This window comes from Microlunatus speluncae, assembly GCF_009299835.1.
GTDB lineage: Bacteria > Actinomycetota > Actinomycetes > Propionibacteriales > Propionibacteriaceae > Microlunatus > Microlunatus speluncae.
Genome location: NZ_VKCZ01000015.1, coordinates 56,925 through 112,711, shown reverse-complemented (window position 1 = coordinate 112,711; position 55,787 = coordinate 56,925). Strand labels below are relative to the sequence as shown.

Annotated in this window: 54 protein-coding genes (2 of these 54 cut by a window edge); 23 read left to right on the top strand and 31 right to left on the bottom strand. The window is 70.7% G+C overall.

Annotated features, from left to right (window positions below; all coding sequences use genetic code 11):
* Together FNH24_RS21375 and FNH24_RS21370 are read right to left on the bottom strand one after the other, a co-directional pair.
* A protein-coding gene (locus tag FNH24_RS21375) for a GNAT family N-acetyltransferase (protein ID WP_152364265.1) crosses the window boundary here: on the bottom strand, window positions 1–837 show its 5' portion. It extends 81 nt beyond the left edge of the window; 837 of the gene's 918 nt are visible here — the first part of the coding sequence; the start codon lies at window positions 835–837; the stop codon falls past the left edge of the window.
* A gap of 52 nt (window positions 838–889) precedes the next feature.
* Window positions 890–1,171, bottom strand: coding sequence for a YciI family protein (locus FNH24_RS21370; protein ID WP_152364264.1), 282 nt, complete (start codon window positions 1,169–1,171; stop codon window positions 890–892).
* A gap of 95 nt (window positions 1,172–1,266) precedes the next feature.
* On the opposite strand from FNH24_RS21370, the gene FNH24_RS21365 reads away from it, so the two are divergent.
* Window positions 1,267–2,142 carry an LLM class flavin-dependent oxidoreductase gene (locus tag FNH24_RS21365; protein WP_152364263.1) on the top strand — a complete coding sequence of 292 codons (876 nt, stop codon included), beginning with the start codon at window positions 1,267–1,269 and terminating at the stop codon, window positions 2,140–2,142.
* Window positions 2,143–2,148: 6 nt separating this feature from the next.
* On the opposite strand, the gene FNH24_RS21360 is transcribed toward FNH24_RS21365, so the two are convergent.
* Complete coding sequence (locus tag FNH24_RS21360) at window positions 2,149–2,916, bottom strand: tyrosine-protein phosphatase (protein WP_161606249.1); 768 nt, start codon at window positions 2,914–2,916, stop codon at window positions 2,149–2,151.
* A gap of 582 nt (window positions 2,917–3,498) precedes the next feature.
* Here FNH24_RS21360 and FNH24_RS21355 point away from each other — a divergent pair.
* Window positions 3,499–6,318: an FAD-binding and (Fe-S)-binding domain-containing protein gene (locus FNH24_RS21355; RefSeq protein WP_152364261.1), complete on the top strand. Its 2,820-nt coding sequence runs from the start codon at window positions 3,499–3,501 to the stop codon at window positions 6,316–6,318.
* Between the two features lie 17 nt (window positions 6,319–6,335).
* Here the strand turns inward: FNH24_RS21355 and FNH24_RS21350 are convergent, their stop codons facing one another.
* Entirely contained in the window at window positions 6,336–7,520 is a 1,185-nt protein-coding gene (locus FNH24_RS21350) for a glyoxalase superfamily protein (RefSeq protein WP_152364260.1), read from the bottom strand.
* A gap of 251 nt (window positions 7,521–7,771) precedes the next feature.
* On the opposite strand from FNH24_RS21350, the gene FNH24_RS21345 reads away from it, so the two are divergent.
* Complete coding sequence (locus FNH24_RS21345; RefSeq protein WP_152364259.1) at window positions 7,772–10,771, top strand: glycoside hydrolase family 2 TIM barrel-domain containing protein; 3,000 nt, start codon at window positions 7,772–7,774, stop codon at window positions 10,769–10,771.
* Window positions 10,772–10,788: 17 nt separating this feature from the next.
* Here the strand turns inward: FNH24_RS21345 and FNH24_RS21340 are convergent, their stop codons facing one another.
* Window positions 10,789–11,472 carry a TetR/AcrR family transcriptional regulator gene (locus tag FNH24_RS21340; protein ID WP_152364258.1) on the bottom strand — a complete coding sequence of 228 codons (684 nt, stop codon included), beginning with the start codon at window positions 11,470–11,472 and terminating at the stop codon, window positions 10,789–10,791.
* A 178-nt stretch (window positions 11,473–11,650) separates the two neighbouring features.
* Here FNH24_RS21340 and FNH24_RS21335 point away from each other — a divergent pair, with 178 nt between their 5' ends.
* Window positions 11,651–12,166: a pyridoxamine 5'-phosphate oxidase family protein gene (locus FNH24_RS21335; RefSeq protein WP_152364257.1), complete on the top strand. Its 516-nt coding sequence runs from the start codon at window positions 11,651–11,653 to the stop codon at window positions 12,164–12,166.
* Between the two features lie 69 nt (window positions 12,167–12,235).
* On the opposite strand, the gene FNH24_RS21330 is transcribed toward FNH24_RS21335, so the two are convergent.
* The 5 genes from FNH24_RS21330 to FNH24_RS21310 all read right to left on the bottom strand — a co-directional run bounded on the left by FNH24_RS21330 (window position 12,236) and on the right by FNH24_RS21310 (window position 16,716).
* On the bottom strand, window positions 12,236–13,144 hold the full coding sequence (locus tag FNH24_RS21330; RefSeq protein WP_152364256.1) for a phenylalanine 4-monooxygenase: 909 nt from the start codon (window positions 13,142–13,144) through the stop codon (window positions 12,236–12,238).
* A gap of 124 nt (window positions 13,145–13,268) precedes the next feature.
* Window positions 13,269–13,499 (bottom strand): helix-turn-helix domain-containing protein, encoded by a 231-nt coding sequence (locus tag FNH24_RS21325; RefSeq protein ID WP_246187010.1) that lies wholly within the window; start codon window positions 13,497–13,499, stop codon window positions 13,269–13,271.
* Window positions 13,500–13,677: 178 nt separating this feature from the next.
* A complete protein-coding gene (locus tag FNH24_RS21320; protein WP_152364255.1) occupies window positions 13,678–14,820 on the bottom strand; it encodes an acetoin utilization protein AcuC in 1,143 nt (380 codons plus the stop codon).
* Window positions 14,817–15,671 (bottom strand): pyrroline-5-carboxylate reductase, encoded by an 855-nt coding sequence (proC, locus tag FNH24_RS21315; RefSeq protein ID WP_152364254.1) that lies wholly within the window; start codon window positions 15,669–15,671, stop codon window positions 14,817–14,819. The genes FNH24_RS21320 and proC overlap by 4 nt, the downstream gene beginning before the upstream one ends.
* The gene (locus tag FNH24_RS21310) at window positions 15,664–16,716 is read right to left on the bottom strand and encodes an aspartate-semialdehyde dehydrogenase (RefSeq protein ID WP_152364253.1); all 1,053 of its coding nucleotides are present in this window, start codon (window positions 16,714–16,716) and stop codon (window positions 15,664–15,666) included. Before FNH24_RS21310 ends, proC begins: the two co-directional genes overlap by 8 nt.
* Window positions 16,717–16,821: 105 nt before the next feature.
* Here FNH24_RS21310 and FNH24_RS21305 point away from each other — a divergent pair, with 105 nt between their 5' ends.
* Genes FNH24_RS21305 through FNH24_RS21295 form a run of 3 tightly spaced genes read left to right on the top strand, consistent with a single transcriptional unit; the run spans window position 16,822 to window position 18,259 of the window.
* The gene (locus FNH24_RS21305; RefSeq protein WP_425486903.1) at window positions 16,822–17,601 is read left to right on the top strand and encodes a CPBP family intramembrane glutamic endopeptidase; all 780 of its coding nucleotides are present in this window, start codon (window positions 16,822–16,824) and stop codon (window positions 17,599–17,601) included.
* A gap of 13 nt (window positions 17,602–17,614) precedes the next feature.
* Complete coding sequence (locus FNH24_RS21300) at window positions 17,615–18,004, top strand: tautomerase family protein (RefSeq protein ID WP_152364251.1); 390 nt, start codon at window positions 17,615–17,617, stop codon at window positions 18,002–18,004.
* A 6-nt stretch (window positions 18,005–18,010) separates the two neighbouring features.
* The gene (locus tag FNH24_RS21295; protein WP_152364250.1) at window positions 18,011–18,259 is read left to right on the top strand and encodes a hypothetical protein; all 249 of its coding nucleotides are present in this window, start codon (window positions 18,011–18,013) and stop codon (window positions 18,257–18,259) included.
* Window positions 18,260–18,714: 455 nt separating this feature from the next.
* Here the strand turns inward: FNH24_RS21295 and FNH24_RS21290 are convergent, their stop codons facing one another.
* A complete protein-coding gene (locus FNH24_RS21290; RefSeq protein WP_152364249.1) occupies window positions 18,715–19,641 on the bottom strand; it encodes a proline dehydrogenase family protein in 927 nt (308 codons plus the stop codon).
* Window positions 19,642–19,838: 197 nt separating this feature from the next.
* On the opposite strand from FNH24_RS21290, the gene FNH24_RS21285 reads away from it, so the two are divergent.
* A complete protein-coding gene (locus FNH24_RS21285; RefSeq protein ID WP_152364248.1) occupies window positions 19,839–20,423 on the top strand; it encodes a short chain dehydrogenase in 585 nt (194 codons plus the stop codon).
* A 22-nt stretch (window positions 20,424–20,445) separates the two neighbouring features.
* Here FNH24_RS21285 and FNH24_RS21280 read toward each other — a convergent pair whose 3' ends face one another.
* On the bottom strand, window positions 20,446–21,312 hold the full coding sequence (locus FNH24_RS21280; RefSeq protein WP_246187008.1) for a sugar phosphate isomerase/epimerase family protein: 867 nt from the start codon (window positions 21,310–21,312) through the stop codon (window positions 20,446–20,448).
* Between the two features lie 95 nt (window positions 21,313–21,407).
* Between FNH24_RS21280 and FNH24_RS21275 the strand changes: the two genes are divergently transcribed.
* From FNH24_RS21275 to FNH24_RS21255, 5 genes are all read left to right on the top strand, one after another.
* Window positions 21,408–22,247: a DUF3109 family protein gene (locus FNH24_RS21275; RefSeq protein WP_152364247.1), complete on the top strand. Its 840-nt coding sequence runs from the start codon at window positions 21,408–21,410 to the stop codon at window positions 22,245–22,247.
* Between the two features lie 44 nt (window positions 22,248–22,291).
* Window positions 22,292–22,927 (top strand): VOC family protein, encoded by a 636-nt coding sequence (locus tag FNH24_RS21270; RefSeq protein WP_152364246.1) that lies wholly within the window; start codon window positions 22,292–22,294, stop codon window positions 22,925–22,927.
* Window positions 22,927–23,988, top strand: coding sequence for a histidinol-phosphate transaminase (locus tag FNH24_RS21265; protein WP_152364245.1), 1,062 nt, complete (start codon window positions 22,927–22,929; stop codon window positions 23,986–23,988). Before FNH24_RS21270 ends, FNH24_RS21265 begins: the two co-directional genes overlap by 1 nt.
* Before the next feature lie 397 nt (window positions 23,989–24,385).
* Entirely contained in the window at window positions 24,386–25,054 is a 669-nt protein-coding gene (locus FNH24_RS21260) for a type IV toxin-antitoxin system AbiEi family antitoxin (RefSeq protein ID WP_161606248.1), read from the top strand.
* Window positions 25,026–25,868 (top strand): hypothetical protein, encoded by an 843-nt coding sequence (locus tag FNH24_RS21255; RefSeq protein WP_152364243.1) that lies wholly within the window; start codon window positions 25,026–25,028, stop codon window positions 25,866–25,868. Before FNH24_RS21260 ends, FNH24_RS21255 begins: the two co-directional genes overlap by 29 nt.
* Before the next feature lie 16 nt (window positions 25,869–25,884).
* Here the strand turns inward: FNH24_RS21255 and FNH24_RS21250 are convergent, their stop codons facing one another.
* The 6 genes from FNH24_RS21250 to FNH24_RS21225 all read right to left on the bottom strand — a co-directional run bounded on the left by FNH24_RS21250 (window position 25,885) and on the right by FNH24_RS21225 (window position 35,167).
* On the bottom strand, window positions 25,885–26,751 hold the full coding sequence (locus FNH24_RS21250) for a DUF2797 domain-containing protein (protein WP_152364242.1): 867 nt from the start codon (window positions 26,749–26,751) through the stop codon (window positions 25,885–25,887).
* Window positions 26,711–27,802 (bottom strand): class I SAM-dependent methyltransferase, encoded by a 1,092-nt coding sequence (locus FNH24_RS21245; RefSeq protein ID WP_152364241.1) that lies wholly within the window; start codon window positions 27,800–27,802, stop codon window positions 26,711–26,713. Before FNH24_RS21245 ends, FNH24_RS21250 begins: the two co-directional genes overlap by 41 nt.
* Entirely contained in the window at window positions 27,799–30,273 is a 2,475-nt protein-coding gene (locus FNH24_RS21240) for a PEP/pyruvate-binding domain-containing protein (protein ID WP_152364240.1), read from the bottom strand. The genes FNH24_RS21245 and FNH24_RS21240 overlap by 4 nt, the downstream gene beginning before the upstream one ends.
* Window positions 30,274–30,367: 94 nt before the next feature.
* Entirely contained in the window at window positions 30,368–33,310 is a 2,943-nt protein-coding gene (locus FNH24_RS21235) for a helix-turn-helix transcriptional regulator (protein ID WP_161606247.1), read from the bottom strand.
* 61 nt (window positions 33,311–33,371) lie between these two features.
* Window positions 33,372–34,172 (bottom strand): sugar phosphate isomerase/epimerase family protein, encoded by an 801-nt coding sequence (locus tag FNH24_RS21230; protein ID WP_161606246.1) that lies wholly within the window; start codon window positions 34,170–34,172, stop codon window positions 33,372–33,374.
* On the bottom strand, window positions 34,169–35,167 hold the full coding sequence (locus FNH24_RS21225) for a Gfo/Idh/MocA family protein (RefSeq protein WP_161606245.1): 999 nt from the start codon (window positions 35,165–35,167) through the stop codon (window positions 34,169–34,171). Before FNH24_RS21225 ends, FNH24_RS21230 begins: the two co-directional genes overlap by 4 nt.
* A 105-nt stretch (window positions 35,168–35,272) precedes the next feature.
* Here FNH24_RS21225 and FNH24_RS21220 point away from each other — a divergent pair, with 105 nt between their 5' ends.
* Together FNH24_RS21220 and FNH24_RS21215 are read left to right on the top strand one after the other, a co-directional pair.
* Window positions 35,273–36,748, top strand: a complete 1,476-nt coding sequence (locus FNH24_RS21220) for an aminotransferase-like domain-containing protein (protein WP_161606244.1) — start codon at window positions 35,273–35,275, stop codon at window positions 36,746–36,748.
* Window positions 36,749–36,759: 11 nt separating this feature from the next.
* Complete coding sequence (locus FNH24_RS21215; RefSeq protein ID WP_152364235.1) at window positions 36,760–36,984, top strand: ATP-binding protein; 225 nt, start codon at window positions 36,760–36,762, stop codon at window positions 36,982–36,984.
* A gap of 85 nt (window positions 36,985–37,069) precedes the next feature.
* Here FNH24_RS21215 and FNH24_RS21210 read toward each other — a convergent pair whose 3' ends face one another.
* A complete protein-coding gene (locus tag FNH24_RS21210) occupies window positions 37,070–37,948 on the bottom strand; it encodes an RNA polymerase sigma-70 factor (RefSeq protein WP_152364234.1) in 879 nt (292 codons plus the stop codon).
* 76 nt (window positions 37,949–38,024) lie between these two features.
* Between FNH24_RS21210 and FNH24_RS21205 the strand changes: the two genes are divergently transcribed.
* From FNH24_RS21205 to disA, 3 genes are all read left to right on the top strand, one after another.
* A complete protein-coding gene (locus tag FNH24_RS21205; protein WP_152364233.1) occupies window positions 38,025–38,951 on the top strand; it encodes an NAD-dependent epimerase/dehydratase family protein in 927 nt (308 codons plus the stop codon).
* A gap of 73 nt (window positions 38,952–39,024) precedes the next feature.
* On the top strand, window positions 39,025–40,476 hold the full coding sequence (gene radA / locus FNH24_RS21200; RefSeq protein ID WP_152364232.1) for a DNA repair protein RadA: 1,452 nt from the start codon (window positions 39,025–39,027) through the stop codon (window positions 40,474–40,476).
* A 146-nt stretch (window positions 40,477–40,622) separates the two neighbouring features.
* Complete coding sequence (gene disA / locus FNH24_RS21195; RefSeq protein WP_343031875.1) at window positions 40,623–41,660, top strand: DNA integrity scanning diadenylate cyclase DisA; 1,038 nt, start codon at window positions 40,623–40,625, stop codon at window positions 41,658–41,660.
* A gap of 6 nt (window positions 41,661–41,666) precedes the next feature.
* Here disA and FNH24_RS21190 read toward each other — a convergent pair whose 3' ends face one another.
* The gene (locus tag FNH24_RS21190; RefSeq protein ID WP_152364230.1) at window positions 41,667–42,410 is read right to left on the bottom strand and encodes a hypothetical protein; all 744 of its coding nucleotides are present in this window, start codon (window positions 42,408–42,410) and stop codon (window positions 41,667–41,669) included.
* 156 nt (window positions 42,411–42,566) lie between these two features.
* Between FNH24_RS21190 and FNH24_RS21185 the strand changes: the two genes are divergently transcribed.
* The 3 genes from FNH24_RS21185 to FNH24_RS21175 are packed head-to-tail and all read left to right on the top strand — an operon-like array spanning window position 42,567 to window position 45,355.
* Entirely contained in the window at window positions 42,567–43,604 is a 1,038-nt protein-coding gene (locus FNH24_RS21185; protein ID WP_152364229.1) for a Gfo/Idh/MocA family protein, read from the top strand.
* A gap of 19 nt (window positions 43,605–43,623) precedes the next feature.
* Window positions 43,624–44,469, top strand: a complete 846-nt coding sequence (locus FNH24_RS21180; protein ID WP_246187006.1) for an HhH-GPD family protein — start codon at window positions 43,624–43,626, stop codon at window positions 44,467–44,469.
* 49 nt (window positions 44,470–44,518) lie between these two features.
* Entirely contained in the window at window positions 44,519–45,355 is an 837-nt protein-coding gene (locus FNH24_RS21175; RefSeq protein WP_152364228.1) for an aldo/keto reductase, read from the top strand.
* Between the two features lie 5 nt (window positions 45,356–45,360).
* Here the strand turns inward: FNH24_RS21175 and FNH24_RS21170 are convergent, their stop codons facing one another.
* From FNH24_RS21170 to FNH24_RS21160, 3 genes are all read right to left on the bottom strand, one after another.
* On the bottom strand, window positions 45,361–46,290 hold the full coding sequence (locus tag FNH24_RS21170; RefSeq protein ID WP_246187005.1) for an EamA family transporter: 930 nt from the start codon (window positions 46,288–46,290) through the stop codon (window positions 45,361–45,363).
* 75 nt (window positions 46,291–46,365) lie between these two features.
* On the bottom strand, window positions 46,366–47,343 hold the full coding sequence (locus tag FNH24_RS21165; RefSeq protein ID WP_152364227.1) for a 4-hydroxythreonine-4-phosphate dehydrogenase PdxA: 978 nt from the start codon (window positions 47,341–47,343) through the stop codon (window positions 46,366–46,368).
* 16 nt (window positions 47,344–47,359) lie between these two features.
* Entirely contained in the window at window positions 47,360–48,319 is a 960-nt protein-coding gene (locus FNH24_RS21160) for a sugar phosphate isomerase/epimerase family protein (RefSeq protein WP_217428400.1), read from the bottom strand.
* 22 nt (window positions 48,320–48,341) lie between these two features.
* On the opposite strand from FNH24_RS21160, the gene FNH24_RS21155 reads away from it, so the two are divergent.
* Entirely contained in the window at window positions 48,342–49,076 is a 735-nt protein-coding gene (locus FNH24_RS21155) for a cyclase family protein (RefSeq protein WP_152364226.1), read from the top strand.
* Here the strand turns inward: FNH24_RS21155 and FNH24_RS21150 are convergent.
* Together FNH24_RS21150 and FNH24_RS21145 are read right to left on the bottom strand one after the other, a co-directional pair.
* Complete coding sequence (locus FNH24_RS21150; protein WP_152364225.1) at window positions 49,039–49,737, bottom strand: GntR family transcriptional regulator; 699 nt, start codon at window positions 49,735–49,737, stop codon at window positions 49,039–49,041. The two genes, FNH24_RS21155 and FNH24_RS21150, sit on opposite strands and share 38 nt — an antisense overlap.
* A gap of 67 nt (window positions 49,738–49,804) precedes the next feature.
* Entirely contained in the window at window positions 49,805–50,587 is a 783-nt protein-coding gene (locus tag FNH24_RS21145; RefSeq protein ID WP_152364224.1) for a maleylpyruvate isomerase N-terminal domain-containing protein, read from the bottom strand.
* Window positions 50,588–50,608: 21 nt separating this feature from the next.
* On the opposite strand from FNH24_RS21145, the gene FNH24_RS21140 reads away from it, so the two are divergent.
* The gene (locus FNH24_RS21140; RefSeq protein WP_152364223.1) at window positions 50,609–50,851 is read left to right on the top strand and encodes a hypothetical protein; all 243 of its coding nucleotides are present in this window, start codon (window positions 50,609–50,611) and stop codon (window positions 50,849–50,851) included.
* Here FNH24_RS21140 and FNH24_RS21135 read toward each other — a convergent pair.
* The 6 genes in view from FNH24_RS21135 to FNH24_RS21110 are tightly spaced (at most 33 nt apart) and all read right to left on the bottom strand, a layout consistent with a single transcriptional unit that may run on beyond the window.
* Complete coding sequence (locus tag FNH24_RS21135) at window positions 50,830–51,936, bottom strand: amidohydrolase family protein (protein WP_170304524.1); 1,107 nt, start codon at window positions 51,934–51,936, stop codon at window positions 50,830–50,832. The two genes, FNH24_RS21140 and FNH24_RS21135, sit on opposite strands and share 22 nt — an antisense overlap.
* A 33-nt stretch (window positions 51,937–51,969) precedes the next feature.
* Window positions 51,970–53,061, bottom strand: coding sequence for an amidohydrolase family protein (locus FNH24_RS21130; RefSeq protein ID WP_152364222.1), 1,092 nt, complete (start codon window positions 53,059–53,061; stop codon window positions 51,970–51,972).
* Between the two features lie 12 nt (window positions 53,062–53,073).
* On the bottom strand, window positions 53,074–53,523 hold the full coding sequence (locus FNH24_RS21125; RefSeq protein ID WP_152364221.1) for a Rieske (2Fe-2S) protein: 450 nt from the start codon (window positions 53,521–53,523) through the stop codon (window positions 53,074–53,076).
* Window positions 53,524–53,546: 23 nt separating this feature from the next.
* Window positions 53,547–54,428, bottom strand: coding sequence for a carbohydrate ABC transporter permease (locus FNH24_RS21120; RefSeq protein WP_152364220.1), 882 nt, complete (start codon window positions 54,426–54,428; stop codon window positions 53,547–53,549).
* Complete coding sequence (locus FNH24_RS21115) at window positions 54,425–55,369, bottom strand: carbohydrate ABC transporter permease (protein ID WP_161606243.1); 945 nt, start codon at window positions 55,367–55,369, stop codon at window positions 54,425–54,427. The genes FNH24_RS21120 and FNH24_RS21115 overlap by 4 nt, the downstream gene beginning before the upstream one ends.
* Window positions 55,370–55,374: 5 nt before the next feature.
* Window positions 55,375–55,787 carry the final stretch of an ABC transporter substrate-binding protein gene (locus FNH24_RS21110; protein ID WP_152364218.1) on the bottom strand. It continues 985 nt past the right edge of the window, so only the last 413 of its 1,398 coding nucleotides appear in the window; its start codon lies beyond the right edge, outside the window; the stop codon is at window positions 55,375–55,377.

Sequence of the window (55,787 nt, the reverse complement as noted above, 5' to 3'; positions counted from 1 at the left end):
ATAGCGATCGTCGCCGCGCGGCCCGACCACCGCCTCCCGGGCACCGAAGTCGCGCGCGGTCCGCAGCAAGGTGGCGCACAGCGCCCGGGCGAGCCCGCGCCGGACATGATCGGGGTCGGTGCCGACCGGCTCGATCAACAGTGAGCCGTTGGGCTGGTCCAGCCAGCCCAGGGCATAGCCGGCCCACCGGCCGTCCGGGTCGAGGGCGACCAGGTCGAGCTCCGGCCGATAGATCGGCGTCGCCATCACCGCCCGGTGCTTCGCCTCGGAATAGCTCGACTCCGCGGTCGTGCCGGAATCCGGCATCCCGAGCAGCCGGCGGATCCGGTCGGGTCGCCAGGACCGGCGGTGCAGCTCGACCCGCTCCCGGATCGCGGCCGGATCGGCCGGGTCGACCGCCACGATCCGGTAGCCGGCCGGCGGCTGCAGCTCCTCGAGGTCGGACAGGTCGCTCATCGTCCGCCACAGCTGGGCGAACCAGGGGCCCGCGGCGTCGACGAACCCGGCGGCCTCCAGCGCCGCCAGCTGGGCCTGATCCTGACGCGAGGCGAACAGGGTGATCGCCGAGTCGAACGAGCGCAGCTCACCGAGGATGACGGATCGTTCGATCGCTCCGGCCCCGGGATCGATATGCAGCGTCGCCGTGGCCGGCTCGAGCGTGGCCCGCCACAGATCCGCGTACGCCCGCAGCGGCTCACCCCAGGCCAGCGACAGGTCCGGGTCCGGGGTGCCGTCGCCGCGGCTCCAACTCCAGGCGACGTTGCCGACGTGCAGCAGCTGCTGCGGGGTCCAGGTCCGGCCGACGCAACCCAGCCGATCGATCAGGTCGGCCCTCATCGGAGGATCGGTACGACAACGCTCATGATCATCCCCGAATGGCCGGCCGTGGTCAGCTGCCGAGTGGCAGGAGCTTCCACTCCCGGATCTCGGCCACGGTGGCCACCGGCTCCGGCCGGTCGAAGTACGGGTCGGCCGCGAGCACCGCGTCCAGCGCCGGCCGGTCGGCCACGTCGTAGATCAACAACGCGCCCTCGTCGTCGGCGTACGGACCGGCCAGCCGCAGGCGACCGTCGGCGGCCAGCGTGGTCAGGTAGTCCCGGTGCTTCGGCCGCACTTCCAGCCGCGCAGAGTTGTCACGATCGAACACCAGGCGTACGGCGAAGGTCGTCATGGTCGCAGGCTACTGGTCCCCGATGAGACGGCGACGACCCGTCCAGCAAAGCGGCGGTGTGCGGGGTGTCGGAGGCATCGTGCACTATCGGGGTCATGACTTCACCGCACCCGTTGCTCGGTCTCGCCTTCGTCCCGACCCTGCCGCCGGAGCGGCTGCAATCCCTCGCCCGGACCGCCGAGGCGGCCGGGCTGGACGAGCTGTGGGTGTGGGAGGACTGTTTCAAGGAGGCCGGGGTGGCGAGCGCGGCGATCGCCCTCGGCGCGACCGAGCGACTGACCGTCGGGCTCGGCCTGATGCCGGCCCCGCTCCGCAACGTCGCCCTGACCGCGATGGAGATCGCGACGCTGGCCCGCGCGTTCCCGGGCCGCTTCCTGCCGGGCGCCGGCCACGGGGTGCAGCACTGGATGGGTCAGGTCGGCGGCCGGGTCGCCTCGCCGCTGACCCTGCTGCGGGAGTATGCGACGGCGCTGCGATCGCTGCTGGACGGCGAGGAGGTGACGACCTCGGGGCGGTACGTCAACCTCGACCAGGTCAAGCTCGACTGGCCGCCGCAGCAGCGGGTGCCGCTGTTGCTCGGCGGCAGCGGGCCCAAATCGCTGGCCCTGTGCGGTGAGCTCGGCGACGGCACCATGCTGGCCTCGCCGCTGAGCACCAACGAGGTCGGCGCCGCGGCGAAGATGATCAAGGAGGGCGCGGGCACCGATGATCACCCGATCGTCGCCTCGTTGATCACCGCGACCGGCCCCGGCGCCCAGGCCCGGATCGACGCCGAGATGCCCCGCTGGTTCCGCGAGGCCGGCCCCGAGCTCGGGGTCGCCGGCGACGCCACGACCATCGCCGAGGCGATCCGCGGCGTGGCCGCGGTCGGCGCCACGACGGTGGTGATCCAGCCGACCGAGGACGAGCCCGACCTCGACGGCCTGATCCACTTCATCGGCACCGAGGTGAAGCCGCTGCTCGCCGGCTGAGCAAGCTCACGAACCTTTGATCGACCGATCCCGCAGGGTCCGGGCCAGCCGGACCGGATCGACGCCGACGGCTGTCAGGTAGCCGGTCACGTCGAAGGTCCGGACCCAGTCCAGCAGTGCGGGACGACGGTCCGCGATCATCCGGTCCAGCTCGGCCGCGGTCCGCGCCGGACCGGATGGACCGGTGATCCATTCCCCCGAGGTCTGGTCGTACGCCATCCCGTGGCCGCGGTGCGCCGCGGCCCCGCGGAAACCCCGTTCGTAGTTGTCGGCGATCGCCTCGGGCGTGGCACCGACAAGGTTCAGCAACACCGAACACACCATCCCGGTGCGATCCCGGCCGCCCGCGCAGTGAACCAGTACGGGACCGTCGGCTTCGGCGATCGCCGTGAACACCCGAGCGAACTTCGCCGGATAGCGCGCCAGGTTCGGCGCCCAGGACTTCGGGTGATCGAGCCAGGGCCCGCATTCGGCGAGGAACTCCGGGTCGGTCGGGTCCTCGGTGGGTGCGTGCACCACCTCGATGCCGGCCTTCACCGTCGCGTCGACGATCGGGTGTTCCGGCCGTCGCCCCCGTTCCCGGTCGTTGCGGAGGTCCACGACGCGGGTCAGGCCGGCGACCCGGGCGGCGCGCCAGCCCTCCGTGGTCAGCCACTCCGGCGCGGCCGAGCACCAGACCGCGCCCGAGCGGGTGCAGCCGCCGTCCTGCAGCGGCAGCCCACCGAGGTCGGCCAGGTTGCGGGCGCCGTCCCAGTCGGCGCGGTGCTTCGCCATCTCCCCGAGCCTACGAGGATGGGGTGAGATGCGCACTGAGACTGTCGAAGGGCAAGCCAGGCCCGTGCGCGTCTCCTGGGGCGTTTCGGCCTCACGGCCGGAAAGGACGCGCCAAGGGCGGGCGGGTCGGTGCGGTCGGCGGGAATCGCGGCCGGCCATCGGTCCGGCGCTGGGATCGGATGCACTCATCGAGTGGTCACTTTGGGCGCGGATCTTCGACTGAACCTGCCCAAACCGTCCACTCGGCGTACGCCGGCGGCGATGTCGGTTGCGTATCGGCGGCCGAGCGCGCCGAGTGTGACTTTATCGACGCGGATTCGCAGATTTCAGGTCGATAAAGTCACCCTCGACGCAGGGCTCGGCCTCGCCCTACGATCCTGGGCCAGTGGAGTTGCGTGACTGTCCAGAGGCGGTGCGCACGTCGGTGGATCCAGGTTCGGAACCAACCAACTCCACCCGCCTGGCGATCGTTGAGTGCGGACGGTCCGGGCGCGATCGGCGCCGATCGCGGCGACACTACTCTGGGCTCTTGAGTCGCCCGGCGAGATCCGGGCCGGGGAGGGGACAGTGACGAGACGGCGCATGATCACCGACGGGCCGCCGAGCCTGCCGCCGGTCGATCCCGGGCTACTGGCCGAGCTCGACGCGGTGGTCCCGGGCGGGGTGCGGGCCCGGGCGTCGGACCGGCTCGCGTACGCCCACGACGCGTCGCACTATCTGCTCACCCCGCAGGCGGTGGTCACGCCGCGGGACGCCGGTCAGCTGGCCGCGCTGCTGCGGACCGGTCACCCGTTGAGTTTCCGGTCGGGCGGCACCAGCCTGTCCGGGCAGGCTTCGACGTCCGGCGTGGTGGTCGACACCCGCCGCAACTTCCGCCGGATCGACGTGCTCGACGACGGTGCCCGGGTCCGGGTGCAGCCGGGCGCGACGGTGCGTCAGGTGAACACTCGGCTGGCCCGGCACGGTCGCAAGCTCGGCCCGGATCCGGCCAGTGAGTCGGCCTGCACCATCGGCGGCGTGGTGGCCAACAACTCCTCCGGCATGTCCTGCGGGATCACCGCGAACACGTACCGGACGCTGGAGTCGGCGGTGCTGGTGCTGCCCAGCGGCACCATGATCAACACCGCCGACCGCGACGCCGACGACCGACTGCGGCTGACCGAGCCGGAGTTGTATCGCGGGCTGGACCGACTGCGGGACCGGGTCCGCGGCAACCGCGATTCGGTGCAGCTCATCGCCGAGCAGTATTCGATCAAGAACACGATGGGCTACGGGCTCAACTCGTTCATCGATCATGATCGACCGGTCGACATCCTGCTGCATCTGGTGATCGGCAGCGAGGGGACCCTCGCCTTCGTCGCCGAGGCGACCTTCCGCACCGTGCCGGCCCACCCCGAGGTCGCCACCGGCTTGTTGATCTTCGACCACCTGGCGCTGGCCACCGGCGCGCTGCCCGTCCTGGTCGACTCCGGCCCGGTCAGCATCGAGCTGCTGGACGCCACCTCGCTACGGGTGGCCCAGCGCGACCCGCAGGCGACCGCCGACCTGCTCGCGCTCGCCGTCACCGAGCAGGCTGCCCTGTTGGTGGAGTACGCCGAGCCGGACGCCGACGCCCTGCGCAGCCGGGTCGCCGACGGGCTCGCCGTGATGGCCGAGCTGCCGCTGGCGAAGCCGGCCGAGCTGAGCTCCGACGCCAAGCGCCGCGGCGATCTCTGGCACATCCGGAAGGGGCTGTTCGCCACGATCGCCGGCAACCGGGCCCCGGGCACGACCGCCCTGCTGGAGGACATCGCGGTGCCGGTGCCGTCGCTGCTGGAGACCTGCGAGCAGCTGACCAAGCTGTTCGCCGGCTACGGCTACGACGACAGCGTGATCTTCGGCCACGCCCGCGACGGCAACATCCATTTCATGCTCAGCGAGCGGCTGGGTGATCGTGATCATCTGCGGCGCTACGCCGAATTCACCGAAGAGCTGGTCGACCTGGTGCTGGCCCAGCACGGCACCCTCAAGGCCGAGCACGGCACCGGCCGGATCATGGCGCCGTACGTCCGCCGACAATTCGGCGACGAGCTCTATCAGGTGATGGTGGAGATCAAGCGGCTCTGCGATCCGCGGTCGATCCTGAATCCGGGGATCTTGATCAACGACGATCCGTTCGTCCACCTGACCCATCTGAAGACCGCGCCCGAGGTCGAGGAGGAGGTCGACCGGTGCGTCGAGTGCGGCTATTGCGAGCCGGTCTGCCCCAGTCGTGATCTCACCCTCACCCCGCGGCAGCGGATCGTGCTGCGCCGGGAACAAGCCCGGGCCGAGGCCCTCGGTGATCATGAACTGGCGGCCGAACTGCGCCGGGAGTACGACTACGACGGCCTGGACACCTGCGCCGCGGACGGGATGTGCGCCACCGCCTGCCCGGTGTTGATCGACACCGGGCAACTGGTCAAGCGGCTCCGGGCCGAGCAGGCGCCCGCCCCGGCCCGGACCGCCTGGAGCGCCGCCGCCCGCGGCTGGGACGCCGGCAGCAGGCTCGGCGGCTTTGCCCTGTCGGTGGCCCGCCGGGCCCCGGCCGGCGCGGTGACCCGGGTCAACCAGCTCGGGCGGGCGCTGCTCGGCACCGACACCGTGCCGCTGTGGCAGCCCGACCTGCCGGGTGGCGGCCGATCTCGGCGGCCGTACCCGACCCGGGAGCCCGAGGCCGTCTACCTGCCGGCCTGCATCCAGACCCTGTTCGGGCCGGAGCGCGGCTTCGCCGCCGGCGACGGCATCGGCGTCTCGGAGGCCCTGCTCACCCTCTGCACCCGGGCCGGCGTGGAGATCGTCGTCCCGGACGGGATCGCCGGACTCTGCTGCGGCACCCCGTGGAAGTCGAAGGGCCTGCTGGACGGCTGGAGCGCGATGCGCGACCGCGTCCGGCCGATCGTCGACGCCGCGTCCGGACCGGCGCGACTGCCGGTGATCAGCGACGCCTCCTCGTGCTCCGAAGGCTTCCGGACCCTGCTCGGCGAGGAAGGGGTCGAGGTGCTCGACGCCGTCGACTTCGTTGCCGACCGGGTGCTGCCGCTGCTGACGATCAAACGACGACTCGGCTCGCTCGCCCTGCACCCGACCTGCTCCTCGACCCAGCACGGCGGCAACCCGGCGCTGCTCGCGATCGGCCGGGCGATCGCCGACGAAGTCGTCGTCCCCGACGCCTGGGCCTGTTGCGGCTTCGCCGGCGACCGCGGCCTGCTGCACCCCGAGCTGACCGCCTCCGCCACCCGGGCCGAGGCGGCCGAGCTCGGCACCCGCCACTTCGACGCGTACGCCTCGGTCAACCGCACCTGCGAACTAGCCCTGACCCGCGCCACCCACCACCCCTACCGCCACCTCCTGGAACTCCTGGACGAAGCCACCCGCCCCTAACCCCCGCCGACGGATCCTTAGGACACGTACGCGCCGGCGGCGGTCAGGATCCGTTCCAGGTGGGCTCGGGTGAGGGGCTTCTGGAGAGTCGTGCTGGTCAGCTCGCGGGCGGCCTCCTCCCGGGCCTGGGCGGTGTCGGCCCCGAGCGCCAGGTTGATCCGGCTCTCGGTCCAGTTGAGGAAGCCGGTCACCATCCCGCTGAACATCCCCATCCCCAGGTACGGCGTGGCGCCGGTCTCCTGCCGATAGCCCTGGATCAGAGCGGCGACGACCGCCTCGTCCACGCGGCCGGTCGGGTCGACGCTCCAGCTTTCCAGGACGGACGCGAACTCCCAGCTCGGCGGAGTGGCGCAGGCGTGGTCCCAGTTGGTCAGCACCAACTCGGCGCCGGGCCCGCGGCAGATCGTGCCCGGGCCCGGGCTGCCGTGGCTGAGGATCGGATCCTCGGCCGGCTCCCGGTCGTCGACGATCGTGGCCAGGGCGAGCAGCCTCGGCAGGGCCCGCTCCAGGGCGTCCGACCAGGGTGCGCCGGCCGCCTGTGACCGCGCCAGTTGCCGCCGGAACAGCTCCTCGCCCGGCCGGCAGGTCAGCCAGCTGTGGACCGGGCCGGGCGCCGGCAGCCGGAGCCGGTGCAGGGTGCCGACGAGCCCGCCGATCATGATCGCGGTGTCGGTGCTGATCGGCGGCCGAACCTCCAGTCCGTACGCCAGATCCCGGTGCACCCGCCACCGCCGGTCGTCGACCTCGGCGATCGGATGATCTTCGCGGTTTCGGATCGGTTCCCGGGTCGAGATGCCGGCGGCCACCGCCGCCTCGACCAGCCGGAGCTCCGCCTCGATGTTGTCGGTCGGCGTGTATTCGTAGATCTCGGTCACCCGCCAGCTGCCGCGATCGGTGATCAACGACCAGATCTGGCCCGCCCAGGCCAGCTCCAACGGCCGCATCGGCCCGGTCGGCCGCCCGAGGCCGAAGGCGACCGCGACGGCGGCGGCCAGTTCCGGCGGGGCGACCCGGTCGTCGGTTCGGCGGCGGTCCACCTCGGCCTTGAGGTCGGGCCAGCTGCGGAAGCCGTACTCCTCGGCCAGCAGGGCCTGGGCCTCGGACAGTGTCAGATCCGGATGGCGGGGCTTGAGTCCGACGCGCAGCTCTTTGGCCTGCTGCCGGAGGTGATCGAGATTGGGACGGTCGGGCAGGTTGCGCATGGCGATCCTCGTTCCTCACCCGGACTCGCACGGGTGATCAACGAGTCGGCAATTGCGCTCGACCATGATCGACAACGGGTGGCTTCAAACCTTCCGGCGAGTCTCGGCGCTGTCCCGAAGCGCTGAACCCGTTGTATCACAACGATCCGTACGGCACCAGAGCCTCCGACGGACCGGTCGACTCCCGGCCGCCCGGGACCTGACATGATGGGCCTCGTCGAAATAGTGAGCGTTCACGAAAGTCAGGTCCCATGGTCATCGTCGCCCCCGCCCACGTCACCGATCTCACCCCCGGCTCCGGACCCCGCCGGGCACCGCGATCCTGGCTGCACTCCGACGCGCCGCGGCTCAGCCTGAACGGCGACTGGCGGTTCCGGCTGTCGCCCACCGCGCGGCTGGACGACTCCGCCGCCGCCCCCGATTTCGACGACCGGGACTGGGACACGCTGCCGGTGCCGTCGCACTGGGTGCTGCACGGCGACGGCCGGTACGGCCGGCCGATCTACACCAACGTCCAGTTCCCGTTCCCGGTCGACCCGCCGCACGTCCCGGACGAGAACCCGACCGGTGATCATCGCCGCACCTTCACCCTGCCGAGCTGGGACGCCGAGCGGATCCTGCTCCGCTTCGACGGTGTCGAGTCGGTCTTCCAGGTCTGGCTGAACGGCACCGAGGTCGGCGTCGGCAAGGGCAGCCGGCTGGCCACCGAGTTCGACGTCACCGGGCTGGTCCGGCCGGGTGAGAACGTGATCATGGTCCGGGTGTCGCAGTGGTCGTCGATGTCCTACCTGGAAGATCAGGATCAGTGGTGGCTGCCGGGGATCTTCCGGGACGTCACCGTGATCGGGCGGCCGCGCGGCGGCATCGAGGACCTCTGGCTGCGCACCGCGTACGACCACGAGGCCGGATCGGGCGTGATCACCCCGGAACTGATCGCCGGTGCGGATGCGTATCCGATCACGATCGAGATCGCCGAGCTGGGGATCAGCCAGACCTTCGACAGTCCGGCCGACGTGACGCCGATCCCGCTGCCGGAGGTGCAGCCGTGGAGCGCCGAGGTGCCCCGCCGGTATGCCACGGTGGTCCGCTCGGCCGGCGAGCGGATCGAGCTCCAGCTCGGCTTCCGCAGCGTCCGGATCGTCGGTGATCAACTCCTGGTGAACGGCCGGCAGGTGATCTTCCACGGGGTCAACCGGCACGAGACCCATCCCGAGCGCGGCCGGATCTTCGACGAAGATCACGCCCGGGCCGATCTGATCACGATGAAGCGGCACAACGTCAACGCGATCCGGACCAGTCACTACCCGCCGCATCCGCGGCTGCTCGACCTGGCCGACGAGCTCGGGTTCTGGGTGATCGACGAGTGCGACCTGGAGACGCACGGCTTCGGATTTCTCAAGTGGCAGGGCAATCCGAGCGAGGAACCGGCCTGGCGTGAGGCCTATCTCGACCGCATCGCGCGCACGGTCGAGCGGGACAAGAACCATCCGTCGGTGATCATCTGGTCGCTCGGCAACGAGTCCGGCACCGGCCGCAACCTGGCCGCGATGGCCCAGTGGGTGCGGCAGCGCGACCCGGAGCGACCCGTGCACTACGAGGGCGACTACACCGGCAGCTACACCGATGTGTATTCGCGGATGTATCCCAACCTGATCGAGGTCGCCAGGATCTGCGGCGACTCCGGCGAGATCAGCCACTGCGGGCCCGCCGAGGCGCAGCGGGTCCGCCGGATGCCGTTCCTGCTCTGCGAATACGTGCACGCGATGGGCAACGGGCCGGGCGGGATCGCCGACTACGAGGAGCTGGTCGAGGCCCATCCGCGGTTCCACGGCGGCTTCGTCTGGGAGTGGCGTGATCATGGTCTGCTGACCCGGGCCGACGACGGCACGCCCTACTACGGCTACGGCGGCGACTTCGGCGAGGTCGTGCACGACGGCAATTTCGTGATGGACGGCCTGGTGCTCCCGAACGACCGGCCGACCCCGGGCCTGGCCGAGTTCGCCGCGGTCAGCCAGCCGTTGATCTTCGAGCGCGACGGCACGACCTTGATCATCCGCAGCCGCTACCACTCGGCCGGCCTCGAGGCGCTGCGGATCCGCGGCCTGCTCGAGGTCGACGGCGAGCCGCACAGCGTGGCCGAGCTCAAGGTGTCGGCCTTGGCCGCCGGTGACAGCGTGACCGTCGAGCTGCCCGATTCCTTGATCACCGCCGCCGACTCCGGCGAGTCCTGGCTGACCGTTCAGGCCGAGCTGGCCGACGGCACCGCGTGGGCCGAGGCCGGGCATGTGGTCGCGCGCAACCAATGGCGGCTCTCTGCCCCGCCGGCACTGCCGGAGCCGGCGCCGATGCGTTCGGTTTCGACCGTGCCGGCCGAATCGTCGGTCCGGCTCGGCCCGGCGAGCTTCGACGGCGCCACCGGGTCGCTGACCGAGCTGCACGGGGTTCCGGTCGCCGGGCCGCGGCTCGAGTTGTTCCGCGGGCCGACCGACAACGACCGGCTGACCAGCAGCGGATCGTACGAGCTCGGGGCCCCCGAGGCGACCGACGGCCGCGGCACCCCCGGCCCGTCCTCGGCCGAACGCTGGCGCCGGCACGGCCTGGACCGCCTGGTGCACCGGGTCGAGTCGGTCACCGCCGACGCCACCGGGCTGACCAGCCGGGTCCGGGTCGGCACCGCCGCCACCGGCGTGTTCGTCGACGTGACCTACGCCTGGACCCTCGCCGAGGACGAGCTGACACTCCGGGTCGACCTGACCGCCTCACCCGGTTGGGACTGCACCTGGCCCCGGGTCGGCGTCCGCTTCGACCTGCCCGCCGAGCTCGATCATGCCGACTGGTTCGGCACCGGGCCGCTGGAGTCCTATCCGGACAGCTCGATCGCGGCGCGGGTCGGCCGCTTCGCCGGCCCGGTGGACGAGCTCAACGTCGCCTACTCGCGGCCGCAGGAGACCGGCCACCGGGCCGAACTGCGCCGGCTGGCGATCGGCGACGGCTCCTCGGTCGCGCTCCGCGTGGAGACCCGGCCCGACCACACCGGCCACCGCCCCGGCTTCACCCTGACCCGGCACACCCCGCAGGAACTTGATCGCGCCCCGCACCCGTACCAGCTGCCGAAGAGCGACCGGATCCACCTCTTCGTCGACAACGCGGTGCACGGCCTCGGCTCCCGCTCCTGCGGCATCGACGTGCTGCCCAAGTACGCCCTCTGGCCCGGCGCCCACACCTTCACCCTCACCTTCCCCACCCCCTGACATCCCCTGCCGACCCGTCACCTCCGCTGCGACACGCCGCCAAAAGGGCCGCGGAGGTGACGGGTCGGCGTTTCGTGGACGCGCAGCCAGTCCGGCGTCAGCGCCTCGAGGGCGAGCCGCCGCGCCTCGGCGGCAGTGCGGTGACCGAGCAGGACGTACACCCCGAGCCCCTCGACCAGCGCCAGGCAACGATCGGCCTCCGCCTCCGGCGTAGCACGGAGAACGAACAAGCCGGCGGCCACGCCCTCGGCCAGCAGCCGGGCGACCAGCGCCCGCAGCTCGGCGTACCCCTGCCGCAGCCGCGCCGCCAGCTCGGGATCGACCAGGGCCCGCGCCGTGAAGGCGAACGCGACGGCCAGCTCGGTCCGGCGCTCGGGGCCGTCCGGGATCAGCTCCTCGACGATCAGACCGAGGGTCGCCACGGGGTTCCGCAACGCCGGATCGTCCGCCAGCCGCTGCTGGATCCGTCCGGTCGCGGCCCGGCTCACCTGGTCGAACGCCGCCGCCATCAGGTCGGTCTTGCTCGGGAAGTAGTGCTGGACTCGGCCCAGCGACACCCCCGCCCGGTCGGCGATGTCGCGGACGTTGACCGCCTCCAGCCCACCACTGCCGGCGACCTCGACCACCGCGTCGACGATCTCGCGGCGACGCTGTTCGTACGCGGACCCCAGGCCCCGTCCGGACCGTGCCTCGGCGTTCACCTGCACCTCACCAACTGACAGCTCTCAACTTTTCCAAGTCAACGGTATTGCCCTACGTCAGATTAATACAACTGACTTGCAATAGCCGCAGACCGGAGCCTCTTTCACTCTTTCCTATACGCTGTACAGGTACGGTGCGGAGGAAGCCTCACCCGTGAACCACAGCAAGGGGATCTCCATGACCATCACGCCGATCGCCGATCGGGCCGATCTCTCCCCCGACTACCGGGGCCGCAACGACCGGGCCGCGGAGCCGACGCTGCTGCCCTGGGCCTGGGCGGAGCAGCGGCTCGCCGCCGCGACCAACTACTGGGTCAGCACCAGCGGCCCGGATGGTCGGCCCCATCCCCGGCCGCTCTGGGGTCTCTGGCACGAGTCGGCCTTCCTGTTCACCGTGCTGCGCTCCACTCGGACCGCCCGAAATCTCACGTCGAATCCGCAGGCGACCGTGCATTTGGAGAGCGCCCGGGAGGTCGTGATCTTGGACGGCTCGGTCAGCGAGGTCCCGCCGGACCGGCTCGAAGCCTTCCTCGGCGCCTGGCTGGAGAAGTACGCGGGCGAGGGCGCATCGGCCGGCGCCGCCGACGCCACGGTCGACCGGGTGATCTACCGCCTCCAGCCCCGCCAGGCCCACGGTTGGACCCTCACCGCCTTCCCCGCCGACATCACCCGCTGGCGCTTCCCCACCCCCTGACCGCCGAGACGTCACTTGTGCACCGACACGCCGCGGAAACGCGTGCACTACTGACGTCTCGGCGGATTTTTAGGCGGGGGTGGGGTGCTTGGGCAGGGCGGCGGCGGCCAGGCGGGCGGGGGTGTCGTCGTCGAAGGTGGCGAAGAAGGTGCAGACCTCCTCGACTAGGGCGGTCATCGACGCGGCGGCGAAGAGGGTGTCCTGGTAGTGGGTGATGTCGTAGTCGATCGTGCCCATCACGTGGAAGTCGAGCGGACGGATGTTCATCGCCCGGAACTCCTCGATCTCGCCGTAGCTGGACAGGATCCCGGCGCCGTACGCCCTCAGCTCCGGCCCCTCGTAGACCACGCCGAACTCGATGGTGAACCAGAAGACGTCCGCGACGAACTGCACGCCGGCGTCGGTGTGCACCCGCCGGGCGGCCTCGCCGGCCAGCCGGTTGATCTCCGCGAACTGCGGGTCGGCCAGCAGGTTGCCGTGGCCGATCACCTCGTGGATCAGATCGGGCTCGGGGGTGTAGAGCGGCGCCGAGGGATGCCGGATGTATTGCGTGGAATGGAATTCGCGGTCGGCCAGCGCCCCGTAGAACTCCCGCACCGGCACGATCCCGGCGGCCGGGACGTAGCGGAATCCGGTCAGCGGCTGCAGTGCCGCCGTGACCTCGGACAGCTGCGGGATGTGATCACGCGGCAGGCCGAGTCGATCCTCGGCCTCCCGATACGCGCGGCAGGCGTACTTCTCGTGCTTGATCGCCAGCTCGCGCTGGACCGTGCGCCAGACTTCCTGCTCGGACTCGAGATAGTCGATGGTGGGCGGGGGATCTCCCGGCACCCACTGCAGGGCCTGAGCCGCGATCGCGTTGCGTCGCTCCCGATAGTCGGGATCGTCGCGGCCTGGATGGTCAGCGGAAAGGTGGACCGTGACCGTACCGTCCTCCCCAGTGGTAACCGGGGAGTACAACTGTGCTTCCTCGAACATGATGTCCTCCTGAGGACACCGTGCCACCGGGGGACATTGCTCGCAAACAGATCGCGCGAAGAACTCGTCTCAGGAGCGAGAAATCACACCAAGAACCCTGGAAGGTTGCAGTTTCTGCGGTTGATCAACCGGCGGCGTCGTAGGACTTGCGCAGATAGGCGTCGACGTCGGATTCGGCGACCCGGAAACTGCGGCCGAAGCGGGCGGCCTCGAGTTCGCCGCTGTGGATCAGGCGATACACCGACATCTTCGACACCCGCATGATGGCGGCCACCTCGGCGACGGTCATGAATTTGACCCCGGCCAGGTCGGAAGCCGCCGGCCTGGGCTTTCCCGAGTGCATGGCTTCGGCCATCGTCCGTCAACCCCAATCTGAGTAGGGCGCCGCCGGCTGCGGGGCCCGCGCCGGCTTCCCCTCCGGCGCACGTTCCTATCCTGTGAGAGTAGTGGCAACTGAGGCTGTTGGGAAAGTGGTCAGGGCAGTTTTATCGACGACACGCCGACGGGGTCGTTGACGAGATGGCGTTCGAAGCTCAAAATTCGGGATCCAGTCCGAGCTCCGGAAACACCGCCCGCCGAGTCGCCAGAATCGCCTGGTCCAGCGGGCTGGCCGGATCGTAGCCGTGCTCGAATTTCGAGTACGAGACCTCGACGCCATCACTCATCCGCACCGGGCCGTCGCAGTCCACCTCGTCCAGCCAGGCCTGCGGCACCGGCGTCTGCGGATCGAGGGGTTCGCCGGAGACGATCGCCAGCAGATGGGTCCAGGATCGCGGCACCACCGAAGTGTTGGCGTAGCCGCCGCCCCCGGTCGAGACCCAGCGCCCGTCGCACAGCTCGGCGGCCAGCTCGGCCAGCGCCAGATAGGAGGCACGTTGGCCGTCGACGCTGAGGTCGAGGTCGGCCAGCGGATCGCTGCGGTGGGTGTCGCAGCCGTGCTGGGTGACCAACACCTGCGGCTCGTACGCGCGCAGCACGTCCGGCACCACCGCATGGAAGGCGCGCAGCCAGTCCCGGTCGTCGGTGCCCGGCGGCAGGGCGACGTTGACCGCCGTGCCCGGCGCGTCCGGCCCGCCGATCTCGGTCGGGAAGCCGGTGCCCGGAAACAGGCAGGTCGGGCTCTGGTGCAGGCTGATCGTGGTCACCCGCGGATCGTCGTAGAAGATCGACTGCACGCCGTCGCCGTGGTGCACGTCGACGTCGACATAGCCGATCCGTTCGCAGCCCTGGTCGAGCAGCCAGCGGATCGCGGCCGCGACATCGTTGTAGACACAGAAGCCGCTGGCGCTGGCCGGCATCGCGTGATGCAGCCCGCCGCTGATGTTGCAGGCCCGGCGGGCCGCGCCGGTCCAGACGCTCTCGGCCGCCGCGACACTTGCCGTCACGACCAGGCCGGCGATGTCGTGCATGTGCTCGAAGACCGGATTGTCGGTGGTGCCCAGCCCGTGCCGGGCGTCGGTGATGCCGGCCTTGACCGCGGCGATGTAGTCCGCCGTGTGCACCGACGCGACCAGGGCCTCGTCCAGCGCCGGGGGCGGGACAACCTCCAGTCGGTCCAGAACGTCGAGCTGACGAGCCAGCGAGATGGCACTGCGGACCCGGCCGGGGCCCATCGGATGCGTCGGCCCGAAGTCGTACCGGGTCAGTTCCTCGCCGTAGATCAGCCGTCCGCTCACCCGCTGCCCCCCTGATCGTTCTGCTGTGCCGCCGCTTCCCGGGCCGCCGCGGCCAGCTCGCGGCTGCGATCCCGGGCGGCCTCCATCGCGCTCATGAACGCGGCCCGGACGCTGTGCTGCTCGAGCTCGCGCACCGCCGAGGCCGTCGTGCCGCCGGGCGAGGTGACCCGCTCCCGCAGCACCGTCGGATGTTCCCCGGTCTCCCGCAGCAGCTTGGCCGAGCCGAGCATCGTCTGCACGACCAGTTCGGTCGCGGTGTCCCGCGGCAGACCGAGATGTACGCCCGCCTCGATCATCGCCTCGACGACGAAGAACAGGTAGGCCGGGCCGGTGCCGGAGATCGCGGTGACCGCGTCCTGATAGCCCTCCGGCACGGTCAGCACCCGGCCGGTCGCGGACAGGATGTCGCGGACCCGGCCGACATGATCATCACCGGCGTGCCGCCCGGCGGAGACGGCGGCCATGCCCTCGTCGACCTGAGCCGGCGTGTTCGGCATCACCCGCACCACCGGCACGCCCTCGGGCAGAAGATCTTCGATCAAGATCGTTTCCACCCCGGCGGCCAGCGAAACGATCAAGGTGTCGGCGCGGACCGCGGGCCGGATCTCGGTCAGCAGATCCCGCATGTCCTGCGGCTTGACCACCAAGATCACGGTGTCGGCCTCGGCCACCGCGTCGAGGTTGGTCAGCATCCGTACCCCGTAACGATCCTTCAGCTCGGCCTCGCGGGCCGGTCGCCGATCGGTGGCCACGATCCGGCCGACATCCCAGCCGGCGCGGAGCAGACCCGACAGCACGGTCTCGCCCATCACGCCGGCCCCGAGGATGGCCAGCCGATCATGATCAGCCATGGACCAACTGCTCCTGGGTGGATCGGGCCTGGACGAGCTCGGCGATCTGGATCGCGTTCAGGGCCGCGCCCTTGCGCAGGTTGTCATTACTGATGAAGAGCACCAGGCCCTTGCCGGCGGGGGCGGACTGATCGACCCGGATCCGGCCGACGAAGCTCGGATCCTTGCCGGCCGCGTCGAGCGGCGTCGGCACGTCCAGCAGAGCCACGCCGGGCGCCTGCCCCAGCAGCTCGGCCGCCTGCGCCGGCGACAGCTCGTCGGCGAACTCGGCGTGCACGGCCATGGAGTGACCGGTGAACACGGGCACGCGGACGCAGGTGCCGGCGACCAACAGCTCGGGGAGGTGCAGGATCTTGCGCGACTCGTTGCGCAGCTTCTGCTCCTCGTCGGTCTCGCCCGTGCCGTCGTCGACGATGGAGCCGGCCAGCGGCAACACGTTGTAGGCGATCGGCTTGACGTACACCTCGGGCGTGGGCAGCTCGATCGCCTCGCCGTCGAAGGCCAGCGCCGAGGCCCGGTCGGCCACGGTCCGGATCTGCCGGTCCAGCTCGGCCACACCGGCGCCGCCGGAGCCGGAGGTCGCCTGATAGGTGGCGATCTGCAGCCGGGTCAGCTTCGCCGCGCGGTGCAGCGGGGCCACGATCGGCATGATCGCCATCGTGGTGCAGTTCGGGTTGGCGATGATCCCCTTCGGCGGGTTCAGCGTGTCGTCGGGGTTGACCTCGGAGACGACCAGCGGGACCTCGGGGTCGAGCCGCCAGGCCGAGGAGTTGTCGATCACGATCGCCCCCGCGGCCGCGACCCGCGGCGCGATCGCCTTGGACGCATGCTTACCGGCGGAGAAGAGGGCCAGGTCGAGGCCGGTGAAGTCGGCGGTCTCGGTGTCCTCGACCGTCACCTCCCCGCCGGCCCAGGGCAGCTTGGTCCCGGCCGAACGGGCCGAGGCGAAAAACCTGATCTCCGTCAGGGGAAACCGGCGCTCGGCGAGCAGCGTACGCATCACGCCACCGACCTGCCCGGTCGCTCCGAATACTCCAACGCGCATGCCGACAGCCTACGGGCGGCCCCCCACCAGCATGAAAACTGTCCATGACGACCGGGCGCAGCCGGCCCGAGCCGGGCCCGGCTCGGGCAAGATATGCCCGTGACCGTGCAGGTGCCCGATGGCGATGTCCCGCTGGCAACGACGCCGCCCCGAGTCGGGCTCGAGATCGTGCTGCTGCTGGCCCTGTCACTGGGTCGGTCGGCGATCTATTCGATCTTGCAGATTGTCGACCGGCTCACCCGACCGCAGGCGCTGAACCAGCAGACCTCCACCCTGAATCCTTCGGTGATCCCCGATCGCCCCTGGCTCGACCTGATCTATCAGGTCGCCGGGATCGGCTTCGCCGTGGTGCCGGCCCTACTGGCGATCTATCTGCTCAACCGCAACCCCGGCGACGGGCTGCGGCGGATCGGATTCGATCATCGCCGGCCGGGCTTCGACGCCTGGTTCGGGCTGGTCATCGCCGCCTGCATCGGCATCCCCGGGCTCGGGTTGTATCTCGGCGCCCGGGCCATGGGGATCAACACCCAGGTGCAGGCGTCGGCGCTGACCGACCAGTGGTGGACGATCCCGATCCTGATCCTGTCCGCGGCGCAGAACTCGATCGTCGAGGAGGTGATCATGATCGGCTACCTGTTCACCCGGTTCCGGCAGCTCAACTGGGCGCTGCCGGCGATCTTGATCACCAGTGCCCTGGTCCGCGGCTCCTATCACCTGTATCAGGGCTTCGGCGGCTTCATCGGCAATCTGATCATGGGCCTGGTGTTCGGGCTGATCTATCTGAAATGGAAACGGGTGGCGCCGTTGGTGGTCGCCCACCTGCTGCTCGACGTCGCCGCCTTCCTTGGCTATTCCCTGCTGGCGGATCAGGTCGACTGGCTCTGAGAGGATCTCGATCATGGCTCAGGTCATCGTGTACGGACACCGGGAGCGGCTCGCCCGGCATCGGGCGGCGCTGTCCGATGCGATCCACGGCGCGGTCGTGGCGGCGCTCGACTATCCGGCCGAGAAGCGGTTCCACCGGTTCGTCGGGCTCGAAAAGGAGGACTTCGTGCACCCGCCCGATCGCGGTGAGGCCTACACGATCATCGAGATCTCCTTGTTCACCGGCCGCACCGACGAGGCCAAGCGGCGGTTGATCGCCGAACTCTTCACCCGGATCGAGGAGTCCGCCGGCATCGCGCCGCACAGCGTCGAGATCACCCTGACCGAGACGCCGAAGGTCAACTGGGGCATCCGCGGCAGCAACGCCGCCGACCTGGCCCTCGGCTACCAAGTGGAGGTGTAGAGCGCCGTGACCGAGCAACCTGATCCGCCCGATCCCCGGCCGGGCTGGCCCGGGCTCGACGAGCCGGAGGCCGACGATCAGACCGTCGTCTGCCCGCGCCACCTGCGCTTCGTGCCCTGCCGACAGTGCGAGATCGGCGAGGAGACGTACTCCTCCGACCCGGCCGACATCGAGCGGACCCGGCGCTACCAATGGGGCGATGATGCCGCCGACCAAGCGCTCGGGATCGACAACGGGGAAAGCCCCGCCGGGTAGTCCCGGTCGCAGTTTCCCCCAAGCGGCGGAAGGCGCAGCCGCGACCGATATCTGCCCGCGCGACCGCCACAGCAGTCGCGTCCACCGATAACGGTCGCGTCGGACAGGGCGTGAACCTATGACGCGATTGGGGGTGACCGTCGGGGTGGTCTCGCGCGTCGGGTCCGGAGCTCGAAGGCTTTCTTGGCAGCAAAGGGGCACGGTTCGGCGCCGGTCGGGCTGAGTCGGGCCGCCTACCTCGGGCAGTGCTCATCGAAAGTCGCGTTTTCCACCCTGACGCTCCGATTTCAGGTGGAAAAGGTCACTCTCGGCGGTCTACGACCACCGAAGGACTTGGCGGGGCGAACTCGACGCCACCGACGCCGAACCCTGCCCCTTTGCTGCGCTTGAAACCCTGAGGACGCCGACGCAACCGCGCGGCTGCCAACCCCAAGCCCAAGATCCCGCCGCGATTCTCAGTTCTTACTGACCAAGCTCCGCGCGAAGAAGCCGACATTGGCCGGGCGTTCGGCCAGCCGGCGGACCAGATAGCCGTACCAGTCGTTGCCGTACGGGAGATAGACCCGGACCTGGTGCCCCAGGTTGACCAGCCGCTGCTGCTCGGTCGGCCGGATCCCGTACAGCATCTGCAACTCGTAGCTGTCGATCGGCCGGACGTTGTCCCGGGCCAGCTTCAGCCCGATCTCGATCAGCCGCGGATCATGGGTGGCCAGCATCGGGTAGCCCGGCCCGGCCAGCAGGATCTTCAGGCAGCGGACGTAGGCCCGGTCGACCTCGTGCGCATCGGTGAACGCGACGCTCTCCGGCTCGTTGTAGGCGCCCTTGCAGAGGCGGACCCGGGACCCCTCGACGGCAAGATCACGACAGTCGCCCTCGGTCCGGTACAGGTAGGCCTGCAGCACGGCGCCGGTGCGCGGGAAGTCGCGGCGCAGCTCGCGCAGCACCGACAGGGTGGAGTCGGTGGTGGTGTGGTCCTCGGCGTCCAGCGTGACGGTCGTGCCGGCGGTCTCCGCCGCGCCGCAGATCGTGTGCGCATGCTCCAGCGCGATCTTCTCGCCCTCGGGCAGCGCCTGGCCGAGCGCGGACAGCTTCACCGAGACCTCCGCGGCCGGGGTCAGCTCCGCGTCGCGCAGCCGGCCCAGCAGATCGACGTACGCCAGCGCGACCGCGTCGGCCTGCTCCCGCGAGGTGGTGTCCTCGCCCAGGTAATCGATGGTGATCTTGAGACCGGCCCCGGCCAGTTGCCGGGTGGCGGCGATCGCCTGCACGGTCGACTCCCCGGCGACGAACCGGGCCACCACGTCCGAGGTCACCGGAAGCCTGGTGACCAGATTCTTGATCCCCCGGCTGCGAGACATCCCCAACAGAGCCCGACGCAGCATCCGACCTCCTCAGTGCTCGCTGTGCGATGCGCGGAGGAAGCGTAACTCCGCCGACCACGCCGGGAAAACTTCGCGCCGGATCTCGCCCCCACCGGCGTTCTTCGCGCCGACTCGGGCTCCCGCGGCCGTCCGGTGTTCAGATCGAAGATCCCTGGGACAATCACCGCCGTCGACGAACCCGAGACAGGAGCAGTGACGTGCGGATCGTGGTGGTGGGGGCCAATGGAACGCTCGGTGCCGCGGTGGCGGCCGACCTGGGCGCGGAGCACGAGGTCGTCGGGGTCTCGCGTCGCACCGAGCCCGGAGTCGATCTGGAGGATCCGGCGTCGCTCGACGCGCTGTTCCGCGCGGTGCCCGGGGCAGGGGCGGTGGTGTGCTGCGCGGCGAGTGGTCCGCTGCTCGACCTGATGGGCGCGGGCGACGCCGAGTTCGCGGCCGGGCTGCGGGGCAAGCTGCTCGGCCAGGTCGCGCTGGCCCGCCGCGCCTTCGCGGAGCTCCCCGACGGCGGTTCGGTCACGTTGACCGGCGGGACCTTTGCCGAGCCGCTGCCCGGCGGATCGCTGGGTGCCCTGGTCAACGCCGGGCTGGAGGGGTTTGTCACCAATGCCGCGGCAGAACTTCCCCGGGGACTGCGGCTCAATCTGATCGCGCCGGGGTGGATCCGGGAGAGCCTGGTCGCCGCCGGGCTCGACACCGCGGGTGGGACCCCGGCCGCGGACGTCGCCCGACACTTCCGATCCTGCGTCGAAGGCGACCACAACGGGCGCGTGATCCGCGCCTGAGCCTGCCGATCCGGAGTTGGGGTCAGCCGGTTTTCGCGACGCCGACGCTGTCGACGACGAAGTCGGGGGCGCGGGTCAGGTGGGTGCGGGCGAAGGAGAGGGACTCGGCGAGGTCGACCTCGCGCTGGGCCCGGGTCTGCGCCTTGCGCGAGTTGATCTCCAGCACGACGTGGCCGCTGAAGCCGCGGCGGGCCAGGTGGTTCAGCACCTCGGCGGCCCGCTGGTCGCCGCGGCCCGGGACCAGGTGCTCGTCCTTCATCGACCCGTTGCCGTCGGTCAGGTGGACGTGCCGCAGCCGGTCGCCCCAGGCCTCGACCAGGTCGACGGACTGCTGCCCGGCGGTCGAGGCGTGCGACAGGTCGAGCGTCAGGTGCTCGTAGTCGTGGTGGGTCGGATCCCAGCCGGGCAGGTAGGCCTTCAGCTCGCCGCCCGGGGTGCGCCACGGATACATGTTCTCGACGCAGAACTTGATCCCGGTAGCGCCGTTGAGGCGATCGATGCCTTCGGCGAAGTTCTTGCCGTACTCCCGCTGCCAGCGAAACGGCGGATGGACCACGACGACCTCGGCCCCGAGCCGGTGGGCCGCCTCGGCCGACCGCTCCAGCTTGGCCCACGGGTCGCTGCCCCAGACCCGCTGCGTGATCAACAGGCAGGGCGCGTGGATCGCCAGCACCGGCACGCCGTGATAGTCCCGCAACTTCTCCACCGCGTCGATGTCGGCGGCGACCGGATCGATGCCGACCATCACCTCGACGCCGTCATAGCCCAGACGGCGGGCCAACTCGAAGGCGCTCGAGGTGGTCTCGGGATAGACCGAAGCGGTCGACAGGGCGACCTTCGCGGTCGTGGCCCGGGCCACAGACCCCGGGTCGTTCTCAATATCCGGCACGACTATCAGCGTACCCACAAACGGCGTTCTCACGCGCGGGTCGATCGCGGCCGTGGATACCGGCGTCCCACCGGGCCCGGGCGTAGGCTGCCCCAGTGCCGGAAGTGTTGCTCCCTTTTCCTCGTGCCTTCGCCGAGTTCGTCAACCCCGAGGACGCCGATGAGGTGTTCCGCTGCGACCTGACCTGGTTGACCTCGCGCTACACCTGTATTTTCGGCCGCGGCTGCCCGGGGATCTACGCCGACCGGCCGAACGACGGCTGCTGCACGCTCGGCGCTCACTTCGCCGACGAGGACGACGAGAAGCGGGTCCGTAAAGCCGTCAAGCAACTCACCCCGGAGCTGTGGCAGAACCACAAGGAGGGGCGCAAGCGCGGCTGGGTCGAGCGCGAGGAGGACGAGACCGTCGCCCCCGGTGACGAGCCCGGCCGGAAGACCCGGGTCTTCGACGGCGGCTGCATCTTCCTGAACAAGCCGGGCTTCGCCGGCGGCGACGGCTGCGCGCTGCACCACCTGGCGGTCAGCCAGGGCCGCGACTTCCTGGAGACCAAGCCCGACGTGTGCTGGCAGTTGCCGATCCGGCGCCAGTTCCGCACCGTGAAGCGGGCCGACGACACCAGCTACACCGAGATCAGCATCGGCGAATACAGCCGGGACGGCTGGGGGCCGGGCGGGCACGACCTGGACTGGTACTGCACCGCGAACACGGAGGCGCACGTCGCCCAGGAGCCGGTGTACGTATCCAACCGGCCCGAGCTGACCGCGCTGATGGGCCAGCAGGCGTACGAGCAACTGGCGGTCCTGTGCGCCGATTTCGACGCGAAACCGGGGCTCGGGATGCGCCATGCCGCCGATCCGGCGCAGGCCGTGGCGCGCACCCGGGGCAAGAACGGGCGGGCGACGGTAGCACAGGCCGGAGCGCGGAAGAAGACGTGACCCCGGTCTCATCGTGACCGACCGGTCCGGTCACAATGAGCGGTATGCGACTGGATCATCTCTCCTTCGCCGCGGGCCCCGAGGGACTCAAGGGGACTGCGGAGCAGTTGAGCCGGCAACTCGGGGCGGAGTTCCACGACGGCGGATTCCACCCCAGGTTCGGCACCCGCAACCAGATCCTGCCGCTGTCCGGCGGCCAGTATCTGGAGGTGGTCGAGGTCCTTGATCACCCGGCCGCCGAGAAGGCCCCGTTCGGCCAGGCGGTGCGGGCCCGGTCCAACATGGGCGGCGGCTGGCTCGGCTGGGTGGTCGCCGTCGATGATCTTGCTCCGATCGAGCAGCGGCTGGGCCGCAAGGCGGTGCCCGGCAACCGCCGGCTGCCCGAGGGCGATGAGTTGCAATGGCAGCAGATCGGGATCAAGGGCCTGCAGGCCGACCCGCAACTGCCCTTCTTCATCCACTGGTTGAGCGACTCCGAGTCCCATCCGTCGGTCGGCGGCGGCGACATCCGGCTGGTCAAGCTGGAGATCGCCGGCGACTCACACCGGGTGGACGAGTGGCTCGGCGGCCCGGCCGATCATGTCGTGGATGATCTTGAGATCTCCTGGATCGCGCCGAACGGTCAGCCGGGGATCGATGCGGTGACCTTCGAGACGCCGGCCGGTCCGGTCCGGATCTGATGTCACAGTTCGTCCGGCCGGAGTTGGCCGAGCTCCCGGCGTACGTGCCCGGGAAGCCGGCGCCGGTCGGTCCCGGCGGGGTCTCGTACAAGCTTTCCAGCAACGAGAACCCGTTCCCGCCGCTGCCCGGGGTGCTGGAGGCCGTGGCGGCCGCCTGTGCGCGGATGAACCGCTATCCCGACATGGCCAACGCGGCCGTGATCGAGGCGACGGCCGACCGGCTCGGCGTCGCCGGTGATCAACTGGCCTTCGGTTCCGGCTCGTCGGGCGTGCTGTATCACCTGATCCAGGCGACCTGTACGGCCGGCGACGAGGTGGTCTTCGCCTGGCGCAGCTTCGAGGCGTACCCGATCGCGGTCCGGCTGACCGGGGCGACACCGATCATGGTGCCGCTCGGCCCGGGCGGCGTCCATGATCTCGACGCGATGCTGGCGGCGATCACTCCGGCCACGAAGATGATCTTGGTCTGTTCGCCGAACAATCCGACCGGTCCGGCGATCGGCCACGACGAGTTGGCCGCCTTCATCGCGGCGGTCGACGGCCGGGCCCTGGTCGTGCTGGACGAGGCCTATCGCGAGTTCGTGGCGACGCCGCCACGGACGATCGAGTTGATCAAGGACCATCCGGGCCTGGTCTCGCTGCGCACCTTCTCCAAGGCGTACGGGCTGGCCGGGTTCCGGGTCGGCTACTGCATCGCCGATCCCGCTCTCGCCGGCGCGGTCCGCAAGACCGCCATCCCGTTCGGCGTCTCCGCCCCGGCCCAGGCCGCGGTGATCGCCTCCCTGGCAGCCGAGCGCGAGCTGCTGGACCGGGTCGCGGTGATCATCGAGCGGCGCGACGCACTGCTCAGCCGGCTCCGCGCGACCGGCCTCGAGGTGCCGGACAGTCAGGCCAACTTTGTCTGGCTACCCCTCGGCGACCGCACCACCGCCGCCGTGAAGACCTTCACCGAAGCCGGCCTGATGGTCCGCGGCTACGGCGACGACGGGCTGCGGATCACCGTCGGCGAGCCGGAGGCCTGCGACCTGGCCGTCGAAGTGGCCGGCACCCTGGTCAACTGAGTTCGAATTCCGCTTGCTCCCATACCCGCCATGCCTCGCGTGTTCACTTTTTCTGACTGTTCAATTATCATGAACAATTACAGATAATGAACGGAGGCGCGTCGTGGAGGAGTTCCGGGCGCAACTCGCGGACTGGGGAATCGCCGCCACTCCGTCGCCTGGCGACCAAGCCCGCCATGCGGCGGATCTCCGGCTCAGCCGTGGATCGTCCGCGCAGAACTACTCCTGCAAGGTGATGGCCGGAGTCCGGTTCGCAGAGGTTGCGCGGGCCGATCGCGGGGATCTGCCACTGCTCGTCCTCACCAGGTATGTCTCACCCCGGACAGGTGATTCGCTGCGGCGCGCAGGAATCCAGTATCTCGACTCGGCAGGAAACGCCTGGATCGAATTCGGGGACGTGCTGATCGACGTCCGCGGTCGTTCCCGACCGGCGGACACCGACGGCCCGGTGCAGCCGGTCGGCAATCTCCTCAGCACGGGGCGCGCTCAGGTCGTCTTCGTGCTGATGGCCTGGCCGGAACTCTGGCACGGGTCTCGCCGCGAACTCGCTCAGGCCGCCGGGGTCTCGGTCGGCCAGGCTCATAACACCGTCTCAATGCTGACCGAGCTCGGATACCAGGACGGCGCAGAGTTGCCCGGGCAGGCGTCGCTGCTTGATCTCTGGGCCGCGTCGTTCCCGGTCGGGCTGGCGCGCCGACTGACCCTCGGCGCGTTCCGCGGCGAGCTCGACCCGGTCCGCGGCGCCAACGCCCAGGACCAGGTGCTGGTGTCCGGCGAACAGGCTGTCGAGGATCTGATCCGCCCGACAACCCTGATCGTCTACGTCGCCGAACTGGATCCGCGACTGCCGCTGGTGAATCGATGGCGCGCGGACGGTCCATCGAACATCACGGTTCGGCGCAAGTTCTGGGACGCCCCGGACCGAAACGACGAAGATCCCGCAGTGACCGTCGCGCCCTGGCCACTCGTCTACGCCGACCTCCTGAGCAGCGATGATCCCCGCGTCCGCTCCGCCGCCATCGAGTGGAAGGATCGTCATGTTCGACCCGAGCAACGTCCCCGCTAGTGTCGTCGCTCCCCTGGCCGGCGTCGTCGAGGCCGCTTTGGCCACGACCTCGCACCTGGCAGCGAGGGACATCATGATCGTCGGCGCACACTGCCGCGACATCATGCAGCGCGCGCTCGGCCATGCCTTCGCCACCACCGCTACCCATGATCTTGATCTCGCGCTCGCCTTCTCGTCCTGGCGCTCATTCGAGGCGCTGTCCGAGGCCTTCCCCAGGCTGGGCGACACGGGGATTCGCTACCGCATCGCCGGCGTCGTTGTTGATCTTCTTCCCTTTGGAGACGTCGAGGATCCCCGCGGGACGGTGGATCCGCCGACGAGGCGCGAGGCGATCAGCGTCTGGGCGTTCGACGAGATCTACCGCAGCGCGCTGCCGCTGAATCTGTCCAGGGCGATCAGCATCCGGATCCCGACGGTGGCCGGATATGCGGCGGCCAAGATCGGGGCGTGGCTTGATCGTTCCAACTGGCGGGAGACCAAGGACGCGGCGGATCTCGGCTTGATCATGTTCTGGTACGCGGAGTCACGCGTCGTCCAACACCGCCTGTACGACACGCCTGCCGGAAACGACGTACTCATCGCCGAAGTGGCAGATTTGCAGCTCGCCTCGGCTCGACTGCTCGGGGCCGACATCGCGACGACGATCGGGCCTCAGCGATTGGTCGAGCTACTCGATCGTTGGCCGGGCGACCGGCGTCTGCTTGCTCGCGACCTGGATGTCCGCAACGTTCCGGGCTGGCCGCGCGATCATGATCGACGGCTCGAACTGGTCGCGGCGTTGACTCGAGGCCTATCCACCGCAAGTTCCCGGTGATTGGTCACGTCCGCGCTCAGGCCGGAGTTTCGAAGAGTTGATCTTGGCCGTCTTCGAGGGTCAGCGGGACGGTCATGTCGGCGGTCTCGGCCGGCAGGGCTTCGATTTGCCAGCCGGTGATCAGGCGGGTGTCCAGGGTGAGGTGGCGGCCGGTCCGGTCGAGCAGGTGCAGGTCGGGGCCGGCGACGGCGAGCAGCCGGCCGGCGACGATGCCACCGGGCGCCAGACGACTGACGTTTCCGTCGTAGACCGGCAGGTCGGCGATCCCGAAGGCCGCGACATGATCATGGACCTCGAGCGGCAGTCGCTCCAGGGTCTCGGTCCAGCCGCCGACCTCGACCGCGCGCCGGTACAGCTCCTCGATGCCGCGGGCCCGGTCGGGGTCCGGCGGCAGCCGATGCCGGACGGAACGCTTGCGCCGGTACGGGATCCGGTCCGGCACCGCCAGCGCGTGCCGCAGCACCTCCTCGGTCCGCCGGCCGGCCATCAGCGGCCCGCGGCCGAGCCAGCTGAACGCGATCGCGCCCTGCTCCAGCAGCCGGGCGGCGCCGCGCTCCTCGGCGGTGATCCCGACCTTGATCATTCCGGGCCCGAACCAGGCCAGATAGACCCGGTACGGCCGCGGGTCGTCGGCGATGGTGTCGGCGGCGACGGAGTGCAGTCGGTCGAGCCGGTTGCACTCGGCACACTGGCCGCCGGTGCTGGAGCCGGCGACCACCGACCGGAGCGGGCAGACACTGCCCCGGGCGCCCGGGCACAGCCGCTCGCCGACGGCCCGGAAGCCGATCAGCCGCCCGTACGCCAGGGCACTGACCCGACCGCCGTCCCAGCGCAGCCCGGGCTCACCGTTCTGCCAGGTCACTCCACCACTGCGCCACCCCATGCCCCCAAGTCTGGCCCACGCCACCCTCAGCCCGGCGGCGCCGTCGGCCCGGTAGCGAGGTCGGCCCGGTAGCGAGGTCGGCCCGGTGAGCATGGACGAGGGTGATCGGCGGCGCGTCCGACAGGTCGACCCGGCCGAGCTTGATCAGGCCGGCGGCGGTCGCCCACTGCCGGTAGTGGCCGAGCGGATGCAGCCCGCCGCGGCCGGCACGGGCGTGCAGTCCCAGGGCGTACAAGGAGATCGAGCGGTGGTCGGCCGCCGGGGTGTCGGGCAGCGCGTCCAAGATCATCAAGATCGCGCCGGGTCGCAGCGCCGCGGTCAGCCGGGTCAGCAGCCGGGCGTTGGTCGGGCCGTCGAAGAGATGGCAGAGATTGCCGACCATGATCAGGTCGTAGGCCTGGCTGGGCAGGTCCGTGGTCAGCGCGTTGCCGGCCCGGAACCGGAACCGGTCGCTCAGGCCGGCGGCGGTGACCGCGGCCCGGGTGGCCGGCAGCACCGCAGGCAGGTCGAGGGCGGTGACCCGGCAGCCGGGCACGGCCGCGGCGACGGCCAGGCTCCACGGCGCGGCGCCGGCCCCCACGTCCAACACCTCACCGACCGCGATCCGCTGCCCGGTCAGCCAGCGGGCGGCCGCCGCGGCCGGTGCCGCCATCAGCGCGCCGAGGTGCCGGACCGCCGCCGGATAGAGCTGTCCCGCCCCGTCCGGGGTGCCGGCGGCGATCACCGGCACGCCGGTCCGCAACACGTCGGGCAGCCCGTCGCCCAGGGCCAGCAGTCGGTCCAGCGCGGTCGGCCGGATCCCGATCGGGTGGTGCCGGCCGGACTCGTCACTGCGCACGATTCCCAACCCGGCCAGGGCTCCGAGCAACAGGGCGGCCCCGCCGGCGGTGAGGCCGCAGTCGGCGGCCAGCTCGGCCGGCGTGGCCGGGCCGCGGTCGAGTCGCTCCAGGACGCCGAGCCGGCTGGCCCCGGTCAGCGCGCCGACGGCGGTGACCGCATCGGTGAGGAAGCCGAGATCGTCGAGCCGGAGCTCGCCCGGCTCGGTGATCATGGTCCGCTCACCACGGTCCCGGTCGTCCCGTCCACCGTGACCGGCTCGCCGTCGCGCAGCAGTTCGGTGGCCCGGCCCGCGGCGACGACGGCGGGCACCTGATGTTCCCGGGCGATGATCGCCGGATGGGAGAGCACGCCGCCGGTCTCGGTGATCAAGGCGCCGATGCTCGGGAAGAGCACCGACCAGACCGGCGAGGTGGTCGGGCAGACCAGCACGTCGCCGGCGCGGATCCGGTCGAACTCGGCCTCGCTGCGGATGATCTTGACCGGTCCGGTGTAGCGGCCGGCCGAGGCGGGCAGGCCGCGCAACACCGCTCCCGCCGGCCCGTCCGCGACCACCGGTTCCGGGCCGATGACGTGTTCCACGCCCCACAGCAGTGAGCGCATCGCCTGCCGCGCCTCGGCCGGCAACGCGTCCAGCGCCGGCGGCGAACCGGGCTTCGGGCCGTACGCGACCGGCCCGGGATGGGCCAGGGCCCAGGCCCGTTCGCCCCGCCGCCGGGTGATCAACTCCTGCCGTGCGGCCCCGGAGCGGAGGGTGTCACGCAGTTCGGCCGGCTCCAGGAAGAAGGCGTCGTCCGCCCCGGCCAGCAGGCCGCGGGCGACCAGCCGCCGACCCACCTCCAGCGCGGCCAGCCGGACCAGCCCGGTCGGCGCGCTGACGGTGAAGAACTCGTTGTCCTCCCGGACCGGGTACGCAAGCTCCGCGCGGCCGAGAGCCCGCTCGAAGCGCTGCCGATCCGCGTCCGACCGGCCGGCGAGCAACTGTCGCGCCGCGGCGATCGCCGCATCCCGGCGGGCGGCCGTCGCCGCGTCCTCGGCCGCCGGATCGTAGCCGGTGGCGAGCTGGTCCCGGATCAGGCCGAAGGTCAGCCGCGGCACCTCGGCCAGGGTCGGCTCGGCCACCTCGTAACGCAGCCCGCGGCAGCCGATGTCGTGCTGATACCGGGTGAACTCCCGGGCGAAGTCGGCATCGAGCCCGGCCGGCAGCTCGGCCGGCGGGTCGGCCCGCTCCAGCAGCCGGCGGACCTCCGGCCGGCTCCGGGCCAGCTCGGCCAGTTCGGCCAGCCGCCGGCCGGGTTCGGTCGACCGGGTGGACAGGCCGGACACCAGCGCCAACGACCCGACCGTGTCCCAGCCGAACAGCTCCTCGCAGGTGAAGTGCAGGTCGCCCAGCTGCAGCACGATCGCGGCATGCAGCCGGAAGTGGACCAGGTCGCCGTCGTCGTAACAGGCGAGCGTCCGGGCCAGGTGCCGGTCCAGCTGCTCGTCGGTGCAGGCGGTCAGGTCGGCCTCGCGCAGCCGGGCGACCCGGTCGACGAATTCCGGCCGCCAGCTGTCGTACCAGCGCTGGATCAGGGCACCGGCGGTGTCGTCCCGCACGGCCGCCAGGCAGGTGCGGATCCTGGTCCGCATCGCCGGCACCAACCGCAGCAGCAGCGGCATCAGCCAGGCCGGCGGGGCGGGGCGGTCCACACCGCCCAGCGGCACCAGCCGGATGTATTCCCAGCCGCCGAGGTCGGCGTAGCCGATGCCGTCCAGCAGGAAGCCGAACTCGGCCATCATCCGCCGGGTGGCCTCGTTGCGGATCGACATCAGCTGCCGGGTGAACGGGGTCCACGGCTGCGGCGCGTGGCTCTCCTCGCGGGTCCAGTAGCCCGGCGGCGGGTCGATCGCGATCGGCACCGGCTCGGGCGCCGGATCGGGCAGCCCGGTGATCGGCCGGGCCTGGAGCAGGAACAGCTCACCGGCGGCGACCGCCCATTCGATGTCCTGCGGTACGCCCTCGGCGGCGACGACCCGCTCGGCCAGGGCGGCGACCTCGCGGGCCAGCCCGGCGTCGATCGCCTCCTCGCCGCCGGGCCGGCGCTCCGCCACCCCACCCCTCACCGACCATTCGTCCGGAGTGGCGGAGCCGTCGACGAGCCGATCGCCCAGGCCGCGGACGGCGTTGACCAGGGTCCGGGACCGGTCGCCGCTGACCGGGTCCGCGCTGAACGCGACGCCGGCGACGTCCGCCGCGACCATCCGCTGCACCAGGACGGCCAGCGCGGCGTCGGGCGGCAGGCCCCGGGCGGCTCGATAGGCCCGCACCTGGTCGGAGCCGGCGGACGACCGGCACTCCTCGATCGCCGCCAGCAGCGGTCCGTCGCCGGCGACGCCGAGCACGGTGCGGTACTGGCCGGCGTGGGAGGCCTGATCGCCGTCCTCGTCGACGCCCGAGGACCGGACCGCGAACGGACCGCCGCCGAGCCGCGCGGCCGCGGCGAGCACGGCCCGGGTCAGCTCCGCGTCCAGCGGCGCGGCGGTCGCGGGGATGACGAAGCCGTCCGGCACCGGGAAGCCGGCACCGCGGAGCCGGGCCAGGGTCGCGGCCTTGCGGCCGGCCGAGTCGGGGTCGAGCGGGTCCGCCCGATCCAGTGCTGGCAGATCAAGCGACGGCAGGTCGTGGCGGTGTTGCAGCGGCATGATGCGTTCCTTCGAGGTGAGCTCCCTTGATCATCGGCGGCCGCGCCGGTCCGGACCATCCGTCGAGCTACGTATCCGCGGCGGATTTCGGAGGCTACGGAGCGCCGCCCGGCCGGTCGGGCCGGGCGTGGTCGAGGACGTACCGGGTCAGGGCGACCCGCGAGCCGACGCCCAGCCGCGCGTACACATGTTGCAGATGGGTGGTCACCGTGCGCGGACTGATCACCAGTCGGCGAGCGATCTCGGCGTTGCTCAGCCCCTCGGCGACGAGCTGCACCACCTCGGCCTCGCGCGGGCTGAGCCCACCGGCCGGCTGCCGCGGTGGCCGCGGCGGGGCCGGCGCGACGCCGAGTTCGCGCAGCCGGCGGCGGGCCCGGTCGCCGAAGCGCCGGGCGCCCAGCCGGCCGAAGATCAACACCGCCTCCTGCGCCGCGGCGACCGCCGCTTCGGGTTGGTCGGTCGCCGCGTCGGCCCAGCCAAGCCGGCTGCGGGCGAGGTCGAACGGCAGTTGCAACTCGGCGAACAGCTCCGCGGCCCGGAACAGTTCGCGGCGGGCGGCGGCGTGGTCGCCGCCGGCGAGCGCGACCAGACCGGTCAGCCGGGCGGCCAGTGCGGCCGGATAGGGCGCCGAGGGATCCAGCCCGGCGATCACTGCCGCGGTGCCGAGCGCCGCGTCCGGTCGGCCGGCGGCCAGCTGGATCTCGCCGAGCGCGGCGAGCTGGTACGGCCGCAGCGTGATCAACTCCGACCCGTGGTTCGCGACCGCGGCGAGCGCCGCAACCGGATCGCCGCGCTCGAGCAGGAGCAGGGCTTCGATGGTCTCGACGACGCTGAAGACGTGCCGGTCCGACTGCTGATGATCACCGAACCGGGTGCGCGCTTCGGCCAGGCAGCCGGCCGCCTCGGTCAGGGCGCCGCGGTGGGCCAGCACGAGCCCGCTGACGGCGAGGCCCAGCGCCACGGCCCGGGGGCTGTCCACCCAGTGCCCGAGTGACACCAGCTCGGTGCCGACCCGCGCGGCGCCGTCCCACCGGCCGGCCAGGAAGTCGGACAGGCCGGACAGGCAGACCGCCATCGAGCCGTGGGTCGGCAGGCCGTTGGCCCGGGCCAGCCGGAGCGAGCGCCGGCCGAGGGCCCGGGCCTGATCATGCCGGCCGAGGGTCAGCTCCAGCGCGATCAACTGTCGGTAGGCGTGTTCGGTGACCAGCAGATCACCGGTCGGTTCGCCGGTCGCGATCGCCTCCCGGCAGGTCTGCCGGACCTGTTCGTAGTCGCCTTCCTCCTGTTGCCGGTAGGCCCGGCAGAGCTTGGCGAAGGCGACCACGATCGGCTGCTCGGTGCGCCGGCCCAGCACGAACAGCTCGTCCGCCTCGGCCTCGACCGCGTCCAGTTCGCCCATTCGGGCGAGGATCCGGGCCCGGACCTCGCGGAGCCGGATCAGCTCGGCGTCCGGCGGGTCCGCGGCCAGGCCGTCCGACAGCACCGCCAGCGCCGCGGCCGGCAGCCCCTGATCCCATTGCGCGTACGCCAGCCGGGCGCAGACCCGGGCCACCCCGCCCGCATCACCCAGCCGCCGGTGGGTCTGCCGCGCCACCTCCCAGGTGGCCAGGGCCGCGTCGGCCCGGCCGGAGATCAGTTCGGCCTCACCGAGCAGGTCCAAGATCATCGCGGTCCGCCGGTCGTCGCCCAGCGTGGCGGCGTGCGACCGGGCCGCCTCGAGATAGCGGGCCGCCTCCGCCCCGGCCTGCACCGCGAGGGCCCGGCGCCCCGCCTGCAGCAGCACCTCCAGCGCCCGGCCGGCCTCGACCTGGCCGGCCGCCCCGCGGTAGTGCGGGGCCAGCAGCTCGGTGGCGTCCGGCCGGTGCCGCTCGATCGAGGTGGCGATCGCGGCGTGCAACCGGCGGCGCTCGGTCTCCGCCAGCTCCCCGTACGCGACCTCGGCGTAGGCCGGATGGCCGGTCCGCAACACCACGTCGGGGCCGGGCACGGCCTCGGCCAGCAGGCCGCTGGTGATCATCGGCCGCAGCCGCGCGGTCAACGACCCCGGGGCCAGGCCGAGCACGTCGGCCAGGATCTCCGGCTGCGCCGCGTCGCCGGCCAGCGCGATCAGTTCCAGCAGCGCACGGTCGGCTGCGGCCAAGTGGCGGAGCCGGCCGAGGACCAGGTCGCGGACGACGGCCGGGACCAGCTCCAGCGCGCCGGGGCCGAGTCGCCAGACCCCGTTGCCGCGGATCAGCGAGCCGCAGCCGATCAACTCCCGGATCAGCGCGGTGACCAGCAGCGGGCTGCCGGCCGACCGCTGCACCAGCGTCTCCACCAGGGGCGCCGGAGCCGATCCGTCCAGCACCGAACCGGCCAGCGCCCGGACCGCGTCGTCGGTCAGGCCGGCCAGCCGCAGTTCCTCGGTGATCGGGTCGCGGCGCAGGTCCTGCAGCAGCAGCCTGAGCGCGGGCGGATCGTCCGGCTCGTCGGTGCGATAGCTGCCGATCAGCAACAACCGGCGGTCGCCGACCCCGCGCGCGAGGTAGTGCAGCAGCTCCAGGGTCGCGGTGTCGGCCCAGTGCAGGTCATCGACGGCGAGCAGCACCGGGTCGCGGCGAGCCAGCCGGCCGATCAGTTGGGTGACGGCCTCGAACAGCCGGGTGCGCTCCAGCGCGCCGTCGCCCAGGGCCGGGGCGGGCGACAGCGGCAGCTCGGTGAACAGCCGGCCGAGGTCCGGCAACCCCTGCGTCAGCCGGGCCCGCCGGGCCGGATCCAGTCCGCTCAGCGAGGGACCGAGCGCCTCCAGCAACGGTGCGTAGGCCAGCCCCTGGCCGAGGATCCGCCCGCTACCGGACAGGGTGAGGAAGCCGCGGCGCTCGGCCAACAAGGCGATCTCGCCGGCCAGCCGGGTCTTGCCGATGCCGGCCGTCCCGCCCAGCAGCAGCACCCGGCCGCGGCCCTGCGCCGCGTCCGCCAGCAGTCGTCCGGCCGTCGCGAGCTCGGGCTCCCGCCCGATCAGCTCCGCCGCTGCTCGTCCCGTCTCCGTGCCAGCCATCCCCACGCTCCGATCCCGGCGGAACGAGAGTACGGCGTGGTGCCCTCGGCGGCGAGCCCTTTCAGCCCAGATAGGTGCGCAGCACCTCGGCATACTGCGGCAGCACCGTCTCGGGATCCTCGATCTCCGGATGCCACATCTTCTCCCAGTCCACCGACACGTAGCCGTCGTAGCCGCGGGCGGCCAGGAGCTTGATCATCGACTCGACCGGGAGCTCACCCTCGCCGAGTCGGACGAAGCTCCAGCCGTCGCCGGCGCGGACCGCGTCCTTGACGTGCACGTGCCGGACCCGGTCGCCGACCAGGGCGTCGGTGTCGGCGACCGCTTCGCCCATCCGGTACGGATGGTGCACGTCCCAGAGCGCGTTCACCCAGCCGTCGTCGGGCACCTGGTCCAGCACGGCGGCCAGCGTCCGGCCCAGACAGAAGCCGTCGTGGGTCTCGATCACCAGCCGGACCCCGGTCCGCCGACCATGATCAGCCAGCCGGTTGGCGGCGGCCGCGACGTGATCGATCACCGCCTCGGCCGGATGATCATCGGGGAACGCGCCGCCGAAGGATTTGATCATCGGGCAGCCCAGGTCGGCGGCCAGCTCCATCGCCGCGATCACCTGGGCCTCCGGGTCGGCGCCGCCCGGGGTCAGCGACGAGGTCAGCGCCGCCCAGCTGTTGATCGAGGCGATCTCGGTGCCGGCCAGGGCCTTGCGCAGCTCGGGAAATCGGTCGCGGAGCAGGTCGGGGGTGAGTCGTTCGCCTTCGAGGGCGTACAACTCGACGCCGTCGTAGCCGTAGTCGCCGACCGCGCGCGCGATCTGCTCGGCGTCGTAGCCGGGGCAGCTGATGGTGGAGAACGCGATCTTCACGCCGGCTCCTCGATCGTGATCACCGAGCCGGACGCGGCCGATTCGGCGATCGACTGGTAGAGCCGCATGGTGCGGCTGGAGCTGTGGATGCTCGACTCCGGTTCGCGTTGCTCCCGGACCGCGGTGACGAACTCGGTCAGCTCGCCGGCGAAGCCGGTCTCGATCATGGAATCGCCGCCGGCGGTGGAGAAGCTCGGGTCGTGCCAGTCGGCGATCTCCCGGCCGGAGTGGCGGACCATGGTGATCGAATTCTGCACCGAGGCGAACTGCCCCGGGCCGCCGGTGATCTCGACCTTCTCGGTGGAGACGCCCCAGTCCCGGTGCGCGGACAGGGCCAGGGTGCCGACCGCGCCGGAGCGGTAGCCGAGGTTGACCGCGTAGGTGGACGGCTCGGGGCTGCGGGCGTAAACGCCGGCCACCTCGCCGAACAGGAACCGGCTGAGATCGATGATGTGCACGGCGAAGTCGAGCAGGAACTGGCTCCGCGGCCGATCTTGATCATTGGCGTAGGCGCCGCTGGCGTAATCGATGCTGAGCAGGCTCGGCTCGCCCATCGTGCCGTCGGCGATGGCCTGGCGGAGTTTCGCGTACGCGGGAGCGAACCGCTTCTTGAAGCCGGTCATGCAGCTCACCCCGGTCTCCCGGCTGACCCGGGCGACCTCCTCGGCCGCCTCGGCCGTCACCGCCGGCGGCTTCTCGGTGTAGACCGGCAGCCCGGCCCGCATCGCCTCGGTCGCCAGCCGGGCGTGCGCCTCCGGATCGACGCAGACGATCACCGCGTCCAGCCCGGCCTCGGCGAACATAGCGGTGTGATCGGTGTAGACCGATTTGGCCCCGAACTGCTGCGCCGCGGCGGCGCCGCGGCCGGGATCCAGCTCGCAGACCGCGGTGAGCTCGACCGGCAGTCTCGACAGCCACGGATAGATCCGCCGCGACGCCAGTGCCCCGGCCCCGACGATGCCGAGTCGCAGCGGTGCAGCCTCATGATCATTCATGCCGTCGGGTCCGATCGCGAGTGGTCCAGCCTTCTTTCCAGATTGGCAGGATTGGGTACGGCTTCCTATAGCCAACTGATCAGAATTGGACTTTGCTATCCCTCTATGAAGTTCACCGCGGAACACCTCGCCCGGATGCTGCTCGAGTCCGGCAGCCGATCCGGGCCGCTGCATCGGCAGCTGAGCGAGGGCATCCAGGAGCTGATCGAACTCGGCGAACTGCCGCCGGAGGCGCTGCTGCCGTCGGAGCGGGCGCTGGCCGACGCCATGACGGTCAGCCGGACTACCGTGGTCACCGCCTATCGATCACTGTGCTCCGACGGCCGGCTGATCCGGCGGCAGGGCAGCGGCACCCGGGTCTGCCCGCCGCACCTGCGCTCCGGTGAGCGGGAGACCGTGTCCTCGCCGATGCTCAGTGGTGATCATTCCGGCTCCGCGTTCCTCAGTCCGCGGCTGGGCACGGTCGACTTCTCCACCGCCGCCCTGCCCTGTCTGCCGCTGGTCAGCGAGGTCGCCGCCGGGCTGACCCGGACCGACTATCTCGCCCTCGGCGCCGAGCATCACGGCTACCATCCACGCGGGCTGCCGGCACTGCGCGAGTCGGTGGCCCGGTGGTATGCCCGGGTCGGCGTGCCGACCACCGCCGAACAGATCTTGATCACCAGCGGCGCCCAGCAGGCGCTGGAGTTGATCACCCACGGCTGCCTCGCACCCGGCGACGGGGTGGTGGCCGAGGCCCCGACCTATCGCGGAGCGCTGGAGGCGTTCCGGCTGGCCCACGCCCGGATCCAGACGGTGCCGGCCGATGATCATGGCATGGTGGTGGAGCGGCTGGAGCAGCTGATCGCGCAGCGGCCGCCCCGCCTGGTCTATGCCCAGTCCACGGTGCAGAACCCGACCGGCACCGTGCTGGCCGACGGCCGGCGGCACAAGCTGGCCCGGCTGGCCGAACGCCATCCGGTGATCGTGGTCGACGACACCGCCCTGTCCGGGACCCTGCTGGAGGGCAGCCAACCGGTGCCACTGGCCGGGTTGACCGACAGCGAGCGGCTGCTGACCATCGGCTCGATGAGCAAGCTCTACTGGGGTGGCTTGCGGATCGGCTGGATCCGCGGCAATGCCGAGGTGGTCGGCCGGCTGGCCCAGATGAAGGGCATCACCGACCTCGGCACTTCCTTGATCAGCCAGCAGATCGCGGTGCACCTCCTGGAACGGGTCGAGGAGGCGCAGGCGGCCCGCCGGGACCAGTTGCGGGCCGGCCTCGACACCCTGTCGGCGCTGCTCGGCGAGTTCCTGCCGGACTGGACCTGGTCGCTGCCGCGGGGCGGACCCTCGCTCTGGGTCCGGACGCCGACCTCGTCGATCACCAACCTGGGCCATGTCGCCCTGCGCTACGGCGTGGTGATCGCCCCGGGCACCGCCTTCGGCTACGGCGGTGGGATCGATGATCACACCCGGCTGCCGTACGTGCTGCCGGCGCCGGTGTTGCGAGCCGGCATCCAACGACTGGCCCGCGCCTGGGAGTCGTTCACCGACGGCGCCCGGGTGGCCCCGGTGCCGGTCGCCTCGATCACCACCTGAAGGAGGGATCGATGGGATGTCGTGGCCTGGTGCTGCTCTGCGGCCGGTCGTTCTCGGGCAAGAGCACGGTCGCCGGTTATCTGGCCGCGGAGCTCGGCGGCGAGCTGGTCAGCCTGGATGACCTCAATGCCGAGCGCGGGCTGTGGGGCGGCGACGGGATCCCGATCGAGGAGTGGAGCCGGACGATGGACCTCGCCCATGATCGGGTCGCCGCCGTCCGTGAGGCTTTGGGTTAGTTGTCGCGAAAGCTCTTGGTGCGGGGACCTAACGGCCGGTTTGACGTTGTAACGCCCCGCACGCAGTGATCCTGCGACACCGAGGTCACGGCACCAGGGTGTCGAGGTCGGCCAGCGGGCCGAGGTGCCGCAGCTTGTCGTGGTTGATCACGGACCGGAATGCGGCGATCCGGCCGTCGACGATGTCCAGGCTGATCACGTTGACCAGCGCGCCGTCGGCGGTGCGGACCAGCGCTCCCGGAGCGCCGTTGATCTCGGCCGGCTCCAGGTGGACCTGCAGCCGATCCTGCTGGCGCAGCAGGCCGCCGAGGAAGCGGGTGACCTGGAGCTTGCCGATCACCGGGCTCTTGATCCCCCAGCCGTTGCCGCCACCGTCGCCGTGGAACACGACGTCGTCCGCCAGCAGTTGGACCAGCCCAGCGGTCTCGCCGCTCTCGAACACCCGGAAGAACTGCTCGGCCACCGCGGCCCGCCGCTGCGGCGAGACCTCGAACCGTGGCTGATCGGCCTGGACGTGCTTGCGGGCCCGGGACAAGAGCTGGCGACAGCTCGCCTCGGACTTGTCGATGATCTTGGCGATCTCCTGATACGGGAAGTCGAGCACCTCGCGGAGCACGAAGACGGCCCGCTCCGCCTCGGTCAGTTGCTCCAGCAGGGTGAGCACGGCCAGCGACAGCGCGTCCTTGGTCTCCGCGTGCCAGGCGCCGTCCTCGGTCAGCAGCGGCTCGGGGATCCACTCGCCGAAGTAGCGTTCCCGTTTCACCCGGGCCGATCGCAGTTGGTCGATCGCGATCCGGGTGGCGATCGTCGTCAGATACGCCTTCGGGTGCTGGATTTCCGGGGCCTGCAGCGCCCGCAGGAACGTCTCCTGCACCACGTCCTCGGCATCGGCGGCGCTGCCCAGCATGTGATAGGCGACCGAGAAGATCAGCGGCCGGTAGTCGGCGTACAAAGCCTGATCCATCTTGGTTGCTCCTGCCGTGTCACAGCCGTGCCGGGTGCCTCGTCTCAGAGGGCGACCAAGAGTTTAGGAGCGGAACATGAAGGTTCTCGTGGCAGGGGCGAACGGCGTGGTGGGGCGGCGGCTGGTGCCGATGCTGCTCGAGCAGGGGCATCAGGTGGTCGGGCTGACCCGGAGCAGCCGGGCCGAGCAGCTGACCGCGCTCGGCGCGGAGATCCGCAGCGTCGACGCCCTGGACCGGTCGGCGGTGATCCAGGCCGTACGCGACGCCAGGCCCGATGCCATCGTTCATCAGCTCACCGCGCTCGGCGGCGCGAGCGTCCGCAACTTCGACCGGGCGTTCGCCCAGACCAATGCGCTGCGGACGACTGGCACCGACAATCTGCTCGCCGCGGCGGCGGACGTCGGCGTCGGCCGGTTCATCGCGCAGTCCTACACCAACTGGACCAACGACCCGAACGGTCCGCGGGTGCAGGACGAGGAGGCCGGGCTCGACCCGCACCCGATCCCGACCCAGCGGCAGACCCTCGCCGGGATCGAGTATCTGGAGCGGGTGGTCCCGGCGACCGGCGGGATCGTGCAGCGCTACGGCAACTTCTATGGGCCGGGGACCTCCCTGGGCGCTGGCGGCGACTACGAGAAGCTGATCATGAGCGGCGGCTTCCCGATCATCGGCGGCGGCACCGGGATCTGGTCCTTCACCCACGTCGACGACGCCGCCGCCGCGACGATCGCCGCACTCACCCAGGGCGATCCCGGCGTCTACAACGTGGTCGACGACGAGCCGGCGCCGCTGTCCGAATGGCTCCCGGTGCTCGCCCGTGAGCTCGGCGCCAAGCCGCCCCGCCAGATCCCCGCCTGGCTCGGCCGGCTGCTGGCCGGCCCGGCCGTCGCCCACCTGTCGACTCGGATACGCGGCTCGGCCAACACCAAGGCGAAGGCCGCGCTCGGCTGGACCCCGCTGTATCCAAGTTGGCGCGACGGATTCCGCGACGGACGCGGCTAGTGGGGTGGGTGCTGACACCGGTGCCCGTGTCGTAGCGAGGCCGCTGTCGGCGCCGGGCTCTAGGTTGTCGGGCATGGCCAAGTCATCGTCTCGTCCGGCGTACCGCTGCACCGAGTGCGGGTGGGAGACCGTCCGCTGGGTCGGTCGCTGCGGCGAGTGCCAGGTCTGGGGCAGTGTCGTCGAGGCCGGCGCGCCGAAGCTGACCAAGATCGCCGCGGCCCGGCCGACGTCGAAGGCGGTGCCGATCTCCCAGGTCAGCGCCGACGCGGCGGCCCGGACACTGACCGGGGTCGGCGAGCTGGACCGGGTGCTGGGCGACGGCCTGGTGCCGGGGGCGGTGGTGCTGCTCGCCGGTGAGCCGGGGGTCGGCAAGTCGACGCTGCTGCTCGAGGTCGCGGCGCGCTGGGCCAAGGCCGGGCGGACCACGTTGTACGTCACCGGTGAGGAGTCGGCGGCCCAGGTCCGGTTGCGGGCCGGCCGGACCGACGCAGTCGCCGATGATCTTTATCTGGCCGCCGAAAATGATCTTGGTACGGTGCTCGGCCACATCGAGGAGGTCGGGCCCTCACTGATGGTGCTCGACTCGGTGCAGACGATCGGTGCGGCCGAGGCGGACGGCTCGCCCGGTGGGGTGACCCAGGTCCGTGAGGTGACCGGCGCGCTGGTCCGGGTGGCCAAGCGGCGCGGCATGGCGGTGATCATCGTCGGCCACGTCACCAAGGACGGCGCGATCGCCGGGCCGCGGATGTTGGAGCACCTGGTCGACGTCGTGCTCGCGTTCGACGGCGACCGGCACTCCGGCTTCCGGATGGTCCGGGCGACCAAGAACCGCTTCGGCCCGGCCGACGAGGTCGGCTGCTTCGAGATGAGCGAGACCGGCATCGTCGAGGTGTCCGATCCGTCCGGCCTGTTCACCTCGCGGCACGACGAGCCGGTGCCGGGCACCTGCATCACCGTCACCATGGAGGGCCGCCGGCCGCTGCTGGCCGAGCTGCAGGCCCTGGTCGCGCCGTCGTCGCTGCAGTCGCCGCGACGCACCATGCACGGCGTCGACCCCGGTCGGCTGGCGATGGTGCTGGCCGTGCTGGAACGCCGGGCCGGGATCGCCCTGCATCATCGCGATGTCTACGTCTCGACCGTCGGCGGTGCCAAGGTCACCGATCCGTCGGCCGACCTGGCGGCGGCGATCGCGGTCGCCTCCGCGACGGTCAACGAGCGGGTCACCGTCGGCACCGATTCGGCGCCGCGCTATGTCGCGATCGGCGAGATCGGGCTGGCCGGGGAGCTGCGCCGGGTCCCGGGCACGGACCGTCGACTGGCCGAGGCCGCCCGGCTCGGCTTCTCCGACGCGATCGTCCCGGCGGAGAGCCGGCGCGCCTCGGACCGGATGCCGAAGATCGTTTCCGGCCTCCGGGTGCACACCGTCTCCACCATCGGCCAGGCCCTGCGCGCCCTTGACCTGATGCGCCGACCGGCGCCCCCCGAACCGTCCGCCGACCGCTCGGGCCCGATCCCGATCCGCTGATCGATCCGGCGGTCGGGTTAAGACATCCCAACCAGCTCACCATTTACTATGGGCGCCAGCCTTGGCCTGCCGGATGCGGGATTCCGAGGGACAAGCAACGGACGGGGAAAGATTTGTCGGAGTCACACGACCCGAATTGCCGCTTGGTGGAGTATCTGGCCCTACTGGCTCCCGGAACACCGCTGCGGGAAGGGCTGGAACGGATCCTGCGCGGCCGGACCGGCGCGTTGGTCGTGCTCGGGGTGAGCCGTGAGGTGGACAAGCTCTCGACCGGCGGCTTCAATCTCGACGTCGCGTACACACCGACCGCGCTGCGTGAGCTGGCCAAGATGGACGGCGCGATCATCGTCGACCCGGACAGCAACCGGATCGTCCGGGCCGGTGTGCAGCTGATGCCCGACCCCTCGATCGAGACGGTGGAGACCGGCACCCGGCACCGCACGGCCGAGCGCGTGGCCCGACAGACCGGACTGCCCGCCCTGTCGGTGTCGGCGTCGATGGCGACGATCACCCTCTACCTCGATTCGCACCGGCACCTGGTGGAGCGTTCCGAGCAGATCCTGTCCCGGGCCAACCAGGCGTTGCAGACGCTGGAGCGCTACAAGGCCCGGCTCTGGGAGGTGACCACCCGGCTGTCCTCGCTCGAGGTCCAGGATCAGGTCACGGTCCGCGACTTCGCCGTGGTCGCCCAGCGGCTCGAGATGATCCGCCGGCTCACCTCCGAGCTCGACCGGCATGCCCTCGAGCTCGGCACCGACGGCCGGATGCTGACCCTGCAACTGCACGAGCTCGGCGGCGGCGTCGACGAGCTGCGGCTGCTGCTGGAGCGGGACTACCGGCCGGCCGACGCCGACAACTGGACGGGGCTGGCCGGGCTGACCGCGCTCGCCACTGCCGAGTTGCTCGAGCCGCTGACCGTCGCCCGGACCATCGGTTTCACCCCGCACGAGCACCTGGACACCCGGATCAGCACCCGCGGCTATCGGCAGGTGGCGCAGATCCACCGGCTGCCCTCGGCGTTCGGACACCGGCTGATCGAGCATTTCGGCAGCCTGCAGGCCCTGTTCGCCGCCAGCACCGCCGAGCTGCAGGAGATCGACGGCGTCGGCGAGAGCCGGGCCCGGATCATCCGGGACGGCCTGGTCCGGCTGGCCGAGTCCGCCTACACCGAACGGATGGACTGACCCGGATCACTCCGACAGGGTCATCCGCCACTTGACCGGCTCGCCGCCGTCGAGTTCGGCGTTCGCCCAGTAGATGCCGGCGCGCGGCGTCTCGGAGCTGTTCTTGCAGTCCTTGAGCGACCGTTCGCCGTTCCAGGTCATCGTCCAGGCCAGGGCCTCTTCGCTGGCCAGGGTCTTGGTCGCCGGCTTGATCGTCTTCTTGCAGTGATCACTGCTCCAGATCGGGTCGCTGCCCGACGTGATCGCCAGCTCGAACGTGTCCTGGTCGACCGTGACCACGCAGCTGTCCTGGCCGCCGTTGATCACCGACAGCTGGTAGCTCGAATCCCGCTGGGCCCGGACCGAGCGCTTGCCGATCAAGGTCAGCCGCAGGTCGGAGGCCTTGCAGGCTTGAGGTTTCGGCGGAGCGGACGGCGTCGGGGCCGTCGGAGTCGGCGACGCCCCGGGAGCCTGCGTGCCGCTCGGGTTCGGCGAGCCACTCGGCGTGCCGGACCCACTCGGCGTCGCTGATCCGCTGGGCTTCGGCGAACCGCTGGGCGTCGGTGTCGAGCTCGTCTTCGCGGACGCGTTCGGGGTCGGAGTCCCGCTCGCCTGGGGCGGGATGGCCGAGGTCGGGTCCGGCGTGCCGAGCGCGCGTACGGCGACGACGATCAGCGTGATCGACAGCGCGACAACGCCGACCACCAGGGCCCGCCGGATCCAGTACCTTCCGGTCGGCTCGGGTCCGACCGGCCGCAGTACGCCGCTCATGGTTGCGAGCGTAGGGACGTCGGACACCCGGTTGGGCTAGGCACGCCGGGGGTCGGCCATCCCTGCACTCCTAGTGGGAGCCCGGTACGGGTCCGGTCATCGGACGATTCGGGGGGTGCCGGTCGTCCCGTACCCGGCCCGCGACAGACTTGTCCGGTGACTACCCGATTGATCCATGTTGGACTCGGCGGCTTCGGACTGGACTGGGAACGGCGGCGGCTGCCGCAGGTGCCCGAGGTGGAACGGGTCGCCTGTGTCGACCCGGAACCGAGCATGCTGACCCGGGCCCAGCAGCGGCTCGGGGTCTCGCCGGAGGACTGTTTCGCCTCGCTGGCGGAGGCGCTGGAGGCCCGCGAGGCCGACGCCGTGCTGATCACCGCGCCGGTCGACGGGCATGTCCCGCTGGCGATCGAGGCGATGCGGGCCGGCAAGCACGTCGTCACCGAGAAGCCGTTCGCGGCGAACCTGGCCGAGGCCAAAGAGGCGATCGCGGTCTCCGAGGAGACCGGCCGGATCCTGATGGTGAGCCAGAACTACCGCTATCAGCCGGCCGCCCGGACCGCGGCGAAGCTGGTCGCCGAGCAGGCCGTCGGCGCCCTCGGGGCGGTCCGGATCGACTTCCGGAAGTGGGCCAACGACGCCGAGCCGGGCACCAACAAGCACTACCGGCTGCGGCACCCGCTGCTCTACGACATGGCGATCCACCATTTCGACCTGATGCGCTTCATCCTCGGCCGCGAGGCGCGCACCGTCTTCACCCAGATCACCGATCCGCCGTGGAGCCGGTTCGTCGAGGAAGCGGCGGCGACCGTCACCGTCACCTTCGAGGACGACATCGTGGTCAGCTACCGCGGCAGCTGGGTCAGCCCGGGCGAGCCGACCACCTGGAGCGGCGACTGGCACTTGGAGTGCGAGAACGGCGAGATCTACTGGACCGGACGCTCCGGTGAGGACGATGCCCCGCACGAGCTGGTCCGGGTCCGCCGCGGCACCAAGGAGGCGAAGACCGAGACCGCCGACCTGGTCGAGTTGTCCCGGCTCGGCCGGGCCGGGGTGCTGACCGAGCTGGTCGAGTCGATCAAGAACGGTCAGGAGCCCGAGACGTCGGGCCGGCGCAACCTCGGCACCCTGGCCCTGATGGAGGCGGCCGCCCGGTCGGCCACGTCGGGTCAGGTCGAGACCGTCGAGCGCTAGGCCGTCCGTGGTCGTATCGGTGATCTTGCGCTGGTACGACAGCAACGCGCGCGATCTGCCCTGGCGACGGCCGGACACCACGCCGTGGCAGATCATGATCAGCGAGTTCATGCTGCAGCAGACGCCGGTCAGCCGCGTGCTGGAACCCTGGCAACGATGGGTCGAGCGCTGGCCGGTGCCGGCTGCCCTGGCGGTCGAGCCGGCCGGTGAGGCCGTCCGCGCCTGGGGCCGGCTGGGCTATCCGCGGCGGGCGCTGCGGCTGCACGGGGCGGCGGTGGCCATCGATCGAGATCATGACGGCGAGGTGCCGGATGATCTTGACACTCTGCGCGCCCTGCCGGGGGTCGGCGACTACACCGCGGCGGCGATCGCCAGCTTCGGCTTCGGTCAGCGACACCTGGTGCTGGACACCAACGTGCGCCGGGTGATCACCCGGATCGCTGCCGGGGTTCAATATCCGGCCGTCTCGATCAGTGCCGCCGAGCGCACCCTGGCGGCGACGTTCCTGCCCCGGCGAGCCGATCGGGCCGCCCGCTGGGCCGCAGCGTCGATGGAGCTCGGGGCCGTCGTCTGCACCGCCCGATCGCCCGCATGCGAGCTCTGCCCGGTCCGTGATCACTGCGCCTGGCGGGCCGCCGGCTATCCGGCCTGGTCCGGCCCGCCGCGCCGCGGCCAGGCCTACGACGGCACCGACCGACAGTGCCGCGGCGCGATCCTCGCCGTGCTCCGCGGCCGGGACGATCCGGCTCCGCTCGGCGTACTGACCGCGGCGTGGCCGGACCATGATCAATTCACCCGAGCCCTGGACAGCCTGATCACTGACGGGCTGATCCGGCCCTGCCCCACCGGCTTCCGGCTGCCGTGAGGCGCGGCACTACCATGATCAAGGCTCGACTCATCCGCCAGGAGGCCCCATGACCGGCATCGCCCCGACCATCACGCTCCGCAACGGCGCCGAGATCCCCGCGCTCGGGCTCGGCACCTACTCGTTGAACGGCGACGACGGCGCGGCCGTGATCAGCGCCGCGATCAAGGCCGGCTACCGGCTGCTGGACACCGCCGAGAACTACCGCAACGAGGACGCGGTCGGAGCCGGCCTCGCCGACTCCGGCGTGCCCCGGTCGGAGCTGTTCGTGACGACCAAGTTCAACCGCGAATGGCACAGCGTCGACGGCGCCCGGCGGGCCTTCCACGCCAGCATCGCCAAGCTCGGCGTCGACTACGTCGATCTGCTGTTGATCCACTGGCCGAATCCCGACCAGGACCAGTACGTCGACGCGGTCCGCGGCCTCAAGGCGCTGCTCGACGACGGCCTGCTCCGGGCGATCGGCACCTCGAACTTCAAGCCGGCCCATCTGCGGCGGGTGATCGACGAGACCGGCATCGTGCCGGACGTGAACCAGATCCAGCTCAGCCCGTACCATCCGCGGACCGAGGACCGGGCGTTCGCCGTCGATCACGGCATCGTGATCGAATCCTGGAGCCCGATCGGCGGCTCCGGCGACGACCTCCGCTCCGAGCCGGTGATCACCGAACTCGCCGAGGCCAAGGGCAAGACACCGGCCCAGGTGATCCTGCGCTGGCACCACCAGCTCGGCCTGGTCAGCATCCCGCGCTCGAGCAGCCCCGATCGGGCCAAGCAGAACCTGGCGATCTTCGACTTCGAGCTGACCGACGACGAGGTGGTCGCGATCGCCGCCCTCGACCGCCACGGCGCCGGCCTGTCCGACTCCGACACCCAAGGCCACTGACCCCCTTAATCCACAGGCGGCGGGTCGGCGCGGGTCCGGGTGCGGGTCGCGCCGACGCTGGCGATCACGACGCAGGCCAGCGCGATCCACTGGGTCAGGTGCAGGAACTCCGACAGCAAGATCATCGCCGCCACCGCGGCCACGCCGGGCTCCAGGCTCATCAGGATGCCGAAGACCCCGGGCGGGATCCGCCGCAGGGCCAGCATCTCCAGGCTGTATGGGATCACCGAACTCATCAGCCCGATCGCCACGCCCAAGATCAACACCTGCGGCTGGAACACGCCCGGCCCGGCCTCGGCCAGCGCGAACGGGGTCAGCCCGACGCTGCCGATCGTGCTGGCGACGGCGAGCCCGGACAGCCCGGACCAGCGCTGTCCCGTACGCGCGCTGAGCAGGATGTAGAGCGCCCAGCAGAGCCCGGCCAGCAACGCGAACGCGACCCCGGAGAGGTTCAGCCCAGCGGGTGTGAAGCCGAGCAGCGCGACGCCGGCCGCGGCCAGCAGCACCCAGGTCAGGTCGCGCAGCCGGCGGGAGGCGATCACCGCCACGGCCAACGGCCCGAGGAACTCGATCGTCACCGCGACCCCGATCGGGATCCGGGCCATCGACTGATAGATCGCCCAGTTCATCACCAGCAGCGTGACGCCGAACCCCAGCACCAGCAGCCAATCGGTCCGGCTCCGACCGCGGAACCGCGGCCGGACGATGATCATCAACACCACCGCGGAACTGACCAACCGCAACCAGACCATCGTCGTCGGCGACACCAGGTGGAACAGATCCTTGGCGATCGAGGCGCCGAACTGCACCGAGACGATGCCGATGATCACCAACCACACCGCCGGCACCCGATTGGCCAGCGCGTCGACCCGACTGTGCCCCGCCCCGGAACCACCGACCCCGGCCCCTTCCCCCGCAGGTTCCGCTGACGTCACCCGCCCACTCTGTCAGACCCTCGCCGCCCTCCCCCAACCCCGCCGACCCGTCATCCGCGGGCGGCTCGGCGGGTTTTAGGGGGTGGCTACGGCGGTGGCGACGTCGAAGGCGTGGCGGTAGGCGCCGGGGTTGGCGGAGCGGGTGCCGACGCGGTCGAAGGCGGTGCCGTGGGCCGGGGTACAGATCGGGACGCTGAGGCCGCCGGCCATGGTGACGCCGCGGTCGAAGCCGAGGAGCTTGACGGCGATCTGGCCCTGGTCGTGATACATCGTGAGGACGCCGTCGAACGCGCCGTCGCGAGCCTTGAGGAAGATCGTGTCGCTGGGGAACGGGCCGCTGGCGTCGAGTCCCCGCCGGCGGAGCTCGGCGACGGCCGGCTCGATGACGTCGAGTTCGTGCCGGCCGAAGCGGCCGGATTCGCCGGCGTGCGGGTTGAGCGCGCAGACCCCGATCCGGGGCCGGTCGATGCCGCGGGCGCGCAACACCCCGTCCAGCAGCTCGCCGCGCTCGATGATCACGTCGATGGTGATCAGGTCGGCGACCTCGGCGATCGAGCAGTGCGAGGTGACTCGCCCGGTCACCAGGTCCGGCAGGACGTTCAGCTCGGTGGCGCGGGTGCCGTCGTCGAGGACGGATTCGAACCAGGACATCTCGTCCGGCTCGGTCATCCCGGCCAGGTGCAACGACGACTTGTTCAACGGAGCGAAGACGATCGCGTCGACCGCTCCCTCCTTGGAGAGTTCCAGAGCCCGGCGCAGACTCGCCATCGCCCAGCTGCCGCCGGCCGCGCTGGCCTCACGTCGGACGAAGCCGCCGGCCGGCCGCTCGCCGCCGTTGTCGATCAAGGTCGGCAGTCCGTCCGCGGGATCGCGGGACCAGTCGAACCGGACGCCGGCGTCGTCCATCGCGTCGGTCAACTCCCGTTCGTCGCCGACCACGATGATCTTCGCCCGTCGTCCGGTGTCCGGGTCGGCGAGCTGGCGCGCGACGAGCTCGGGCCCGATGCCGGCCGGGTCACCGAGGGTCAGGGCGATCCGGGGCCGTTCCGTCATGATCAACTCCTCGCTCTCACCGCGGCAACAGTGTGCGCAGGTAGCGCTGGTTGGTGGCACAGACGCCGAGGCTGTCTCCGCCATAGTGTTCCATCAGGAAGATTCCGGTGAACCCGCCCTCGACGGCATCGCGGACCACCTGCCGGTAGTTGATCAAGCCGGCCTCCAGCGTGGCCGGGGTCGAGCTGTGCCAACTGCCGTCGCCGGCCTCGTCCCGGGCGTAGTTCTTCAGGTGCCAGTAGTTCGCGTACGGCAGCGTCCTGGCGTAGAGCTCGCGCCAGTCCTCGACCGGCCGGTGCAGCCGGATCAGGTTGCCCACATCGGGATTGAGCCCGACGTTGTCCAGCCCGACCTCCTCGACCAGTCGGACGGCGCTGTCGGCGGTGCCGAGATAGGTGTCCTCGTACAACTCGAGCGACATCAGCAGCCCGACCTCGGCCGCGTGCCGGCCGAGCTCGCGGATCCGGCTGACCGCCGTCGCCCACACCTCCGGATCGTCCGGATCCACCGGCCCGGGCACGGTCCAGAACCATAGGGCCGCGCGCTGCGCGGCGGTGAACGGCTGGTGCAGCCCGGTCGAGAACACCTCCATGCCCCAGGCCGCGGCCGCGTCGATGGAGCGATGGGCGTACGCCAGGTTCCGGCTGCCGTCGTCGCCGGGCATGATCACGCTCTTGCGCTGCACGTGCAGCGACGGGATCGCGACGCCGCGGTCGCGGGCGATCGCCAGCAGCTCATCCCGGCGGCTCGGCTCGAGGTCGGCCGGCCGGAGGTGGCTGTCGGACAGCTCGATCCGGTCGAAGCCGAGCTCGGCGACCTCCAGGAACACGGCATCCCACGACTTCGGCGGCGCGTCGTGCAGCGGTACGCCCTCGCGGTCGGTCACCGGGATACCGTGCAGGCAGGTGGCGATCGGCCAGGTCTCGGCCGAGTAGGGCGCAGCCTCGGGCATGGTGGTCCTCATCTCATCGGTCACCTATATCCTATAGGATCGTTGGATGGTGCTTCGACTGCTTGATCACGAGGTGATCGACTGCTCGATGCCGATCGAGGAGCACTGGCGGTTCGCGCCGACGATCACCCACCGCGAACTGACCGCGAAGGGCGGCTGCCACTTCCACTCCACGGCGCTGACGATGGGCGCGCACGGCTTCACCCACGTCGACGCGCCGCGGCATGTCGACCCGGCCGGCGGCTGGTTCGACGAGGTACGGCTGGAGACGATCATGGGGCCGGCGGTCGTCGCCGACGTCTCGGCGCTCGGTGACAACGCGGCGATCGACGTCGAGCACCTGGACCGGACCCCGATCCGGCCCGGCGACATCCTGCTCGTCCGCAGTGATCATGAGACGCGCTGGCCGACCAGCACGCCGCAGTACTGGACCCGCGCGCCCTGGCTCACCCGGGCCGCGGCCGAGTGGGTGCTGGCCGCCGGCGTGAGCGCGATCGGCTTCGACTTCCCGCAGGACCGGGGCATCCGCGCCGATTACGTCGACGACTGGGCACCGAGCGCCGACCTCGACGACGACTGGCCGTGCCACCGAATCCTGCTGACCAAGGGCATCCCGCAGATCGAATACCTGACCAACCTGGCCGCGATCACCCAGCCGCGTTGCACCTTCGCCGCCGTGCCGCTGCGCCTGGTCCGCTCCGACGGCGCCCCGGCCCGCGCTCTCGCCTTCCTCGCTGCCGAGGCTAGTGACCGGACAGCGAGCGGGTCCGAACACCGGTGACGTGCCGCACCATCGCGGCGGCGGCCGCCTCGGGATCGCTCTCGTACGCCTGCAGCACGGCCGCATGCTCGGCCATCGCCTCCCGGACGTCCTCCGGCCCGCGCAACGCGGCCTGGCGCATCCGGTGCGTCAGGGCGCCGAGGCCGTCGTACATCTCCTCCAGATAGCGATTGGCGGAGTGGGCGAAGATCACGTCGTGGAAGGCGCGGTCGGCGTCGAAGTACTGCTGCGTCACCGGCAGGGGCACGGCCGCGCCACCCTCCCCGGCGGCCAGCACCGCCGCGCTGGCCACGCGGTGCCGCTCGTGCGCCGCGGCCAGCGCCGGCACCAGCCGCTCGGCATCCCGCGCCGCCAACCGGGCCGCGGTCTCCTCCAGCATCAGCCGCGCCTCGAACAGCTCGGTCAGTTGATCATGGTCCAGCGGCGGCGCGACCCGGTACCCCTTCAGCGCCTCCCGGGTCACCAGCCCGGTCCGCTCCAGCTGCACCAGCGCCTCGCGCACCGGGGTCGGCGACACGGCCAGCTCCCGCGCCATGGTGTCGATCGAGAGCCGCTCACCGGCCGCGATCTCGCCGGACAGCAACAACTCCAGGATCCGCTCGTAGACCTGATCGCGCAGCGCACGCCGGGTGATGTCGAACCGGCCCTCAACGGTGCCCATCGCCGCCTCCACTCCTCGACCGGCCACGCCGGGTCACCCCGGATGCTATAGGAAGAAGGAAGAACCCTCAGTCGAGGCCGTCGCGGATGACGACCTGGAACGCGGCGAGGGTGGCGGGGTCGCCGTCGGTGATCACCTCGCCGAGCGGCGGACGGTGCCACAGCCAGCAGTCCAGGTCAGCGGCGGCACCGGTGATCCGGGCCGACGGTTCGGCGTCCGGGCCGGCGACGTCGAGGGTCTGTAGGTCGTGCTGCTCGCCGCTGCGGCTGGTTCCGGTGAACCGACCGACGACGGTACGCCAGCGGTCGCCGGTGTCGGTGGCGGCGAACTCGATCACCCGGGCCGGATCCGGCCGGAACTCGCCCCAGTCGCGGGGCGGATCGCCGTACATCACGGTCAGCGCCTCGGTCACGCCGTCCGCGGCCAGCGCCGGGTCGAGCGGCGTCCGGTCCTCGGCGACCAGCTCGGCGTCGACCCGGTGGATCAGCGCCTCGTGGGCCTGCCGGCGATAACTGAAGCCGGCGGTCTGTTCCTCGGCCCAACTCCAGGCCGGCGTCTCCGGCGGAGTCTCGGCGAGGGCCCGGCGCAACGCCGCGGTGGCCCGGGCGAAGAAGGCGCCGGGATCGTCGGTCGGCTCCGGCGCCGGCAGCGCCTCCACACCGGCCGTCTCGGTCAGCCGGCCGCCCACGATCCGGGCCCAGAACCACTGCACCTCGGCCAGGTGGAACCAGAGATCCGCGGCCGTCCAGTCCGGGCAGCTCGGCACCGGGCGATCCTGCGGCGCCCGGGCGATCACTGTGGCGAACCGGTCCGAATCGGCCGCCAGGTGCGCCAGATAGTCCAAGGTCATGGCTCGTACCCTAGGCGGAGGATGACAGCGCAAAACCCGGACAGTCCGATCCCCGCCGCCGAGCTGGCCGAACGGCTCCGCCGCTGGGAGGAGTCCGGCGCGACCTGGCACGTGCTGACCCGGTCGGTTCACACGGTCACCGTCTCGCTCTGCCGCTGCGACGACGGCGAGGAGGTCGAACGGCTACGCTCCGACGACCCGGCGGCGCTGACCCTGCTGCGCGGCCGCAGCAACAGCGAAGATCAACTTCCGGGCAGTTCGTAGAACGCGCGGGCGTTCTCGGTGAAGATCTTCCTCCGCTGCTCGGGATCGAGCGGCACCTGGAAGGCGCCGGTCGGCGAATCGAAGTCCCAGTGCGGATAGTCGGTGGAGAACATCACCTTGTCCACCCCGCCGAGCTGCTCGAACACCGTGTGCAGATCCCGTGGTCGGTGCGGTTCCTCGATCGGCTGGGTGGTCACCCACAGATGATCACGGATGTAGTCCGACGGCTTCCGGGTCAGGTGCGGCACCTCGTCGGCCAGCCGGGCAACGTGCGCGTCCAGCCGCCAGGCCAGCGGCGGCAACCAGGCGAATCCGCCCTCGATCAAGGCGATCCGCAGCTTCGGGAACCGCTCGAAGACACCCTCGATCACCAGACTGACCACATGCGCCTGGAACGCCTGCGACATGCTGACGTGATCTTCGAGATAGTACGAGGGCCAACCCGCCGCGCTCACCGGGACGCCGCGGCCACCGCCGCCGAAGTGGATCCCGACCGGCAGGCCGTGCCGCTCGGCTGCCCGATAGATCGGCCAGTATTTGCGCCGGCCGAGCGGCTCGGCGGTCCGGGCGACCAGCAGCACCTGGACGAAGCCGGGATGGCCGGCCATCCGGTCGATCTCGGCCGCGGCCAGCTCGCCGTCCTCGGCCGGCACGATGATGCCGCCGCGCAGCCGTTGATCCTTCTCGAACCACTCGGCGATCTGCCACTCGTTGGTCGCCGTGCTGAGCACCGCGGAGTATTCGGCGTTCAGCTGGGTGCCGGCGCCGCTGAGGCAATTCAGGATGCCGAACTCCACGTTCATCGGGTCCAGGTGCTGCACCCGCATGAAATCGAGGTCGGCGCCCGGCAGCATCCCCGACGGCGGCCAGGAGTCGCGGCGGGCGCCGCCGCCCGGCGACTGCTTGGGATAGACCGCCCCGGTGTGCTGCCGACCGCCGAACGTCCGCTTGTGCCGCAGCCACCGCTCCGGCAGAAAACGATCAAGCGAGTCGGCCGAGACGGTGTTGTGGATGTCGCAGTCGATGATCGCGTGCCGCGGTCGCTTGACCGCGCTCACCAGCGCCGCGGTGGTCGTACTCACCATGATCGAATCCCCTCCATGATCAAACCTCGATGATCAGAATCGGTAGAGCTGCCGCGCGTTGCCGGACAGGATCTTGGACCGCAGCTCCGGCGTCAGCCCGCGCGGGATCGACCGCTCCCCGGCACTGAACTGGAGGTGCGGATAGTCGGTGGCGAACAACAGCAGCTGCTCGGCCTCGAGTTGATCGACGATCTCCAGCAGCTGCCGCGGCTCCTCCGGCTCGTCCAGCGGTTGCACGGTGATCCGGAAATGTTGCCGGATCACCTCCGACGGCGGCCGCTTCACCCACGGCACCTCGCGACGGAGGCCCTTCCAGTCCTTGTCGAAGCGCCACATCAGCGACGGCAGCCAGGTGAAGCCGCTCTCGATCAGGACGACCCGGAGGTCGGGGAACTCGGCGAAGACCCCTTCGGCGACGAAGCTCAGCACCTGGGCCTGGAACGCCTGGGTGAGATCGACATAGTCCTCGACGTAGTAGGTCGGCCAGCCGACCGGGGTCAGCGGGTTGCCGCTGATCCCGGCGGCCTGGATCGCGACCGGCAGCCCGGCCTCCTGCGCGGCGGCGTAGATCGGCCAGAACCCGCGCCGGCCGAGCGGTTCCCGGGTCCGGGCCGGCAGGATCACCTGGACGAACTCGTCGTGCCGCGCGATCCGCTTCACCTCGCGCGCCGCCAGGGCCGGATTCTGCAGCGGCAGCATGGCCGAGCCGCGGAGCCGGGAATCGGCCAGCAGCCACTCCTCCAGCTGCCACTGGTTGACCGCCCGGCACAGCGCGTCGGCAAGATCATCATTGTGCAGTTGATCAACGGCGTAGACGCAGTTGAGGACGGCGATCGAGGTCCGCCACGGGTCGAGCAGTTGGGTCCGCATCAGGTCGAGATCGGAGCCGGGCGGGCCGGCGGCCGGCGCACTGCCGGGCAGGAAGACACCCGGAGCCGAACCCGGGTAGAGATTGGAGGCCAATCCGCCCATGCCGCCCTCGACGATGTAGTCCCGCCAGCGATCATCGAGATAGGGGAAGAGGGTGGTCAGCGACGGCGGACTGATCTGCACGTCGGCGTCGACCAGGAACTCCTCGGCCGGCCAGTCCGCGGGACGCCGGTAGTCGGCGAGTTCGACAGTCATGATCAACTCCTGTCAGATGCTGACGACGATGAACTCACGGTCGACCTCGACGTCGTACATCTCCATCGTGTACGGACCCGGCGCGAAACCCGCCGCTTCGAGCTCGGGGTTGGACCGGGGCAGTTGCGCGGCCGGCGTCACGGTCGTCGTGTAGGCCCGGACCCGGGTCCGCTCCGGATCGAACCAGGACTGGCCGGTGGCGATCTCGTACTCCCAACCGTGCCAGGGACAGCGCAGGATCTCGCCCTGCTTGAGATACTCGTACGTGCCGGGCTTGTCCGAGGTCACCAGCCCGGAGGTCACCCCCTCGCAGAGCGGGCCGCCGGCGTGCGGGCAGTGGTTCCGGATCGCGTAATAGGTGCCCTTGACGTTGAACACGCCGATCGAGCGCCGCGCCACCTCGATGATCTTGCGGCTCCCGGGCGGGATCTCGTCCACGGTGCCCACCACATACTTGGCCATCGATCTTCCTCCGTCGGTCGTGGTCATGACTTCAGTCCGGTCATCGCGATGCCTCGGGTGAACTGTCGCTGGGTCAGCACGAACAGCACGACGGTCGGGATGATCGACAACGTCGCGCCGGCCATCAATGGGCCGTAGTCCGCACCGGACTCGTTCTGGAAGAAGGCCAGACCCACCGGCAACGTGAACTTGTCCACATCACTGAGATAGATCAGCGGGTTGAAGAAGTCGTTCCAGGAGCTGACGAAGGTCAAGATCGCCAGCGTGGCCAGGGCCGGCTTGGCCAGCGGCAACATGATGCTGACAAAGATCCGCAGATGGCTCGCCCCGTCGACCAGCGCCGCCTCCTCGTACTCCCGCGGGATGGAGAGGAAGAACTGGCGCAGCAGGAAGGTGCCGAATGTGTTGGACAGGATCGGCGGCACGATCAGCGGGAAGTGGGTGTTGACCAGGCCGACCTGCACGTAGGTCGCGTACAGCGGCAAGATCATCAGCATGTCCGGGATCATCAGGCAGCCGAGCAGCATGCCGAAGGCGAGGTCGCGGCCGCGGAACCGCAACCGGGCGAAGCCGTAGGCGGCCAGGGCGCAGACCAGCAACCGGCCGATGATCACCAGCACCGCGATGTAGGTGCTGTTGCCGACGAAGGTCCGGAACGGCAGGATCGGGTTGTTGATCAGCGAGGTGTAGTTCTCGGTCGTCGCCGGGTTCGGCAGCGGCTCCGGCGGCATGGCGACCACGTCGCCCGGCAGCTTGAACGAGGTGGACAGCATCCACAGGAACGGCCCGATCGCGATCAGCGCGACGATCGCGCAGCCCAGGTAGACCACGCCGGCCGAGAGGGCGAACTTGCCGACGTTGCGCCGGGAGAAGGGCCGTGGGCGAGCGACGGTCGTGGTGGTCACTGGTAGAACACCCACCTCCGGGACAGCCGGGCCTGGGCCCAGGTGATCAACGCGATGATCACGAACAGGATCACGGCCATCGCCGCCGCGTACCCCATGTTGCGCATCTGGAACGCCTCGTACCAGAGGTGATAGATGTAGACATACGTGCCCTGGCCCGGACCACCCTGCGTCATCACCAGGATCAGCGCGAAGACCTGGAACGACCCGATCGTCTGCAAGATCAACAACAGGAACAGGGTCGGGGTCAGGAACGGGACCGTGACGTGGACGAACCGGGCCCAGCGCCCGGCACCGTCCAGTTTGGCCGCGTCGATCAGGGTGTCCGGCACGTTCTGCAGCCCGGCCAGCAGGATCACCATGTTGAAGCCCATGTTGGCCCAGATCGAGGTGATGATCACCGCCAGCATCGCGGTGTTGGATTCGCCGAGCCAGTGCGGCCCCCGGATCCCGACCGTGTCGAGCATGGCGTTCAGCACCCCGTACTGATCACTGAACACCCACTTGGCGACGATGCCGACGGCGACCAGCGAGGTCACGTACGGCAGGAAGATCAACGCCCGGAAGATCGCCATCCCCGGCAGCGAACGATTGACCAGCAGGGCCAGGGCGAGCCCGACGACGATGCCGAACGGCACATAGCCGAGCGTGAACAGGACGGTGTTGATCAAGCTCTGGGCGAGCAGCGGATCCCCGCTGAACATCCGCAGATAGTTCTCCAGGCCGACCCAGGTCGGCGCGCTGAGCCCGTTCCAGGCGGTCAGGCTGAGCCCGAAGGTCGGCAGCACCGGCAGCACGTTGAAGATCAACGTGCCGAGCACCACCGGGCCGATGAACAGCCAGCCGCGGATCAGATTGCGGCGCGCGGTGGAGCGGCGCTGCGGGCTGACCGGCCGCCCCGCGGGTGGGGACGCACCCTGAGCCCGTCGGGGAGCGGTCATCGTGGTCATTGGTCCAGGACCTTCTGGTCCGGGAACTCCAGCGCCCCCTTGGTCAGTTGCTCGATCCCCTTGGAGGAATTCCAGGACCGGCGCTTGATCTCGTCGTTGACCCGTTGCCGGCCCTGCTGCAGATAGTCCCGGGCATCCAGCTTGCCGGCCAGCAGGCCGTTGGCCAGCGGACCCTCGACGAAGGTCGCGGCGAACGCGTCGCCGATCGGCCCGCGCGGCATCGGGATGTCGACCTGGTTGTCGCCGACCGAGTCGAGCGTCTGGCTCCACACCGCCGGGGTGGCCGGCCGTTCATGATCAGTGAACGCCGCGCTGGTGGCCACCTCGGTCAGCATCGGCACCGCGGACTGGGACCTGGCCAGCACGGTCGAGGCGGCCGGCCCGCTCAACGCCTTCAACGCCAGGAACG

Excerpts from the sequence above, each read along its gene's own strand:
- FNH24_RS21125 (WP_152364221.1), bottom strand. The coding sequence starts at position 53,523 with ATGGCCAAGTATGTGGTGGGCACCGTGGACGAGATCCCGCCCGGGAGC.
- FNH24_RS21245 (WP_152364241.1), bottom strand. The coding sequence starts at position 27,802 with ATGATCACCGAGCCGGGCGAGCTCCGGCTCGACGATCTCGGCTTCCTC.
- FNH24_RS21145 (WP_152364224.1), bottom strand. The coding sequence starts at position 50,587 with ATGACCTTGGACTATCTGGCGCACCTGGCGGCCGATTCGGACCGGTTC.
- FNH24_RS21265 (WP_152364245.1), top strand. The coding sequence starts at position 22,927 with ATGTCACAGTTCGTCCGGCCGGAGTTGGCCGAGCTCCCGGCGTACGTG.
- proC (WP_152364254.1), bottom strand. The coding sequence starts at position 15,671 with ATGGCTGATCATGATCGGCTGGCCATCCTCGGGGCCGGCGTGATGGGC.
- FNH24_RS21165 (WP_152364227.1), bottom strand. The coding sequence starts at position 47,343 with ATGACGGAACGGCCCCGGATCGCCCTGACCCTCGGTGACCCGGCCGGC.
- FNH24_RS21220 (WP_161606244.1), top strand. The coding sequence starts at position 35,273 with ATGAAGTTCACCGCGGAACACCTCGCCCGGATGCTGCTCGAGTCCGGC.
- FNH24_RS21325 (WP_246187010.1), bottom strand. The coding sequence starts at position 13,499 with ATGGCCGAAGCCATGCACTCGGGAAAGCCCAGGCCGGCGGCTTCCGAC.
- FNH24_RS21355 (WP_152364261.1), top strand. The coding sequence starts at position 3,499 with ATGATCACCGACGGGCCGCCGAGCCTGCCGCCGGTCGATCCCGGGCTA.
- radA (WP_152364232.1), top strand. The coding sequence starts at position 39,025 with ATGGCCAAGTCATCGTCTCGTCCGGCGTACCGCTGCACCGAGTGCGGG.
- FNH24_RS21130 (WP_152364222.1), bottom strand. The coding sequence starts at position 53,061 with ATGACTGTCGAACTCGCCGACTACCGGCGTCCCGCGGACTGGCCGGCC.
- FNH24_RS21115 (WP_161606243.1), bottom strand. The coding sequence starts at position 55,369 with ATGACCGCTCCCCGACGGGCTCAGGGTGCGTCCCCACCCGCGGGGCGG.
- FNH24_RS21270 (WP_152364246.1), top strand. The coding sequence starts at position 22,292 with ATGCGACTGGATCATCTCTCCTTCGCCGCGGGCCCCGAGGGACTCAAG.
- FNH24_RS21235 (WP_161606247.1), bottom strand. The coding sequence starts at position 33,310 with ATGGCTGGCACGGAGACGGGACGAGCAGCGGCGGAGCTGATCGGGCGG.
- FNH24_RS21175 (WP_152364228.1), top strand. The coding sequence starts at position 44,519 with ATGACCGGCATCGCCCCGACCATCACGCTCCGCAACGGCGCCGAGATC.
- FNH24_RS21140 (WP_152364223.1), top strand. The coding sequence starts at position 50,609 with ATGACAGCGCAAAACCCGGACAGTCCGATCCCCGCCGCCGAGCTGGCC.
- FNH24_RS21255 (WP_152364243.1), top strand. The coding sequence starts at position 25,026 with ATGTTCGACCCGAGCAACGTCCCCGCTAGTGTCGTCGCTCCCCTGGCC.
- FNH24_RS21290 (WP_152364249.1), bottom strand. The coding sequence starts at position 19,641 with ATGCTGCGTCGGGCTCTGTTGGGGATGTCTCGCAGCCGGGGGATCAAG.
- FNH24_RS21370 (WP_152364264.1), bottom strand. The coding sequence starts at position 1,171 with ATGACGACCTTCGCCGTACGCCTGGTGTTCGATCGTGACAACTCTGCG.
- FNH24_RS21135 (WP_170304524.1), bottom strand. The coding sequence starts at position 51,936 with ATGGTGAGTACGACCACCGCGGCGCTGGTGAGCGCGGTCAAGCGACCG.
- FNH24_RS21360 (WP_161606249.1), bottom strand. The coding sequence starts at position 2,916 with ATGGCGAAGCACCGCGCCGACTGGGACGGCGCCCGCAACCTGGCCGAC.
- FNH24_RS21225 (WP_161606245.1), bottom strand. The coding sequence starts at position 35,167 with ATGAATGATCATGAGGCTGCACCGCTGCGACTCGGCATCGTCGGGGCC.
- FNH24_RS21150 (WP_152364225.1), bottom strand. The coding sequence starts at position 49,737 with ATGGGCACCGTTGAGGGCCGGTTCGACATCACCCGGCGTGCGCTGCGC.
- FNH24_RS21155 (WP_152364226.1), top strand. The coding sequence starts at position 48,342 with ATGGTGCTTCGACTGCTTGATCACGAGGTGATCGACTGCTCGATGCCG.
- FNH24_RS21300 (WP_152364251.1), top strand. The coding sequence starts at position 17,615 with ATGGCTCAGGTCATCGTGTACGGACACCGGGAGCGGCTCGCCCGGCAT.
- FNH24_RS21240 (WP_152364240.1), bottom strand. The coding sequence starts at position 30,273 with ATGCCGCTGCAACACCGCCACGACCTGCCGTCGCTTGATCTGCCAGCA.
- FNH24_RS21365 (WP_152364263.1), top strand. The coding sequence starts at position 1,267 with ATGACTTCACCGCACCCGTTGCTCGGTCTCGCCTTCGTCCCGACCCTG.
- FNH24_RS21210 (WP_152364234.1), bottom strand. The coding sequence starts at position 37,948 with ATGGATCAGGCTTTGTACGCCGACTACCGGCCGCTGATCTTCTCGGTC.
- FNH24_RS21330 (WP_152364256.1), bottom strand. The coding sequence starts at position 13,144 with ATGTTCGAGGAAGCACAGTTGTACTCCCCGGTTACCACTGGGGAGGAC.
- FNH24_RS21190 (WP_152364230.1), bottom strand. The coding sequence starts at position 42,410 with ATGAGCGGCGTACTGCGGCCGGTCGGACCCGAGCCGACCGGAAGGTAC.
- FNH24_RS21335 (WP_152364257.1), top strand. The coding sequence starts at position 11,651 with ATGACCATCACGCCGATCGCCGATCGGGCCGATCTCTCCCCCGACTAC.
- FNH24_RS21310 (WP_152364253.1), bottom strand. The coding sequence starts at position 16,716 with ATGCGCGTTGGAGTATTCGGAGCGACCGGGCAGGTCGGTGGCGTGATG.
- FNH24_RS21215 (WP_152364235.1), top strand. The coding sequence starts at position 36,760 with ATGGGATGTCGTGGCCTGGTGCTGCTCTGCGGCCGGTCGTTCTCGGGC.
- FNH24_RS21250 (WP_152364242.1), bottom strand. The coding sequence starts at position 26,751 with ATGGGGTGGCGCAGTGGTGGAGTGACCTGGCAGAACGGTGAGCCCGGG.
- FNH24_RS21205 (WP_152364233.1), top strand. The coding sequence starts at position 38,025 with ATGAAGGTTCTCGTGGCAGGGGCGAACGGCGTGGTGGGGCGGCGGCTG.
- FNH24_RS21350 (WP_152364260.1), bottom strand. The coding sequence starts at position 7,520 with ATGCGCAACCTGCCCGACCGTCCCAATCTCGATCACCTCCGGCAGCAG.
- FNH24_RS21345 (WP_152364259.1), top strand. The coding sequence starts at position 7,772 with ATGGTCATCGTCGCCCCCGCCCACGTCACCGATCTCACCCCCGGCTCC.